Raw genomic sequence first — 54,893 nt, forward strand, 5'->3', positions numbered from 1 at the left:
CCGAAGAAGGCGATGAAGAACATCACCTCGGAGAAGATGAACCACGACATGCCCCAGCGGAACGAGCGGTCCATCTGCGGGCTGTACAGGCCGGCGTGGCTTTCCTTGATCACCGCGCCGAACCAGCCGAACAGCATGTAGGCCAGGCACAGGGCGCCGACGAAGAAGATCAGCGGCCCATGGGAGTCCGGATGCCCGGCCTTCATGTCGTTGAACCAGGTGCCGAGGCCGAACACCGTGATGAACATGCCGATGGTGGCGATGATCGGCCACTTGCTTTGCGCCGGTACGTAGTAGTGCTCGTGAGAGGCCATGGATTGTTCTCCTTATCGGGCGCTCTGCGGGTTCGTGCTGGCCACGTGGGCGACCGGCGGTTGGCGAGCGGTGATATCGAACAGCGTGTAGGCGAGCGTCAGGTGTTTCACATCCCTGGGCAGGTCGCGGTCGACGATGAAACGCACCGGCATCTCGATGCGCTCACCCGGCTGCAGCACCTGCTGGCTGAAGCAGAAACATTCGGTCTTGTGGAAATACGCCGCCGCCTCGGCCGGTGAAATGCTCGGGATGGCCTGGGCGGTCATGGGTTTGTCGGTCGGGTTGTGGGCGACGAAGATCATCTGGTTCACCGCCCCCGGGTTGACGTCGATCTGGTCGGCACTGGAGTAGAAGTCCCAGACCATGTCGATGGCATTGGTGGACAGGAACTGCACTTTCACCGAACGCTCCGGGTCGACCATCTGCGTGCCCTGGTACTGGCCGCCGGTCTTGCCGTTGATGCCGAAGGCGCGGCACATCACGTCGTAGATCGGCACCAGGGCGAAGCCGAAGGCGAACATCAGCACCGCCAGCAGCAGCAGGCGGGTGACCAGACGCCTGATCGAGATGCCCTCGCTCATGACCGCGGCCCTCCTTTATTTCACGTCCGGTGGCGTCTGGAAGGTGTGGTACGGCGCCGGCGACGGCACGGTCCACTCCAGGCCATCGGCACCGTCCCAGGGTTTCGCCGGAGCCGGCTGGCCACCGCGGATGCACTTGATGACGATGAACAGGAACAGCAACTGCGTGGTGCCGAACATGAAGGCACCGATCGAGCTGATCATGTTGAAGTCGGCGAACTGCAGGTTGTAGTCCGGGATCCGCCGCGGCATGCCGGCCAGGCCGACGAAGTGCATGGGGAAGAACGCCAGGTTCATGCCGACGAAGGACAGCCAGAAGTGCAGCTTGCCCAGGGTTTCGTCGTACATGTGCCCGGTCCACTTCGGCAGCCAGTAGTAGGCCGAGGCGAAGATGCCGAAGATCGCCCCGGGCACCAGCACGTAGTGGAAGTGCGCGACCACGAAGTAGGTGTCGTGGTACTGGAAGTCCGCCGGGGCGATGGCCAGCATCAGCCCGGAAAAGCCGCCGATGGTGAACAGGATGACGAACGCCACGGCGAACAGCATCGGCGTTTCGAAGGTCAGCGAGCCTTCCCACATGGTGCTCACCCAGTTGAACACCTTCACCCCGGTGGGCACGGCGATCAGCATGGTGGCGTACATGAAGAACAGCTCGCCCACCACCGGGATGCCGACCACGAACATGTGGTGGGCCCAGACGATGAACGAGAGGAAGGCGATCGCCCCGGTGGCGTAGACCATCGAGGTGTAGCCGAACAGCGGCTTGCGCGAGAACGCCGGGATGATCGAACTGACCGCGCCGAAGGCGGGCAGGATCATGATGTACACCTCGGGATGACCGAAGAACCAGAACACGTGCTGGAACAGCACCGGGTCGCCGCCGCCGGCGGCACTGAAGAAGCTGGTGCCGAAGTGGATGTCCATCAGCATCATGGTCACCACCCCCGCCAGCACCGGCATCACCGCGATCAGCAGGAACGCGGTGATCAGCCAGGTCCAGACGAACAGCGGCATCTTCATCAGGGTCATGCCGGGGGCGCGCAGGTTGAGGATGGTGGCGATGACGTTGATCGCGCCCATGATCGAACTGATGCCCATCAGGTGGATGGCGAAGATGAAGAAGGTCACGCTCTGCGGCGCGTAGGTGGTGGACAGCGGTGCGTAGAAGGTCCAGCCGAAGTTCGGGCCGCCGCCGGGCATGAACAGGGTCGAGACCAGCAGCAGGAACGCCGCCGGCAGCAGCCAGAAGCTGAAGTTGTTCATCCGTGGCAGGGCCATGTCCGGCGCGCCGATCATCAGCGGGATCATCCAGTTGGCCAGGCCGACGAAGGCCGGCATGACCGCGCCGAAGACCATCACCAGACCATGCATGGTGGTCATCTGGTTGAAGAACTCCGGCTGGACGATCTGCAGGCCGGGCTGGAACAGCTCGGCACGGATCACCATGGCGAAGGAGCCACCCAGCAGAAACGCGCAGAAGGCGAACCACAGGTACATCGAGCCGATGTCCTTGTGGTTGGTGGTCAGCACCCAGCGCATCAGGCCCTTGGCCGGGCCGTGGGCGTGGTCATGCCCGGCATGACCGTGGTCGTCGATCACTGTGCTCATGTCCTGTCTCCTGAAAACCGGCTCATTTGCTTTCCGCCTGCTTGATCGCCAGCACGTCTTTCGGCGTGACCATGTCGCCCTTGTTGTTGCCCCAGGCGTTGCGTTCGTAGGTGACGACCGCGGCGATGTCGACTTCCGAGAGTTGCTTGCCGAACGCCGCCATGGCGGTGCCGGGCTTGCCGTGGAACACGATGCTCAGGTGATCCTCTTTCGGTCCGGTGGCGATCTTCGAGCCCTTCAGCGCCGGGAACATCGGCGGCAGGCCCTGGCCTTCGGCCTGGTGACAGGCGACGCAGGTGGTGTGGTAGACCTTGTCGCCGCGCTCCACCAGTTCCTGCAGGGTCCATTCCTTGCTGGTCAGCTCCTTGAGCTTGGCCGCCTCAGCCTTGCGTTCGCCGAGCCAGGTCTCGTAGTCGGCCTTGGACTTGACCTCGACCACCACCGGCATGAAGCCGTGGTCCTTGCCGCACAGCTCGGTGCACTGGCCGCGGTAGATGCCGGGCTTCTCGACCCGGGTCCAGGCCTCGTTGACGAAGCCGGGGATGGCGTCGCGCTTGACCGCGAAGGCCGGTACCCACCAGGAATGGATGACGTCGGCGGCGGTGACCAGGAAGCGCACCTTGGCGCCCACCGGCAATACCAGCGGCTGGTCGACTTCGAGCAGGTAGTGTTCGTCCTTGGGCGCCTTGCCGTGGATCTGCTCGGCCGGCGTCGCCAGGTTGCTGAAGAACTCGACGTCCTGGCCCAGGTACTTGTAGTGCCATTTCCACTGGTAGCCGGTGACCTGGATATCCACGTCCGATTCGCTGGCATCGTAGATCTCGATCAGCGTCTTGGTCGCTGGAATGGCCATGGCCACCAGGATCAGGAAGGGCACCACGGTCCACATGATTTCCACCCAGGTGTGCTCGTGGAAATGCGCCGGCTGCTGGCCGGTGGAACGGCGGTGGACGATCATCGACCAGAACATCGCCCCGAACACCACGAGGCCGATCACCACGCAGATCCAGAAGATGGTCATGTGCAGATCGAACACGGCGTTGCTGACGACGGTCGCCCCCGGCGCCATGTTCACCGTCCAGGCGGCATGCGCCGGGGTGAATAGCGACCACAACAGGAGGCCCATCCAGACGTGTGGATGTCGCATCATTGCGGGTTCCCCTTATCGTTCTTGTTATCCCGGAGGCGGGACCTGCGGAAGGGGGCACGACGTCAAGACTGCGGACTTCGACGGCGGCCCCCCGCTGCACTTCAGGCGGGCCTCATCAGCCAAAACTCACTCACAGCGGAGTATAGACAGGGGTCTCGACCACGCAATGCGGTCTCTGCAAACGTCTTTCGAGCCTTAATCGATCCGCCCGAAACGCTGTAAGACATTGACTTATAATGGTGATGGCACTTCGATATAACCCTGTTGCGCAAAGGGGCATAACGGTTATGAGAAATGAGTATTAGCGCACAGAAAAACTTGGCTAACTTAGTGTCTTCCGTTTGTCATCGCTTTTCCCTGGAGTTGTCATGAACATTGCCGCATTGCGCGAGCAGATCACCCGAGCCCAACAACACGAATCCGAAACCGGCCAACTGCAACAACAGCTCATCCATCAGTTGCCTCATCTTCATCCGTTGATCCAGTTACCCGAGCAGGACGCTCAGGGGGCGTTGAACCGTTTCGTCAACGCCTACATCGACCAGGTACCGGAAATGCTCGAAGCCGCGAACGCCGTTGCCCGCGAGGCGGGCATCGAGTCGCAGATCAAGCCGGTGCTGAAAATCGCCGAAGAATATTTCATTACCCCACCGCAGATCATGCACGGCCATGTCGGCCTCGATTGCCTGCTCGACGAAGCCTACCTGGCCCACCGCCTGGTGGAGGAAGTCAACGACCTGTACATCAAGCACTTCCAGCAACCGCTGATTCCGCTGGATACCACGGTGGCCAACCTGATTGCCCACCAACTGATCGGCGAAGAATTCGCCAACCAGCTGGATGAAGTGGTGCATCACTCGCTGGACAATATGCTCGACGACGCCAGCTTCGCCCTGGAGTCGGTGGAAGCCTACCGCGAGAAGCTGAGCAGCCCGGAGACGGGGGCGGCGTGGAAGCGCTGGCCGTGTCTGTCGCGGCAGTTGGGCGTCGGCCTGGAACTGGGGCAGGAACAGACTGCCTGATCGTCATTCGGCTGCTTCGCAGCCTTTCGCGCCGAACCGTCGCGAAGGGACGCAGAGCAGCCCCAACCCCTAAGCGCCCAATCCCCCGGTGGTACGCAACCGCCCCTCGACCCTCCGCTTCAAGCGCCGCGACTCGATCATCAGCCGCGAGCCGCTCCCCGCATTGGCCCGCCCCCAATCCTCCAGCAACTCAAGACAGGCATGATCGATGTAGCTCAGGTTGGCCAGCGGCACATGCAAGGTGGTGCCCGGCGGCACGCCGTCCAGTGCCTGGGTCAGTGCCGGTACTTTGAGGAAGGTCGCCGCCCCGCTCAGGCGCAGCTCCATGTGCCCCGGTTTTTCCAGGCTGGCGATACTGATCTTCAGCCGTGCCGCCTTCAGCGCCAGCTTCACCAGGGTCAGGGCGAAGCCCAGCAGCACACCCGTGAGCAGGTCGCTGAAGACGATCGCCAGCGCCGTCGCCGCATAGGTGAACATCGGCATCCGTCCATAGCGCCCCAGACCGCGGAAGGCCTTCAGGTCCACCAGTTTCACCCCGGTGAACACCAGCACGCCGGCCAGGCTCGCCACCGGGATCTGCTGCAGCACGCTGCCCAGCAGCACGACGAAGGCCAGCAGCCAGATGCCGTGGAACACCGCCGACAAGCGCGTCTTCGCCCCGGCCTGCACGTTGGCCGAACTGCGCACGATCACCCCGGTCATCGGCAGTGCACCGAGCACCCCGCAGATCATGTTGCCCACGCCCTGGGCCGACAGTTCGCGGTCGAAATCGGAACGCTGGCCGCTGTGCATACGGTCCACCGCTGCCGCCGAGAGCAGGGTTTCGGCACTGGCGATGAAGGCCAGGGCGAAGGCCGCGACCAGCAGCGTCGGATCTGCCAGGGCCAGCAGGTCCACCGGCTGCAGCCAGTCGATCGCCTCGCTCAGGTTGTCCGGCACCACCACGCGCCGCACCGGCAGGGCCAGCCCGATGCTCAGCAGCGTCATCAGACTCACCCCGAGCAAGGCGCCCGGCACGAAGCGCAAGGCGTGGGGCTTGCAGCGCTCCCAGCCCCACATCATGGCGATGGTGCCCAACCCGAGCGCCCCGGCCTGCCAGCCGTTGCCGGGGTTTTCCACAGGCAGCGCCTCGCCCAGCACCGCGGGAAAGCCCAGCAGGTTTTCCAGGCCCGAGGGCAGGGGCGAGTGGTCGAACATCACATGGATCTGCGACAGCACGATCAGTACGCCGATCCCGGCGAGCATCCCGTAGACCACCGCCGGCGCCGTGACCCGGAACCAGCAGCCGAGGCGAAAGCGTCCGGCCAGCAGTTGCAGCAAACCCGCCAGCAGCAGAATCGGCCCGAGCATGGCCATCCCGTGCTGGCGCACCAGCTCGAAGACCAGTACCGCCAGCCCCGCCGCCGGTCCGCTGACCTGCAACGGCGAACCGGCCAGCCAGCCCACCAGCAGACCGCCGACGATCCCGGTGATCAGGCCCTTGGCCGGGGGCATGCCGGAAGCGATGGCGATGCCCATGCACAGCGGCAGCGCCACCAGGAATACCACCACCGAAGCCAACAGATCCCGCGGCAGGGCCGCTTTGAAGTGCGTCATGTTCATCCTGTTCTCCTGTTCTTCCCGGCCCGTTCCTCTGGCCGCATATGCCCAGGCGTCGGCCTCCCGCCCGGATGCCGGGCAGGCGCAGGCCGCCAACGTCGTGGCAAGCTGTCAACACGTTTTCGAAGGCAGCCGACGCCCGTCCACAGGACCGCGGGGAGCGGTCCGTGGCGGGTCAGTCAGCGATGTTCAGGTGTCGCGACAAAGGCTTAGAAACGGCCTTTCGGGGTAGCGCTTGGAATCGGCTGGCCGCGGGTCAGCGGCAGGAAGGCGTCGCTTTCGGCGTCGTAGGCGGAGATCTCGCTGGTCTCGATGTTGTAGATCCAGCCGTGGATATACAACTGACCGGCCGCCAGGCGCGAGGCCACCGACGGGTGGGTGCGTAGGTGGTGCAACTGGGCGATGACGTTTTCCCGGGTCAGGACCTGCATGCTCTCGTGCTCGGTCCCGCAGTGGCAGTTGTCCTCGACCACGGTCCGGGCCACTTCGGCATGACGCAGCCAGGCCTTGACCGTCGGCATCTTCTCCAGGGTGTGCGGGTTGAGTACCGCGCGCATCGCGCCGCAGTCGGAGTGACCGCAGATGATGATGTGGTGCACGCCCAGCGCCATCACCGCGTACTCGATCGCCGTCGACACGCCACCGTTCATCTGTCCGTAGGGCGGGACCACATTGCCCACGTTACGGGTGACGAACAGATCGCCGGGCGAGCTCTGGGTAATCAGTTCGGGAACGATCCGCGAGTCGGCGCAGGTAATGAACATGGCCCGTGGCTTCTGGGCGTTGGCCAGTTTCTTGAACAGCTCTTCCTGTTGCGGGAAGACCTCGTGATGGAAATGCAGAAAGCCATCGACGATATGTTTCAGGGCGCCATCGGCAGTCTCGGCTTCAGCAGCAGCCGGGCCGGTCGGAGAGGGTTCCTTGTTCGACATGATTGATCCTCTGTGACAGGTTCGAAGGTAAGTCCATTTTACCGGGTTGGATTCAGACAGGCTTACGTCGTTTGGATTACAGATGTAGTCAACAAATCACATATTTTGCTGCCTGAATTCCTACGCTACTTTTCGAAACTTAACTCAAACTGAATTTTGAAGGCTCTAGGACGGGCATTACAGAGCAAATGGCAGGCTCTCGATAGTATCAAAAAAACATCAATTGCTATTGGCCATTATTGTTCTTACAACAACGACAACTGCCCACCCGGCGGACAAAACGCCGTGCAATCCAGCGCATACCCACCCCGACGGTTGAGGCCATAACGCCGGATCGCCTTGTCGAAGCGCTGCGCCAGCAGGTCGGCGAACACTCCTTCGCCGCGCATCCGTGCGCCGAAACGGCTGTCGTAGAGTTCACCGCCACGGCTCTGCCGGACCAGGCTGAGGACATGCTCGGCGCGTTGCGGGTAGTGGTCCCGCAGCCACTGCTCGAACAGCGGCGCCACTTCCAGCGGCAGGCGCAGCAGCATGTACGCGGCGCTCAGCGCGCCGGCCGCGCTGGCGGCTTCGAGCAGGCGTTCCAGTTCGCTGTCGTTGATCATCGGGATCATCGGCGAGCACAGCACACCGACGGGAATGCCCGCCCCCCGCATCACCCGGATCGCCCGCAGACGCGCCTTGGGCGCGGCGGCGCGAGGTTCGAGGGTGCGCTTCAGTTCGTCGTCGAGGGTGGTCAGGCTGATCATCACCGAAACCAGATTCTGCTTCGCCAGTTCGCTGAGCAGGTCGAGGTCGCGCAGGATCAGCGAACCCTTGGTGACGATGGTCACCGGATGGCGGTAGCGCAGCAGCACTTCCAGCAGGCGCCGGGTCAACTGCTGTTCACGCTCGATGGGCTGGTAGGGATCGGTATTGGAACCGAGATTGATCGGCGCGCAGACATAGCCCGGCTTCGACAGTTGTTGCTCCAGCACGGCGGCGGCGTTGGTCTTGGCGATCAGCTTGGTCTCGAAGTCGAGCCCCGGCGACAGGTCCCAGTAGGCGTGGCTCGGCCGTGCGTAGCAGTAGATACAGCCATGCTCGCAGCCGCGATAGGGATTGATCGAGCGGTCGAAGGGCAGGTCCGGCGAGTTGTTGCGGGTGATGATGGTCTTGGCGGTCTCGATGCGGATCTCGGTGCCCTGGGTCAGCGGCACTTCCTGGTACCAGCCATCGTCCTCGGCCACCGAACGGCTGGGGGCGAAGCGGTTGTGCGGGTTGTGAGGAGTACCGCGACCGCGGACTGGGGAAGGGGTGGTCATGATGAGAGACCTCGATACTGTGTTTTTATACAGTATCAGGTTTTGACTTGTCGTCCATGCCTTCTGTCGTGGCGGGAAATCGCGTTGTGGCTGACAGGTGCAAGGCGAAAGGTCTTGAGCGCGCTCCAGATCGAGCGCCGCCCGGCCCGCTCCCACATCTTCTGCAACGTGCCATGGCCTGTGAGATAGGCGTCGCCAGCCTTTGTCACTTGGCGATCTATCGCGGGGAAGCCCTTCGGGCCGACGCGATATCGCGTCGTGCAAACAAGGCGAACAACCATGGCCTGTCAGGCATAGGCACGTTGCAAAAGATGTGGGAGCGGGCCGGGCGGCGTTCCGATTGCCCGCGATGCGCCGCGCGGGCGGCGCTCGATCTGGAGGGCTCTGCAAGCATCAAGACTGGCACCTGGAAGCCATCACGCGCATGCATGACAGGCACCAGGTCCACTACTCACTCAGGCTTCTTCAACTTCGGATTGGGAAAGAACTGCACCGTCTGCACCGCGGCCTTCGGCGCCTTCGGCTGCTCCTGGTTGACCCGCGTGCCCAGTTCCTTCGGCACCGACAGGCCCTGCTCGTTGAGCGTGTCAGCGAAGCCACAGTTGACGCACTCGCGATGCGGAACGCCATCGACGCTCCACATCATCAGCTTGTCCGGCTCGCTGCACGCCGGGCACACAGCCCCGGCGATGAAGCGTTTCTTGGTCGTGCTCATGCCGCCAGGTCCTCGCTCAGGCCGCTGTGGCGAAGCAGCGCATCGATCGACGGCTCGCGACCACGGAAGTCGACGAACAACAGCATCGGCTCCTGCGAACCACCCCGCGCCAGGATCGCCTCGCGGAAGGCGCGGCCGGTCTCGGCATTGAGCACGCCTTCTTCCTCGAAGCGCGAGAAGGCGTCGGCGGACAGCACTTCAGCCCACTTGTAGCTGTAGTAACCGGCCGCGTAACCGCCGGCGAAGATGTGCGCGAAGCTGTTGGGGAAGCGGTTGTACGCCGGTGGACGCATGACCGAGACCTCGTCGCGCACGCCTTCGAGCACCTCCAGCACGCTGCGGCCGTCGCCGTGACGGGCATGCAGTTCGAAGTCGAACAGGGAGAACTCCAGCTGGCGCACCATCATCAGGCCGGACTGGAAGTTCTTCGCCGCCAGCATCTTCTCCAGCAGGTCCTGCGGCAGCGCCTCGCCGCTTTCGTAGTGACCGGAGATCAGCGCCAGGCCTTCCGGTTCCCAGCACCAGTTCTCCATGAACTGGCTCGGCAGTTCCACCGCGTCCCAAGCCACGCCGTTGATGCCGGACACACCGGCATGCTCGATGCGGGTCAGCAGGTGATGCAGACCGTGGCCGAATTCGTGGAACAGGGTGGTCACTTCGTCGTGGGTCAACAGCGCCGGCTTGCCCGGAACGGCCGGGGTGAAGTTGCACACCAGGTTGGCCACCGGGCTCTGCAGCGCGCCACCAGCGGTGCGACGACGGTCGCGGGCGCCGTCCATCCAGGCACCGCCGCGCTTGTTGGCGCGGGCATAAAGGTCGAAGAAGAAGCGGCCGACGTGCTGGCCGTTTTCCTTGATCTCGAACAGGCGCACGTCCGGGTGCCAGGTGTCGAAGCCCTTCTGCTCGGCGATCTCGATGCCGTACAGGCGCTGGACGATGGCGAACAGGCCGGACAGTACCTTGTCGATCGGGAAGTAGGCGCGGAGGATTTCCTGCGACACGCTGTAGCGCTGCTCGCGCAGCTTCTCGCCGTAGTAGCCGCTGTCCCAGCTCTGCAGGTCAGGGCAGCCCTGCTCGGCGGCGTAAGCCTTGAGCTGGACCAGGTCCTGGGCGGCGAAGGGTTTGCTGCGCTGCGCCAGGTTGCGCAGGAAGCCCAGCACCTGGTCGCTGGATTCGGCCATCTTGGTCGCCAGGCTCAGCTCGGCGAAGTTGGCGAAGCCCAGCAGCTCGGCCAGTTCCTGACGCAGGTCGAGGATCTCGCGCATCACCGGGCCGTTGTCGAACTGGCCGGCATTCGGGCCCTGGTCGGAGGCGCGGGTGCAGTAGGCGGCGTAGATCTCTTCGCGCAGGGCGCGATCATTGGCGTAGGTCATCACCGCGTAGTAGCTGGGGAATTCCAGGCTGATCAGCCAGCCTTCGAGGCCCTTGGCCTGGGCGGCGGCGGCCATCTGCGCCTTGGCCGAGTCGGTCAGGCCGGCGAGGGCGGCTTCGTCGGTGATGTGCTTGGTCCAGGCCTGGGTGGCGTCGAGCAACTGGTTGGAGAAGCGGCTGCCCAGCTCGGACAGCTTGCTCTGCACTTCGGCATAGCGCTTCTGCTGCTCCGGCGGCAGGTCGATGCCCGACAGGCGGAAGTCACGCAGGGCGTGTTCGATGATGGTCTTTTGCGCCACATCGAAGCCGGCGGCCTCGGGACTGGCGGCCAGCGCCTCATAGGCCTGGAACAGCTCGCGGTTCTGCCCAAGCTCGGTGGAGTAGGCGCTCAGGGCCGGCAGGCAGGCCTCGTAGGCCTCGCGCAGTTCGGCGCTGTTGCACACGGCATTGAGATGGCTGACCGGGCTCCACGCCGCGCCGAGGCGGTCGTTGAGCTCGTCCATGGCCAGCACCAGCCCGGCCCAGCTCGGGTTCTGGCCCTGGTGCTGAAGAATGCTGGCAATGGCATTGCGGTTGTCGGCCAGGATCTGTTCGATCGCCGGCAGCACATGCTCGGCACGGATCGCCGAGAAGGGCGGCAGGTCATAGGACTGCAGAAGCGGGTTGTTCGCACTCACGGTTGGACACCTTGGCAGAAGAAACACCGGGCCATCTTAATTACAATCGCCGTCGACCGCAGCTAATTAGCCCTAGAGAGGTTTCCTGTTCATGGCCATTCGCACCTACCAGCAGCACACGCCGCGCCTTGGCGAACGCGCCTTCGTCGACCGCAGCGCGGTGGTCATCGGCGACGTCGAGATCGGTGACGACAGCTCGGTCTGGCCGCTGACCGTGATCCGCGGCGACATGCACCGCATCCGCATCGGCGCGCGCACCAGCGTGCAGGACGGCAGCGTGCTGCACATCACCCACGCCGGCCCGTTCAACCCCGACGGCTTCCCGTTGCTGATCGGCGACGACGTGACCATCGGCCACAAGGTCATGCTCCACGGCTGCACCCTCGGCAACCGGATTCTGGTGGGCATGGGCAGCACGATCATGGACGGTGCCGTCGTCGAGGACGAGGTGATCATCGGCGCCGGCAGCCTGGTGCCGCCGGGCAAGCGCCTGGAAAGCGGCTTTCTCTACGTCGGCAGCCCGGTGAAACAGGCCCGGCCGCTGACCGACAAGGAACGCGCATTCTTCCCCTACAGCGCCGCCAACTACGTGCGCCTCAAGGACCAGCACCTGGCCGAAGGCTACGACCGTCCCGAGTGACTTCCCTTTTTCGCGAGACCGCCATGCACCAGCAGAACATCCTCTTCGACCTCGACGGCACCCTGACCGACCCGCGCGAAGGCATCACCCGCTCCATCCAGTACGCCCTGGCCAAGCTCGGCATCGACGAGCCCGACCTGGCCCGCCTGGAACACTTCATCGGCCCGCCGCTGCTGCAGGCGTTCATGCAGTTCTACCACTTCGACGAGGCGCGGGCCTGGGAGGCGGTGAATTTCTACCGGGAACGCTTCAAGGTCACCGGCCTGTACGAGAACCGTGTGTTCGACGGCGTCCGCGAACTGCTCGGCGAACTGCAGGGGCAGGGCCGCACGCTGTACATCGCCACGTCCAAGCCGTGGGTATTCGCCCGCGAGATTGCCCGGCATTTCGAGTTCGACCGGCATTTCAAGGTGATCTACGGCAGCGAGCTGGACGGCACGCGGACCAACAAGGTCGAGCTGATCGGCCATCTGCTCCAGGAAGAAGGGCTGGACCCGGCGCAGACCCTGATGATCGGCGACCGCAAGCATGACCTGATCGGCGCGCGCAGCAACGGCCTGGAGGCAGTGGCGGTGGGGTACGGGTTTGGCAGCCATGAAGAGCTGGTGGCGGAGCAGCCGGCCTATCACTTTGCGACGTTGGCGCAGATGCATCGGGCTTTTCTGCGGTCTTGAGGTTTTGGGCCTGCTTTGCAGGCCTTCGCGAGCAAGCTCGCTCCCACAAGGACGACATGCACCGGACCATTGTGGGAGCGAGCTTGCTCGCGAAGGACCGCAAAGCGGTCCCAATTCAGATCTGCAATTTCTTGAGACTCTGCTGCCGCTGCTCCATCGGCAATTTCCCCAGCGCTTCCACCCGCCGATAAAACCGCTGCCAATCCCCACCCACCTCGGCAAACAGCGCCGCGAACGCCGGCACCCACTGGTCATACAGCCCGAACGGCAACAGCTTGGCGTTGTTCATCGGGGCATTGATCCAGGCATCGAAACGCCCGACCCCGCCCCATTCGCTGTCGCGCAGGTGCCGATACTCCCGGCGCAAGCGCTCGAATTCCGCCTGTTTCCCGGCGCGCATGGCCTGCGCCGACAGCGGCCGTGCGTACAGCGCCTTGAGCCGCTCCCGCGTCGCCAGCACCAGCGCGACGAACTGCTCCCGCGGCTTGCCACCATCCACAGCCTGCGCGGGCAAGCCACGAAACGCACGCCATTGCCGGGTACCTTCCTGCTCGACGAAGGTGGCGAAGGACTCGTTGAACGCGGTGTCGTCCTTCACATAGACGCGCTGGTGCGCCAGCTCGTGGAAGATCACCGTGGCCAGGCGTTCGTCGCCCCAGCCAAGCATGGAGTTGAGAATCGGATCGTCGAACCAGCCCAGGGTCGAATACGCCTCGACGCCGCCGACATACACGTCCAGCCCCTCCAGCTTCCGCAACGCCGCCGCGCCGCGCGCGCCACCCTGGCTGTAGTAACCGCGATAGGCGACGCAACCGGCGATGGGGAAACAGTGAGTGTCCGGCTCCAGGGAAAACTCCGGCGTGGCGAACACGTTCCACACCACGAAGGGGCGGCCGATATCGGCATAGACCCGATAGCTGCGGTTGTCCGGGAGCTTCAACCGCTCGCTGGCGAACGCCCGTGCCCGCTGGGACTGTTCAAGGTGCCCGCGCAGCCGTGCATCGGTGGCAGGGTCGGCAATCACCCGCTCCACCGGCTGGCGCGCGCGCAACAACTGCAACTGGCCGTCGGCGAGCTGGCCGTAGTAGCCGAGGCTGCTGCAACCGTTCAGCAGGCCGAGCAGCGACAAGGGAACCAAATGGCGAAAAAAACGGTCGAGTGCCCCGGAGCTTGAGCGCAGCAGAAGAAGAAATCGAATCATGCGTGGGGTGGTCTCGCTCAAGTCCGTTTCGCTTCAAGACTATCCTGCCCGCCCGGAGTATTGCCATGCGAACGATGCTCGCTGCCAGCGCCCTGCTGGCGCTCGCCGGCTGTGCCGGCCTGCCCGATCCGGATCCGTCCCAGGCCTGGGTCGATCTCGCTCCCGGACATGACCAGACCCTGCATGCCGTCGAAGTGGACGAACGTGCCTGGGCCGACAAGCGCTATTTCCAGGTCACCCCCGGCAACCACCAGCTCACCGTGCGCTATCTGTTCGCCGTGGACCCGAGCAATATCGGCCCGCTCAGCGAACCGCTGTGGCGCGATTGCCTGCTCGACCTCAAGTTCAGCGACTTCAGCGCCGGCCAGCGCTATCGCCTGGAAACCGGCAGCATCGGCTTCCGCCCCTGGGCCAAACTGTACGACGAGCGGAGCAAACTGGTCAGCCGTGGCTTGCCGGCTGGCTGCCAACGCACCTGATGGCCACCAATGGCGCTATGCTTTGGCTTCATATCGCCTGCCTGCGGAGACCATCATGCGCCAGCCAGCGATGTTGCTCGCGTTCAGTACCCTCGGCGCTTGCGCCAGCCCGCTGCCCCCGGTCGATCAGAAACAGGCCTGGGTCGATCTCTACACCACCACGCCCGGCAAGGTGCTGATGGCCGATCGCCTGGACGGCAAGCGTCTCAACGATGGCCGCTACTTCCAGGTGCCGCCCGGCAAACACGAACTGGTGGTGCGCTTCGACTACGAGATCAACACCGGCATCTTCACCACCGACCCTACCGAGCGCACCTGCTACCTGACCCTCGAATACGATGGTTTCCAGGCCGGCCAGCGCTACCGGCTGGAGGCCCGCGCCATCGCCGCGCAGCCCAACGTCTGGCTGTACGACGACGGACGCCAGGTGCTGGCCCAGGAGCGATTGACCCACTGCATTCCGTGAATCAGCGGCCGTTGCGCTGGTAGATGATCTTCTTGGTCCCGCCCTCACAGCTGCCCACGACCTGGTTCTGGTCGTGGACTTCGCTGTTGGGCACGATTTCCAGGGTATAGGAGGTCACCCCGCGCGCCTGGATCTTCGCTTCGATCTCGGCCTTCAATTCCTCGCAAGGCTTGGGTGCGGCGAACGCGTTGACCGCCAGCAGCGAAGCCAGGACAGCGATTGCACTACGGATCATGAGCAGTTTCCTCGTGGCAAGAGAACGTCAGCCAACAGTCGTTGGACCACAGGAAGCATGCCATGGTTCTGCCATCCAGCGATCACGATTGCAGCGTGGCATCCAGGGTGATGTTCGCGTTGAGCACTTTCGAGACCGGACAACCGGCCTTGGCCTTGTTCGCCAGTTCCTGGAACTGCTGGTCGCTGGCGCCGGGGATCCTGGCCTGGAGAATCAGGTGTACCGCGGTGATGGCGAAGCCATCGGGCTGTTTGTCCAGCGTCACCTCGGCCCGGGTATCGATGCTCTCGGCCTTGAAGCCGGCCTCGCCGAGAATCATCGACAGGGCCATGGAGAAGCAGCCCGCGTGGGCCGCGCCGATCAGTTCTTCCGGGTTGGTCCCGGGCGTGTCTTCGAAACGGGTGTTGAAACCATAAGGCGTCAGCCTGAGCGCGCCGCTTTCGGTGCTGATCTGGCCCTTGCCGTCCTTCAGACCGCCTTCCCAATGAGCCGATGCCGTCTTTTTCATGATGCCTCCGCGGATGGTCGGCGCGCGCCGCGCCGTTCCTGAATTCAGAGGTCGGTCATGCTGGCAAGTTCACAGCGTTTGCCAGCAGGGGCATTGATTCCTTGCCAAGTGCCCCCACAGAAGCAACAAAGGCTGCCCCTCCCGGCGGCTTCCGTTTGCCCTGGAGACTCCATGAAGCGACTCGCGGACATCAAGATTTCCACCCTCGACCTGGTGCCGGTGCGCCAGGACGGCGGTCCGGCGCAGGCCCTGCGCAACTCCCTGGACCTGGCCCAGCACGTCGAACGCTTCGGCTACCACCGTTTCTGGGTAGCCGAACACCACAACATGGACGGCATCGCCAGCTCGGCCACGTCGGTGTTGCTGGCCTATCTGGCCGGTGGCACGTCGAGCATTCGCCTCGGCTCGGGCGGGGTGATGCTGCCCAACCATGCACCGCTGGTGATCGCCGAACAGTTCGGCACCCTCGCCAGCCTCTATCCGGGACGCATCGAGCTTGGCCTCGGGCGCGCCCCCGGCTCCGACCAGATGACCGCCCGCGCCCTGCGTCGCGAGCGTTCCGGCAGCGCCGACGACTTCCCCGAGGACGTCGCCGAACTGATGCGCTACCTCGGCCCGCGCACGCCTGAGCAAAAAGTGATCGCCGTGCCCGGGCACGGCACCCAGGTGCCGATCTGGCTGCTCGGCTCCAGCCTGTTCAGTGCCCAGCTCGCCGGTCAGCTCGGCCTGCCCTATGCCTTCGCCTCGCACTTCGCGCCGCGCTTCATGCATGAGGCGATCCGGGTCTATCGCAATCACTTCAAGCCCTCGGCGGTGCTCGATCAGCCCTACGTGATGCTCGGCGTGCCGATGGTGGTAGCGGATACCGACGAGCAGGCGGAATACCTGGCGACCTCGGTGTACCAGCGCATTCTCGCCCTGATGCGCGGGCAGAGCCTGATGCAGAAGCCGCCGGTGGAGACCATGAATGGCCTGTGGCTGCCCCATGAGCGCGAGGCGGTGGGAGATTTCCTCGGCCTGGCGATGATCGGCAGCCCGTCGAAGGTCAAGGCCAAGCTGGAAGTGTTGCTGGAGCAGACCGGGGCGGATGAGCTGATCTTCACCTCGGACCTGTATGAGCATGCGGACCGGCTGCGGTCCTATGAGTTGATGGCAGAGACTGTCTTGAACAGCTGAGTGTCCGGGACCGCTGCGCGGTCCTTTCGCGGGCAAGCCACGCTCCTACAGGGGAAGATCGTGCCTTCCTCGTAGGAGCGTGGCTTGCCCGCGAAAGGGCCGCACAGCGGCCCCCGAACTCACCCGCGCCTGTAGACGATTCCCTTGTTTCCGCCCGACTGTTTCAACTATTGGCGATGCGGAACCCGACCTTGAGGGTCACCTGAAAATGCGCCGCCTTGTTGTCGCGGATATGCCCGCGGGTATCCACCACTTCGAACCATTCCAGATGCTTGATGCTCTTGCCGGCTTCGGCCAGGGCATTGTTGATGGCGTCCTCGATACTGGTCGGGGACGAGCCGACAAGCTCGATCTTCTTGTAGGTGTGATGATCGGACATCGCTGTTCTCCTTGAAGGTTTGCGCATTGAGCCTAGCAGCGCCGGGGCGTTTTACCTCTGAGGCCGCGGCGGCGAAGAACGTTCGATCGCACTGCACTTTCCAACGCACTTTCCAGTGCACTTTCCAGACCGCGCGGAGTCGGAACCTACAGCACCTCACTCAACCCTGAAGGAGAGTCACCATGGCCAATAGCTCGCTGCGCAAAGCCTCGCTGCAAAGCATGGAAGCGGAAATCGAAAGCCTGCTGAAATCCCTCGAAAGCCTGAAAGACGATGCCTCGGACGAGTCGCGCAAAACCCTCAAGGCCCTGCGCGGCAGCGCCGAGAACGCCCTGCGCCATTCCCGCGACCTGCTCGGCGATGCCTATACGGAGGTGAAGACCCGTACCCGCGAAACCGGCCTGGCCACCCGCGACTACGCCCAGCAACATCCCTGGACCACCGCCGGCGTGGCCATCGGCGCCCTCGGGCTGCTGGCCGCCTACCTGATGTGCAAGCGCGGCGACTGATCGCCCTGCCGCGCCAGTTCCGCGCGCAACCACCCCGCCAAGCGCTCGGCGCGCCCATCCGCGGCGCGTCGTGGCACCCACAGCACCAGTGACGCCTCGGTCGGGCTGAACCCCCATGGCGCGGCCAGGCGTCCGCCCTGCAGGTCATCGGCCACCAGCGGTTGCGGCGCGATGGCCACGCCCAACCCGGCCATCGCCGCCTCCAGCAAGTAATACAGGTGCTCGAACGCCTGTCCGTAGCGCAATGCCCCGGGCTCGATGCCGTGCTGACGGGCCCAGTCGGGCCAGGCCTGCGGCCGCGAGGTGGTGTGCAGCAGTGCTTCATCGAGCAGGGCGTTGGCCGGCGCCTGGCGCAGACGCTCGAAACCGGCGAAATGCGGGCTGAGCACCGGCCCCACGTATTCCCGCGCCAGGACATGCACCTCCATGTCCGCCGGCCAGGGCGGTTCGGCGAACACCAGCAGCGCGTCCAGCCCGGGCCGACGCGGATCGAGATCGCCTTCGCCGGCGGACAGGTGCAGGCGCAGATCCGGCAGATCGGCCTGCAAGCGTCCCAGACGCGGAATGAACCAGCGCGCCAGCAGGCTGCCCGAACAGCCGAGGACGAAGGGCGCATCGACTCCGCTCTGGCTCAGCTCGGCGCAGACCGCGCGCAGACGCTCGAAGGCCTCGCCGCTGACCTCGCGCAGGCGCAAGCCGGCATCTGTGAGTTTGAGGCCGCGCCCGTCCTTGACGAACAGGCTCACCCCGAGATGGCTTTCCAGCGCCTTCAACTGCCGGCTGACCGCCCCGTGGGTCACATGCAGTTGTTCGGCGGCTTGACTGACGCTGCCCAGGCGGGCAGTGACGTCGAAGGCCCGAAGGGCATTGAGCGGAGGCAGTTCCCTGGACATGACGTGTGAGTTTTCCTGACAGGTTGCGGCGATCTTATCGGTTTTCAGCCGAGGCTGTCGTGGTTAGAGTAGGACCATTGTCAGAACAATCCTTGTTCCCGGAGCGACCCATGACCCAGACCAACCTCCGCAGCGGCCCCGACGCCAATGGCCTGTTCGGCGCCTTCGGCGGCCGCTACGTGGCCGAAACCCTGATGCCCCTGGTCCTCGACCTGGCCCGCGAATACGAAGCGGCCAAGGCCGACCCGGAATTCCTCGAACAGCTGGCCTACTTCCAGCGCGACTACATCGGCCGGCCGAACCCGCTGTACTTCGCCGAGCGCCTGACCGAGCACTGCGGCGGCGCGAAGATCTTCTTCAAACGTGAAGAGCTCAACCACACCGGCGCGCACAAGGTGAACAACTGCATCGGCCAGGTCCTGCTGGCCAAGCGCATGGGCAAGAAACGCCTGATCGCCGAAACCGGCGCCGGCATGCACGGCGTGGCCACCGCCACCGTCGCCGCGCGCTTCGGCCTGCCTTGCGTGATCTACATGGGCGCCACCGACATCGAGCGCCAGCAGGCCAACGTATTCCGCATGAAGCTGCTGGGCGCCGAGATCGTGCCGGTCACCGCCGGCACCGGCACCCTCAAGGACGCGATGAACGAAGCGCTGCGCGACTGGGTGACCAACGTCGACGACACCTTCTACCTGATCGGCACCGTGGCCGGCCCGCACCCGTACCCGGCGATGGTCCGCGACTTCCAGTCGATCATCGGCAAGGAAACCCGCGCCCAGTTGCACGAGAAGGAAGGCCGCCTGCCGGACAGCCTGATCGCCTGCGTCGGCGGCGGCTCCAACGCCATGGGCCTGTTCCATGACTTCCTCGACGACAGCAGCGTGCAGATCATCGGCGTCGAAGCCGGCGGCCACGGCGTCGACACCGACAAGCACGCCGCCAGCCTCAACGGCGGCGTCCCGGGCGTGCTGCACGGCAACCGCACCTACCTGCTGCAGGACGAAGACGGCCAGATCACCGACGCCCACTCGATCTCCGCCGGCCTCGACTACCCGGGCATCGGCCCCGAGCACGCCTGGTTGCACGAGATCAAGCGCGTCGAATACGTCAGCATCACCGACGACGAAGCCCTTGGCGCGTTCCACACCTGCTGCCGCCTGGAAGGCATCATCCCGGCCCTGGAAAGCTCCCACGCCCTGGCCGAAGCCATCAAGCGCGCACCGACCCTGCCCAAGGACCACCTGATGGTGATCTGCCTGTCCGGGCGCGGCGACAAAGACATGCAAACCGTAATGAGCCATATGGCCGCGACCGCAGAGCAGGAGAAGCAGGCATGAGCCGTCTCGAACAGCGTTTTTCCGAGCTGAAGCAGGAAGGGCGTGCCGCCCTGGTGACCTTCATCACCGCCGGCGACCCCGGCTACGACGCCTCGCTGAAGATCCTCAAAGGCTTGCCGGCGGCCGGTGCCGACGTGATCGAACTGGGCATGCCGTTCACCGACCCGATGGCCGACGGCGTGGCCATCCAGCTGGCGACCCTGCGCGCCCTGGATGCCGGGCAGACGCTGGCGAAGACGCTGCAGATGGTTCGCGAATTCCGTGTGGACAACCAGGCCACGCCGATCGTGCTGATGGGCTACTACAACCCGATCCATCGTTTCGGTGTGGAAAAGTTCGTCGCCGAGGCGAACCAGGCCGGTGTCGACGGCCTGATCATCGTCGACCTGCCGCCGGAGCACGACGCCGAGCTGGCGGCCCCGGCCCAGGCCGCGGGTATCGACTTCATCCGCCTGACCACCCCGACCACCGACGACGCCCGTCTGCCACGGGTGCTGGAGCGCAGTTCGGGGTTCGTCTACTACGTGTCGGTGGCCGGGGTGACCGGTGCCGGATCGGCGACCACCGAGCACGTGAGCGAAGCCATTGCCCGCCTGCGCCGGCATACCGACCTGCCGGTCAGTGTCGGCTTCGGGATTCGCACGCCGGAGCAGGCCGCGGCGATCGCGCGGCTGGCGGAAGGTGTGGTGGTGGGGTCGGCGCTGGTGGACAAGATCGCCACCGCGGCGAGCCCGGAGCAGGCTGTGGATAACGTTCTGGCGCTGTGCTCGGCGCTGGCCGAGGGTGTGCGCGGCGCGCGCAAGGCCTGATGCCGAATGGGGCCGCGTTGCGGCCCTTCGCGGTGGTTCGTCACACGGCAAGCCACGCTCCTACGGGTTGATCGCATCTTCTGCGTAGGAGCGTGGCTTGCCCGCGAAGGACCGCAACGCGGTCCCGATCCTCACTCGAAGATCGATAGATCCAGCGGCCGGATAGCCCCCATCCAGATCGCATGATCCCGGTGATCCGCCAGCTCATCCCCGGTCAGCGGATGCAGGAACACCACCAACCCCTTCCGATACAACGCCAGCCACGGCAGCACCACCCCGATCAACTCCGGCCCGAAGGCCAGCTGGCAGCTCCAGTCCGGATGCGGCCCCACCGGCTTGCGGTGCATGCGCCCCATGGTCACCGGAAACAGCTTGGCCGTCTCCTCGCACAACGCCCGCGCCTGCTCGAACGTGCTCTCGTCGTAATACACATGGGCGTGATAGCCCTTGATCCTTTCCACCCTCGACTCCTGAAATCGGCCACTCGCTGCGCCGCAGTCTATACGAGCTGCCCGGCCTGTTCTTCACCCAGCCATTCGACGAATCGTTCGATCAGTACGTTGCGCCGCTTGCGCGGAGGACGTACTACGTAATATCCCTTGCTGGAACGAATTGATGCATCCAGGGGCCGGCACAGCAGGCCCTGATCGAGCAGGGCGTCGACCAGGTAGCGCCAGCCGATGGCCACGCCCTGGCCAGCGATCGCCGCCTGGATCAGCAAGGTGTAGTTGTCGAAACGCAGCGGCGCCGAGGCCTGCGGACTGGCCAGGCCCAGCTCGCGAAACACCCCGTTCCAGTCGAACCAGCGGCTCGCCGACTCGCCGCGCAGGTGCAGCAAGGGCAATTGCGTCAGGCTTTGCGGATCCAGCGGCAATGGCCGATCGCCCAGCAAACGCGGGCTACAGACCGGGAAAACCTCCTCATCGAACAGCCATTGCGCCTCGCCCTGACGAAAGCGTCCATCGCCGAACAGCACCGCCACATCGATATCCGGACGCAGCATGGCGTGGCTGCGCTCACTGGTGACAAGGCTCACATCGACAAGAGGATTGGCCTGGTGAAAACGCTGCAGGCGCGGCATCAGCCAGTACGCGGCGAAGGCGAAATCGGTGGCCACCCGCAGCACTTCATGCTGGCCACGCCCCGCCACCTGGGACACGCCATCGTCGAGCGCGAGCATGCCCAGGTGTACTTGCTCGTACAGCAGTACACCGGCCTCGGTCAGCTCGATACCGCGGTAGATACGGTCGAACAGGCGCGCGCCGAGCTGTTCTTCGAGACGCTTGATCTGCTGGCTCACCGCCGGCTGGGTGGTCCCCAGCTCGACCGCCGCCGCCGTGAAGCTGTGATGCCGCGCCGCGGCCTCGAACACCCGCAACACGTCGAGGGACGTCCCGCCCAATGCTTCAAACATAAGCTCAGCTAATCCTAGTCATTGCCCGCCGTGGGCTTTACCCAATATGGCCGCAGGAACAGGCTTGTCCACAGCCGTATCCCATAATGCCTGACGATGGAATGCCGTGAGCCTATGAAACGCAAGAACATCCTCTTCATCATGGCCGACCAGATGGCCGCGCCCCTGCTGCCGATCCATGCGCCTTCGCCGATCCGCATGCCCAACCTGAGCCGCCTGGCCGCCGAGGCCGTGGTGTTCGATTCCGCCTACTGCAACAGCCCGCTGTGCGCACCGTCGCGTTTCACCCTGGTCAGCGGCCAGTTGCCGAGCCGGATCGGTGCCTACGACAACGCCGCCGATTTCCCCGCCGATATTCCGACTTATGCCCACTACCTGCGCCGCCTTGGCTATCGCACGGCGCTGTCGGGCAAGATGCACTTCTGCGGCCCGGACCAGTTGCATGGCTACGAGGAACGCCTGACCAGCGACATCTACCCGGCGGACTACGGCTGGGCGGTGAACTGGGACGCCCCGGACGAGCGCCCGAGCTGGTACCACAACATGTCCTCGGTGCTGCAGGCGGGGCCCTGCGTGCGCACCAACCAGCTGGATTTCGACGAGGAGGTGGTGTTCAAGGCGCAGCAGTACCTGTACGACCATGTCCGCGAGGGCGGCGAGCAGCCGTTCTGCCTCACCGTGTCCATGACCCACCCCCACGACCCGTACACCATTCCCAGGGCGTTCTGGGACCTCTACCGCGACGACGAGATTCCCCTGCCACGGGTACCCTTCGCCCAGCACGAGCTGGACCCGCATTCGCAGCGCCTGCTCAAGGTCTACGACCTGTGGGACAAGCCGCTGCCTGTGGATAAAGTCCGCGATGCCCGCCGTGCCTACTTCGGCGCGTGCAGCTACATCGACGCCAATATCGGCAGGCTGCTGCAGACCCTCGAAGACACCGGCCAGGCCGACGACACCCTGATCGTCTTCTCCGGCGACCACGGCGACATGCTTGGCGAGCGCGGGCTCTGGTACAAGATGCACTGGTTCGAGATGGCCGCCCGGGTGCCGCTGCTGATCCATGCGCCGGGGCAGTTCAGCGCGAAACGGGTGAGGGCGTCGGTATCCACCTGCGACCTGCTGCCGACCCTGGTCGAGCTGGCCGGCGGCAGCGTCGAGGCCGATCTGCCGCTGGATGGGCGCTCGCTGCTCGGCCATCTGAACGGGGAGGGCGGGCACGACGAGGTGATCGGCGAGTACATGGCCGAAGGCACTATCGGTCCGCTGATGATGATTCGCCGTGGCCCGTACAAGTTCATCTACAGCGAGGACGATCCCTGCCTGCTCTTCGACGTCGAGGCCGATCCGCAGGAGCTCGACAACCTCGCCGTCCGTCCACAGCACGCCGACCTGGTCGCGGCCCTGCTCGCGGAGTGCCGTCAGCGCTGGAACATCCCGCGGTTGCGTGAGCAGGTGCTTGCCAGCCAGCGCCGCCGCCGCCTGGTCGCCGCCGCCCTGGCCACCGGCAAGCTGAAGAGCTGGGACCACCAGCCGCTGGTCGATGCCAGTCAGCAGTACATGCGCAACCACATCGATCTCGACGACCTGGAGCGCAAGGCGCGTTATCCACAACCTGCCCGTTGATCATCCGAGGAACGCAGCATGAAAGGGTTATCCACAAACGTTTTCGCGGTTGTCCTTACCCTGGCTGTCGGTGCCGCGCAGGCCGACGACAGCCAGTGCGCCCTGGTCAGGATGGCCGACCCGGGCTGGAGCGATATCGCCGCCACCAACGCCGTCGCGCGCGTCCTCCTGGAAGGCGCCGGCTACCAGACGCGGGTCGATTCGCTGGCCGTGCCGATCATCTATGGCGGCCTCAAGGACGGCTTGGTCGACGCCTTCCTCGGCAACTGGATGCCGGCGCAGCAGGGCTTCCATGACAAGTTCGTCGCCAGCGGCGAGGTCGACCGGCTGACCCGCAACCTGGAAGGCACCGAGTTCACCCTGGCGGTGCCGGAGGCGGTCTGGGAATCGGGCGTGAAGGACTTCGCCGACCTGCAGAAACGTGCCGGCGACTTCGACCACAAGATCTACGGCATCGGCTCCGGCGCTCCGGCCAACCTGTCGTTGCAGTCGATCATCGACAAGAACGCGTTCAACCTCGGCGGCTGGAAGCTGGTGGAATCCAGCGAGCAGGCGATGCTGGCCCAGGTGCAGCGGGCGGTGAAACGCGACAAGCCGATCGTGTTCCTCGGCTGGACCCCGCACCCGATGAACGTGCAGTTGAAGATGCGCTACCTGACCGGCGGCGAGCAGTGGTTCGGCAGCAACGGCAGCGTCTACACCCTGACCCGCAAGGGTTATGCACAGGCCTGCCCGAACGTGGCGAAACTGCTCGGTAACCTGACCTTCAGCCAGGGCATGGAAAACACCATCATGGCCAACGTGGTGGACAACAAGGTCAGCTACGACGATGCGGCCAAGGCCTGGATCCGCGCCAACCCGGCGCTGCTCGATGGCTGGCTGCAGGGCGTCAGCACCCGCGACGGCGGCGACGCCCTGGCGGCGGTGAAGGCCCGGCTGTAACCCATCTGGAATGGATGCTTGGCAACCCTGTAGGAGCTGGCTTGCCTGCGAAGGACCGCGTAGCGGTCCCGGTTCCTGATCTACAACCAGGCCAATGGTCTTCCCCAGGCTACAGATTGGGAACCGGGACCGCTACGCGGTCCTTCGCAGTGGTTCGTCACACGACAAGCCAGCTCCTACAAGCGACGCCTCATTTCCCGTACCCTGAACAGCTTCACCGGTAAAGAGCGCCCCCATGCCCTGGCCCGACCACCACAGACTCCTGCCTTTCCTGCGCTGGCTGCCCCGGCAGACCCGCACCAGCATCCGCCGCGACCTGCTGGTGGGCCTGAGCGGGGCGGTCCTGGCCCTGCCGCAATCCATCGCCTACGCCCTGATCGCCGGCCTGCCCGCCGAATACGGGTTGTACGCGGCCATCGTGCCGGTGCTGATCGCCTGCCTGTGGGGTTCGTCCTGGCACCTGATCTGCGGCCCGACGGCGGCCATCTCCATCGTCCTCTACGCCGCCGTCAGTCCCATGGCCGTGCCGGGCAGCGGCGACTACATCACCCTCATCCTGCTGCTGACCTTCCTCGGCGGCGTGTTCCAGTGGCTGCTGGGCATGCTGCGCTTCGGCGCGCTGGTGAATTTCGTCTCGCACTCCGTGGTGATCGGCTTCACCTGCGGCGCGGCGGTGGTCATCGCCCTGGGCCAGTTGCCGAGCCTGATGGGCCTCGATCTTGAGAGCCAGACCACCGCGCTGAGAACCCTGGAAAGCCTGGTGCAGCATGTCGGCGAAATCGACTGGCCATCGCTGCTGCTAGGCCTTGGAACGCTGGTCGTGGGGCTGGCCATCAAGCTGCTGCGCCCGCGCTGGCCCGCCCTGTTGATAAGTCTGCTGGGGGCCACCTTGCTGGCATTCTTCTGGCCGGCGATGTTCGCTCATGTTGCCCGGGTGCCCGCCTTCATCGGCAAGCTGCCGCCGCTGAGTCCCGTGCCGCTGTGGGACCTGGAGCTGATCCTGCGCCTGCTGCCCGGCGCCGTCGCGGTGGGCATGCTCGGCCTGGTCACCAGCCTGTCGATTGCCCGCTCGCTGTCGATCCGCTCCGAGCAACTGATCGACGCCAACCAGGAAATCCGCGCCCAGGGCCTGTCCAACATGGTCGGCGCGTGGTTCTCCGGCTACCTGTCCTCGGGCTCGTTCACCCGCTCCGGGCTGAGCTACGACGCCGGGGCGCAATCACCGCTGGCGGGGGTGTTCTCCGCCCTGTGGGTGGCGCTGTTCGCCGTGGCCGGCGCGCAACTGATCGCGCACATTCCGATCCCGGCCATGGCCGGCAGCATCCTGCTGATCTGCTGGGGTCTGGTGGATCATCGGGCCATCCGTGCGCTGTACCGGGTCAGCCGCCCGGAGTTCGTGGTGATGACCCTGACCTTCTGCGCCACTCTGCTGCTGGAGCTGCAAACCGCGATCTACGCTGGAGTGCTGGCCTCGCTATTCTTCTACCTCAAGCGCACCTCGCAGCCGCGGGTGCAGCAGACCCGGGAAGGCGAAACCGATGTACTGCGAGTCGGTGGCTCGATCTTCTTCGGCGCCAGCCACTACCTCCAGGTGCGCCTGCAGCGCTGCCAGGCGCCGGACGTGGTGATCGACGCGCGGCAGATCAACTTCATCGACTACTCCGGGGTGGAGATGCTGCACCAGGAGGCGCGGCGCCTGCGTCGGCAGGGCGGGGGATTGACCCTGCGCCGGGCGCGGTCGCAGGTGGTGGAGGAGTTGCAGAAGCTGGAAGGGGTGGAGCGGTGTCCGATTCGCTTCGACGAATGAAGCGGCGCTAGTCCAAATGCTGTTTGCGTGCAACTGACAGTTCTATCAGTTGTTAACATCCGTTACTGAGATTAGCGTGAATATATCGAGCAGACTCGTTGTAGTTCGAACCTTATTGGCGCTCAGGAGCGTTGAAAATGGATAGGACAATCACATCGATCTCAATAGCCGTTGCTTTTGCCGTCGCACATTATTCTGCCAGCGTCCTCGCCGTGCCCACCGAATCCTGTTTCCAATCAAAAGAGGATTATGAGGTTTATAAGCTTTTTGGGGATGGCCAGCCGGTTTATCCTGACCCACTCGGTTATCCGTATCCCGTGCTTAATTTTGGGAAAGAAAAAATGATAGCCATTGAAAAAGCAGTTCAACACGGGCCCGCCAAGAGAAAGGAAATAATCATAAACACCACCAGCAAACAAACGGACAGGATGATAACCATCGACGCTAGCGGTTCGACAACACCGAGCGGAAACAAAGAGTTCGCCTGGGGGAATGATCCTACGAAATTCCGAGCTGAAGACAGTAACGTCTCTACTCAGGTTTCAGGAGGCAGCGGTTCAGCCAGCATATTGTTGATCGTCAGGGATCCGGTGTGTGAAAGAACTGCGTCGAAGCAGGTCAGTGCAAGCTACAACTGATTGATATCATCACCCAATTAGTACTGCCCCACGGGACTGGCGCGACACACGCCAGCCTCCGAAGACTTCGCCAAGAGGACTTCATGATGGCGTTCAGGAAACTGTCTGCGTTTTCTGAATTCCGCAACTGATAGTTCTGTCAGTGGTCACGCAAAACCGTATTACCGACCCATTTCCACGAACAGCCTCGTTTTCGTTCGCGTTCCCAATTGATAAATTTGAGGCTTGCAATATGAATAACCAACTTTTCCCCTGCATCACCTTCAGCTTCATCGCGCTGCTCGGCGCGGCGTCGCAGGCCAATGCCTACACACACGCCGAGCGGTTGGCATTCTTGAACGACCTGCCGGCGGTCTGTTTCAACAACGAGGCTGACTACAAGACCTACAAGACCGCGCGGGACGCCCATTACGCCAGCAATAAATTCGGCGATTTCATGCCTAACGTTGCGCAGAAGCAGATCGACTTCGACCTGAAGTACTCACAGCCATCCCCGGGCGCCGACATCACGCTGGATGCCAGTGGGTCGAAGGTTCCCAGTGGCCATATCTTGTATCAGTGGAACAACGACAAGGCCGCCACTGGCGCGACGCACAAGGTCGCGGCAGGCGCTTCGGGCAGCACCCAGACAGTCAGCCTGTGGCTTATGGATGAGATGTGCGGGATCAACTACAGCAAGAAGTTCCCGGTCGTCAGCAAGTAGGAAACGAGGATCGGCAAGGCGTTGCTGATGGGGCATTGGCCCGATCGACGGTGAGCGTGCCGACCTGACCTGATCGCGATCCTACCGGCTCGGGACTTGCCCGCGAAGGGCCGCAGCAGGGCTCTTCGCGGGTAGTTCAATTTCAACTTCCGCACAACTGATAGTTCTGTCAGTTGTGCCAGGCCATGTCTGGCTTTAGCGTGAAGTTCACGGACAGTCGGTTGTCGTTCGCCTTTCTTGGACATCATCAAAAGGACAACCACGATGAACTTTCGCACGATTTCATCATTGCTGACCGGCCTGCTGGCAATCGCGCAATTCAGTACCAGCGCCCATGCGGCACTGCCCGAAGCCTGTTTCAAGTCGAAACACGATTACGAGCTGTATTTGAAACACAGCAATAACACCCAGTCTGTCTCCCACAGCGATGGGGAGTTCTACGCTGGTGGAGCCCCCGAAGAGGATGAAGTACCGCAGAAAAAAACCATCACCATCAATGTCGACCACACCACGTCCGCTGGAAAGATCATCTCCAACGCCAGCCGCTCATCGACACCCAGCGGCGAGAAGAGATTCTTCTGGGGCACGCTAAGCGCCCCGTCATCCCGCTCCGCCGAATACACCAGCAATGCTGGCACTCCCGGCACTCATCGCAATATCGAGCTGACGGTCCAAGACCCGGTTTGCGATGTGAAGGCGTCAACGCAGGTGAGGATTTACAGTCAATAACGCGAACCGCCATCGAAAAACCGGTTGCATTCGGCTACGGAAATTCACCGATCTCCGACTTTCTTGTAGGTAATTTCCCAAGCATACTTCGCCGGCTTATCAGCTGTTGCGTAGTGGGGAATCGCTGCCTAGTCTTCGCCGGTCGTTGCCAAATCAACGACCGGTTTTGACAGACCGTGGGTAACTAGACGCTGCAGCTGCTATGGCGGCTGTGCGTGTGGGCACCTTCGGGTGCGCCGGTTTTCCTAGTTCTCCGGTCTGTCAACCCGCGCACAGCTGCCTCCACTGTTTGACAGCAGTTCATGGCGGCTCCACTCCGAACTAGGAAATTCAGTCATGAAGAAACATGTCCCCGACCCACCCACGATGTGCATCATCCCCGGCCTGTCCCATGAAGACGCCATCACCAAGGCTGCAGACCATCTGAACAAGGCGATCGCCGCCGCCTCCTGCGTGCCCGACCCGCCCAGCGAACGTCACCGGAACATGCTCGACACTGCATTGCTGGAGATGCGGATCAGCAAGGCGCTGCTGACGGTGGCATTGGCCCGATCGACGGTGACCGTGCCGATCTGATCTGATCGCGATCCTCCCCGTAGGAGCGTGGCTTGCCCGCGAAGGGCCGCAACAGGGCTCTTCGCGGGTAGTTCAATTTCAACTTCCGCACAACTGACAGTTCTGTCAGTTGTGCCAGGCCATGCCTGGCTTTAGCGTGATTCTCACGGACAGTCGGTTATCGTTCGGTTTGACAACGCGAACTCAAGAGGCAATCAACATGGACATCACGTTGACTTCATGCAAAACAGTCGGCCTGGCAATACTGTTGTATATCAGCGCATCCGCTTACGCCGACGAGGCACCATTACCCGCCAGTTGCTTCAATGAAGAGGACTACCCGAATTATCTGGGTACGTTCGATCAATACCAGAAAGAACGAAGCTCCCAGAACTACGTAGCGCTAAAGATTCAATTGAGAAACCAGAAAAAGATCAAACTTGAAGTACACCAGAGCCAACCTTCATCCGGCGCGACCATCACCCTCGACGCCAGCGGAACGACAGTGCCCAGTGGCAAGCCCACCTTTGTCTGGGGCAGCAGCGCCGATGCGACCGCCGGCTCCGCCATCAAGACCTATCCAGGCCGCACTTCGGACACTTACTTCAAGGTTGGCCTGCGTGTCCTCGATCAAGTGTGCAAAATCGAGGAATCCACGCAGATTACTATAACCAGCAAGTAGCGGAGCATTCGGAAACATGAGTGCCTGGCTGGTGAAACCGGTGCAGCAGGCTTATGAAAACTTACGAATTTCCGACTTTCTTGTAGGTAATTTCCCAAGCATACTTCGCCGCCTTATCAGCTGTTGCGCATCGGGAAATCGCTGCCTAGTCTTCGCCGGTCGTTGCCAAATCAACGACCGGTTTTGACAGACCGCCCTGAATCCCCCTGTGCCGCAGTTGCTATGGCAGCTGTGCGTGTGGGCACCTTCGGGTGCGCCGGGGCTCCAGGGGTCCTTGGTCTGTCAACCCATGCACAGCTGCCACCCTCCCGTTTGACAGCGGCGATGGCAGTTCCTGTTCACACCCCTGGAGCTTGTCATGAAGAAATGCGTCCCCGATCCACCCGCGATGTGCATCATCCCCGGCCTGTCCCATGAGGACGCCATCACCAAGGCTGCAGACCATCTGAACAAGGCGATCGCCGCCGCCTCCTGCGTGCCCGACCCGCCCAGCGAACGTCACCGGAACATGCTCGACACCGCATTGCTGGAGATGCGGATCAGCAAGGCGTTGCTGACGGTGGCATTGGCCCGATCGACGGTGACCGTACCGATCTGACCTGATCGCGATCCTCCCCGTAGGAGCGTGGCTTGCCCGCGAAGGGCCGCAGCAGGGCTCTTCGCGGGTAGTTCAATTTCAACTTCCGCACAACTGATAGTTCTGTCAGTTGTGCCAGGCCATGCCTGGCTTTAGCGTGATTGCCACGGAAGTCCGTTGTCGTTCACCGCTCACCCATCATGGAGTACGTACATGGACATCAAGGCTGTTACATGTTCAGCGGTTTGCTTCATCGCCCTGGCGCAATTGAGCGTCGCTGCTGATGCCGGATTGCCAGAGTCCTGCTTTCAATCCCAGTACGATTACACCCTCTACTTGAAGTACGGGGACTCCGCACCACCAGACCCAAACACCGTGGATACGCAACAGATGAATGACCGGGCCTATAGGCAACTGCGCGCAGACTTCATGCATGGCCCCGCTCAAAAAGCAGCGATCAGCATCGATTTCAAACAAACCCAGGCTGCCTCCGGTGAAAAGGTCCTGCTCGACGCCAGCAGCTCGAAAACCCCAAGCGGCAAGGCCACCTATCGTTGGGCGGACTATGGCACGGGCGCGGAATATTCACTCCCGGGCGGTGCATCGGGCAGCTATAGCAATGTCGTATTGAATGTGACCGATCCGGTTTGCGGCATCAGCCAATCGAAGAAATTGACGATCTATAGAGACTGAAGAGCGTGAATAACCACTGCAGGTGGCGATCCTTGCTCATTCAATGGCGCATGACGCCTCTAAAACCAGCGTGATTCTTACGGACAGTCCGTTGTCGTTCGCCCTTCTCCTGCGTCATCAAGAGGACACCTACTATGAACTCCCGCACAATTCCAGCATTGCTGGCCGGCCTACTGGCAATCACCCAATTCAGTGCCAACGCCCATGCAGCGCTTGCCGAAATATGCTTCGCGTCAAAGTACGACTACGAGTTGTATTTGAAACACGGCGATAGTCCCCCACCTCCCCCGGATTCCGCGATCCACGACGACAACCCGGAAGAATACGACATCCATTTAAATGCCTATGAACAAGGCTCGGTGCAGAAAAAAGGCATCACCATCCATGTCGATCACACCACGTCCGCGGGAAAGATCATCTCCAACGCCAGCCGCTCATCGACACCCAGCGGCGAGAAGCAATTCGCCTGGGGCTCACCAGGCAATACGACCTCCACCTCTGCCGAATACACCAGCAATGCTGGCGCTCCCGGCACTTATCGCAATGTCCCGCTGACGGTCAAAGACCCAGTCTGCGAACTCGAGGCGTCGACGCAGGTGAGGATTTACAGTCAATAACGCGAACCGCCATCGAAAACCGGTTGCATTCGAGATCTGACAACACTGTTGTCTGTGCCGTCCTCATCGCTGGCAAGCCAGCTCCCACAGGGTTCTCCATCGTTCTCAGGATCGGGGAAGGGTCAAGCACGCGCCAGTTGCCTGCGCAACTCCGCCAATACAGAGGAAGTATCCGGCCGCACCCCGCGCCAGATGAAGAAGGCTTCCGCCGCCTGCTCCGCGAGCATCCCCAGCCCGTCCAGCACCTGGCCCGCGCCATGCGCTTTGGCCCAGACACAGAATGGCGTCGGCTCCTTGCCATACATCATGTCGTAGCACACGGTCTGGCCCGGAATGATCAGGCTCGGGTCGATGGGCGGCAGCTCACCGGCCAGGCTCGCTGACGTGGCGTTGATGATGAGGTCGACCGGCTCCTTCAGCCAACTGAAGCCACTGGCGGCCACCGGGCCGAGGTCGGCGAACTCGCGGGCCAGTTGCTCGGCCTTTTCCACGGTGCGGTTGGCGATCACCAGCGACGCCGGATTGTGCGCCAGCAACGGCTCCAGCACACCACGCACGGCACCACCGGCACCGAGCAGGAGAATGCGCTTGCCGGCCAGTTCCACGCCCGCATTCACGGTGAGGTCACGGACAAGGCCAGCGCCATCGGTGTTGTCGCCCTGCAGGCGGCCGTCGGCCAGACGGCTCAGGGTGTTCACCGCCCCGGCCCGCTGGGCGCGAGGGGTGAGGCTGTCGACCAGGCGGAAGGCTTCTTCCTTGAACGGTACGGTGACGTTGGCGCCCAGGCCCTGCTTGAAGAAGCCCTGGGCACAGGCGGTGAAGTCGTCCAGCGGGGCCAGCAGGGTGTCGTATTCCAGCTCTTCGCCGGTCTGGGCGGCGAACAGCCGGTGGATCAACGGCGACTTGCTGTGGCCGATCGGGTTGCCGAATACAACGTACTGGTCCATACACGCGCTTCCTGGGTCAGGCCCGGCGACCGGGCAAACGAGGTGAGCACAATGGGCTCAGTGCGCAGCCTTGTCCAGACTCAGCCAGTCGCGATCGGTCAGGAAATACTCGGTCAGGCGCGCCTCGGCGCTGCCCGGTTGCGGCTTCCAGTCGTAACCCCAGCGCACCTGCGGCGGCAGCGACATGAGGATGGACTCGGTACGCCCGCCGGACTGCAGGCCGAACAGGGTGCCGCGGTCGTAGACCAGGTTGAACTCGACATAGCGGCCACGACGGAATTCCTGGAATTCGCGCTGCTCGGCCGTGTAGGCCTCGGCCTTGCGACGCTGGACGATCGGCAGGTAGGCCTCGATGTAGGCATCGCCGATGGCACGGATGAAGGCGAAGCAGGTGTCGAAGTCCCATTCGTTGAGGTCGTCGAAGAACAGGCCGCCGATGCCGCGCGGCTCGCCACGGTGCTTGAGGTGGAAGTAGCGGTCGCACCAGGCCTTGTAGCGCGGATAGACGTCGGCACCGAACGGCGCGCAGGCCTGCTCGGCGACGCGGTGCCAGTGGATGCAGTCTTCTTCGTTGCCGTAGTACGGGGTCAGGTCGAAGCCACCGCCGAACCACCAGACCGCTTCCTCGCCTTCCTTCTCGGCGATGAAGAAGCGCACATTGGCGTGGGAGGTCGGCACATGCGGGTTGTGCGGGTGGATCACCAGCGACACGCCGAGGGCTTCGAAGCCACGACCAGCCAGCTCCGGACGGTGGGCACTGGCCGAGGGCGGCAGGCCGCTGCCGAAGACGTGGGAGAAGTTGACGCCGCCTTTCTCGATAACCTTGCCGTCGCCGATCACCCGGGTCCGTCCGCCGCCGCCAGCCTCGCGGGTCCAGGCGTCCTCGACGAAACGCGCACCGCCGTCTTCGTTCTCCAGGGCGGCGCAAATCCGGTCTTGCAGGTCGAGCAGGTAGGCTTTCACGGCCTCGGTGCGGCTAGTCATCAGGTCACCTTGAAGCGGGCTTGGCGGAAAATTCGGCGCACAGCATACCACCGTGCATGTGCCACTCGGTGTTGACGGCGATCAAGCAAAAGCGTCCGATAGCCCCTTTCCCCGATGTCTCAGGAGAGTGCAGATGGCCAAGCGTATCCAGTTCAGCCAGCATGGCGGCCCCGAGGTCCTGACCCTGGTCGAGTTCGATCCCAAGCCACCGGCGGCGGGCAATGTGCGCGTGCGCAACCATGCCATCGGCCTGAACTTCATCGACACCTATTTCCGCAGTGGCCTGTATGCGCCGCCCGCGCTGCCTTCGGGCCTGGGCACCGAGGGCGCGGGAGTGGTCGAGGCGGTGGGCGAGGGTGTGAGCCGTTTCAAGGCCGGCGACCGCGTGGCCTACGCCGGTGGCCCGCTTGGCGCCTACAGCGAAGTCCACGAACTGCCGGCGGCCAACCTGGTATCGCTGCCGCAGAGCGTCAGCTTCGAGGACGCCGCGGCGGTGATGCTCAAGGGCCTGACCGTGCAGTACCTGCTGCGCCAGACCCACGACGTGCAGCCGGGCGAGATCATCCTGTTCCATGCCGCCGCTGGCGGCGTCGGCTCGCTGGCCTGCCAGTGGGCCAGGGCCTTGGGCGCGAAGCTGATCGGTACCGTGAGTTCGCCGGAAAAGGCCGAGCGCGCCAAGGCCCTCGGCGCCTGGGCGACCATCGACTACAGCCGCGAAGACGTGGCGCAGCGGGTGCTGGAACTGACCGATGGCAAGAAATGCCCGGTGGTGTACGACGGCGTGGGCCAGGACACCTGGCTGACCTCGCTGGACTGCCTGGCGCCACGCGGGCTGATGGTCAGCTTCGGCAATGCCTCGGGTGCGGTGAGCGGGGTGAACCTGGGGATCCTGGCGCAGAAGGGCTCGCTGTATGTGACGCGGCCGACGCTGGCCAGTTACGCGAACAATGCGGAAAACACCCAGGCCATGGCCGATGAGCTGTTCGCGATGATTGCCAGCGGGAAAGTGAAGGTGGATATCCAGCAGCGTTATCCGCTGGCGGAGGCGGCGCGGGCACAGGAGGAATTGTCGGCGCGGCGGACGGTGGGGTCGACGGTTCTGATTCCCTGATTGCTGATCGAGAGCCAGCCCCACGTAGGAGCGTGGCTTGTCGTGTGACGAACCACCGCGAAGGAGCGCAAAGCGGTCCCAGAATTGCCTTGGCAGCACCAGGGACCGCTATGCGGTCCTTCGCGGTGGTTCGTCACACGACAAGCCACGCTCCTACGAGGGCACCGCACTCCGAGTCAGCCCGCCCGAACCACCTCTCCAGTGGCCAGATCGCGAATCACACTCGGATGCTTCCGCCCACCCAAGGCCCCGCCCAGCACCAGATCCAGCTGCCCGTGGAAATACTGTTCCACCCGCAACCGGCTCTTCGCCGCCGGCCGCCCGGCCGGGTTGGCTGAGGTGGACACCAGCGGTCCCACCAGCGAACACAGGTCGCGCACCAGCGGATGATCACTGACCCGCAGCGCCACGGTGTCGTGCACGCCGGTGATCCACTCCGGCAGCAGCCCCTGATGCGGTACCAGCCAGGTGTTCGGCCCGGGCCAGGTACTGCTCATGCGATCGAGCCAGACGTCCGGGAAGTCTTCGAACAGGAAGTCGAACTGACGAATGTTGTCGGCGATCAGGATCAGGCCCTTGTTCACCGAACGCGACTTGAGCGCCAGCAGGCGATCCACCGCTTCTTCGTTCCATGGGTCACAGCCCAGGCCCCAGACCGCTTCGGTCGGATAGGCGATGACCGCTCCGGCCCGGATTTCCCGCGCGGCTTGTTGCGCACGCCAACTGTTGACCATTTGTTTCACTCCGCTTGTGGGCTGCTGCGCAGTGTACTTAGCCGGAACGGGCAAACCAACGCCCGGCTTCATTGCAGATACGCCCGTCCAGCTCCAGTTCGGTCAATGCCGCCAGCACTTTGGCCAGTGGCTGGCCGCTGGCCAGGGCCAGGCCTTCGCTGGTGTGCGGTGCGGCGAGCAACAGCGCGACCAGGGGATGCTCAGGCTTATCCACAGGTGCTGGCGCCAGGTTCTGCCAGCCGCGCAGGCTTTCAAGGATCTGCTCGATGCTTTCCACCAGCAGCGCGCCATCGCGGATCAGCTGGTGGCAGCCCTTGGCCCCGGGATGATGGATCGAGCCGGGAATGGCGAACACCTCGCGACCCTGTTCCGCCGCCAGCTTGGCGGTGATCAGTGAACCGCTGGCCAGGCTGGCCTCCACTACCAGCACGCCCAGCGACAAACCGCTGATGATCCGGTTGCGGCGCGGAAAGTTGCCCGGCAGGGGACTCGCATCCAGGGGAAATTCCGAAAGCAGCGCGCTGCCGTTCTCCAGCATGCGTCGTGCCAGGCCGAGGTGGCGCTGTGGATAAAGTTTTTCCAGCCCGGTGCCGAGCACGCCGATGGTCGCTCCGCCAGCGTCGATGGCAGCCTGGTGCGCGGCACCGTCGATGCCCAGCGCCAGGCCGCTGGTAATGACGAAACCGGCCCGCGCGAGACTCCGCGAAAAGGCCGCGGCAGTCCCCAGGGCGGGGGGTGTGGCACGTCGGCTGCCGACGATCGCCAGTTGCGGTTTATCCACAAGTGCGGCATCTCCGGCGACGAACAGCAGCGGTGGCGGATCGGAAATTTCCGCGAGCAGGGCGGGGTAGGCGGCATCGTCCCACATCAGCAAATGCTGGCCGGGACGCTCTAGCCAGCGCATTGCGGCGGCGGCCCCATCACGTACCGCGGCGCTGCGCCGGGCCTCGCAGGCAACCTGCGGGATGCCCAGCGCCAGCCACGCGGAGGCCGGCGCGCTGAGTGCCGCCGAGGCACCGCCGAAGGCCTGGATCAGTTTCAGAAACCGTCGCGGCCCGACCTCGGGCAAGCGCTGCAGACGCAGACGCGCCTCCAGCTCGGCGGGCGGGCAGGTGGGAAATTCAGGGCAAGACATAAGACCATCCTTGATCTTTCGGCGGGCATCCACATTTCAAAACCTGTGGATAACTCTGTTGATAATGCTTTGACAACTGTCCAGCGCAATGCCGCCGACAGCCGGTTTTTCAACCCTAGCCGACCTTTTCACAGGTGCCGAACGCAGCGAATCCCTTTATTATGTGCGTTCATGTTTGTCACACACCGCACAGTGCAGCTCATACGCCTATGGCCATTCTGAACATCCTCGAATTCCCGGACTCGCGCCTTCGCACCCTCGCCAAACCGGTGACGGAAGTCGACGACGCCATCCGCCAGTTGGTGGATGACATGTTCGAAACCATGTACGAAGCCCCCGGCATCGGCCTCGCCGCGACCCAGGTCAACGTGCACAAGCGCGTGGTGGTCATGGACCTCAGCGAAGACCGCAGCGAGCCACGGGTGTTCATCAACCCCGAGCTGGAAGAGCTGACCCACGACATGGGCCAGTACCAGGAAGGCTGCCTGTCGGTACCGGGCTTCTACGAGAACGTCGACCGTCCGCTGCAAGTCCGGGTCAAGGCCCTGGACCGCGACGGCAAGCCGTTCGAGCTGATCGCCGAAGGCCTGCTCGCCGTGTGCATCCAGCACGAATGCGACCACCTCAACGGCAAGCTGTTCGTCGATTACCTGTCGACGCTCAAACGCGACCGCATCAAGAAGAAGCTGGAAAAGCAGCACCGCCAGCAAGCTTGATCCTCCTCACTCCTGAAGGCTTGCTCCGGCAAGCCTTTTTCTTTTAAGCGAGAACTGCATGCGCATCGTCTTCGCGGGCACCCCCGAGTTCGCCGCCGAACACCTCAAGACCCTGCTGGCCAGCCAGCACGAAATCATCGCCGTCTACACCCAGCCGGACCGTCCGGCCGGGCGCGGGCAGAAGCTGATGCCGAGCCCGGTCAAGCAACTGGCTGTGGATAACGGCATCCCGGTGCTGCAACCGCCGACCCTGCGCAATCCCGAGGCACAGGCCGAACTGGCCGCGCTGCAGCCGGACCTGATGGTGGTGGTGGCCTACGGCCTGATCCTGCCGCAGGTGGTGCTGGATATTCCGAAGCACGGCTGCATCAACAGTCACGCCTCGCTACTGCCGCGCTGGCGCGGCGCCGCGCCGATCCAGCGCGCGGTGCAGGCGGGTGATGCCGAGAGTGGCGTGACCGTGATGCGCATGGAAGCCGGCCTGGACACCGGTCCGATGCTGCTCAAGGTGAGCACACCGATCAGCGCCGAAGACACCGGCGGCAGCCTGCATGACCGTCTCGCCGAACTGGGCCCGCCTGCCGTGCTGGAGGCCATCGCCGGCCTCGACGCCGGAACCCTGCCCGGTGAAGTGCAGGACGATGCCCTGGCGACTTATGCACACAAGCTGAACAAGGACGAAGCGCGCATCGACTGGAGCCGCCCGGCCGTCGAGCTGGAGCGCCTGGTCCGTGCCTTCAACCCGTGGCCGATCTGCCACAGCACCCTCGGCGGCGAAGCCCTGAAAGTGCTGGCCGCGACCCTCGCCGACGGCAAGGGCGCTGCCGGTGAAATCATCTCCGCGAGCAAGGACGGCCTGGTGGTCGCCTGCGGCGAAGGCGCGCTGTGCCTGACCCGTCTGCAACTGCCCGGTGGCAAGGCGCTGAACTTCAGCGACCTGTTCAACAGCCGCCGCGAGAAATTCACCCCCGGCACGGTGCTCGGCCAATGAACCCACGTCTGGCCGCCGCCCGCGCCCTGGCTGCCGTGCTCAGCGGCAAGGCCTCGCTGAACAGCTCGCTGCCGACGCAACTGGACAAGGTCGAGGCCCGTGATCGCGGCCTGACCCAGGACCTCGCCTTCGGCACCGCGCGCTGGCAGCCCCGCCTGTCGGCGCTGGCCGAGCGCCTGTTGCAGAAGCCGTTCAAGAGCGCCGATGCCGATGTCCAGGCGCTGCTGCTGGTGGGTCTGTACCAGCTGTTCTACACCCGCGTCCCGGAACACGCCGCCATCGGCGAGACCGTGGGCTGCGCCGACAAGCTGAAGAAACCGTGGGCCAAGGGCCTGCTCAACGCAGTGCTGCGCCGCGCCCAGCGTGAGGGCAACGATCTGCTCGCCGAGATGGAACGCGACCCGGTGGTGCGCACCGCCCATCCGCGTTGGCTGCAAAAGTCGCTGAAGGCCTTCTGGCCGGAGCAGTGGGAGGCTATCTGCGCCGCCAACAACGCCCACCCGCCGATGATCCTGCGGGTCAACCGCCGCCATCACAGCCGCGACGCCTACCTCGGCCTGCTGTCTGAGGCCGGCATCGAAGCCGCGCCGTGCCAGTACAGCCGCGACGGCATCCTCCTCGCCGAAGCCTGCGACGTGCGCAACCTGCCGGGCTTCGAGCAGGGCTGGATCAGCGTGCAGGACGAAGCCGCGCAACTGGCCGCCGACCTGCTGGAACTGGCGCCGGGGCAACGGGTGCTGGACGCCTGCTGCGCCCCCGGCGGCAAGACCTGCCACCTGCTCGAAGCCGAGGCGAAGCTGGCCGGTGTGGTCGCCATCGATCTGGAAGCCAAGCGCCTGACCCGGGTCCGCGAGAACCTCGACCGCCTCGGCCTGGATGCCCAGCTGATCGCCTGCGACGCCCGCGACACCGCCAGCTGGTGGGACGGCAAGACCTTCCAGCGCATCCTGCTGGATGCGCCGTGCTCCGCCACCGGCGTGATCCGTCGTCACCCGGACATCAAGCTGACCCGCCAGGCCGACGATATCGCCGCCCTCGCCAGCCTCCAGGGCGAACTGCTCGACGCCCTGTGGCCGACCCTGGAAGTGGGCGGCATGCTGCTCTACGCCACTTGCTCGACCCTGCCCACGGAAAACACCGAGGTGATCGCGGCCTTCCTCGCCCGCACCCCCGGTGCCCGCGAGCTGGACCTGGCGACCGACGCCGGCATCCGCCAGCCGCACGGTCGCCAGTTGCTCGCCCAGGAGGGCGGGCACGATGGCTTCTACTACGCCAAGCTGATCAAGATCGCCGCCACACGCGGCCAATAAGAAAAGGGAAGGGGACAGCGGATGAAGATCATCATCCTTGGCGCGGGGCAGGTCGGCGGCACGCTGGCCGAACACCTGGCCAGCGAAGCCAACGACATCACCGTGGTGGACACCGATGGCGACCGGCTGCGCGATCTCGGCGATCGCCTCGACATCCGCACCGTCCAGGGGCGTGGCTCGTTCCCGACCATCCTGCGCCAGGCCGGTGCCGACGACGCCGACATGCTGGTGGCGGTGACCAACAGCGACGAGACCAACATGGTCGCCTGCCAGGTCGCCCACACCCTGTTCCACACCCCGACCAAGATCGCCCGGGTGCGCGAGTCGGCCTACCTGACCCGTGCCGGCCTGTTCGACAACGATGCCATCCCGGTGGACGTGCTGATCAGTCCGGAACAGGTGGTGACCCACTACATCAAGCGCCTGATCGAACAGCCTGGCGCCCTGCAGGTGATCGACTTCGCCGAGGGCAAGGCCCAGCTGGTGGCGGTCAAGGCCTACTACGGCGGGCCGCTGGTGGGCCAGCAACTGCGGCAGATCCGCGCGCACATGCCCAATGTCGATACCCGCGTGGCGGCGATCTTCCGCCGCGACCGGCCGATCCTGCCGCAGGGCGACACGGTGATCGAGGCCGACGACGAAGTGTTCTTCATCGCCGCCAAGGCCGATATCCGCGCGGTGATGGGCGAGCTGCGCCGCCTCGACGAAACCAACAAGCGCGTGGTCATCGCCGGTGGCGGGCAGATCGGCGAACGCCTGGCCGAAGCCATCGAGAGCCGCTACCAAGTGAAGATCATCGAGATGAGTCCGGCGCGCTGCCGCTATCTGTCGGACAACCTCGACAGCACCGTGGTCCTCCAGGGCAGTGCCTCGGACCGCGACCTGCTGCTGGAAGAGAACATCGCCGACGCCGACATCTTCCTCGCCCTGACCAACGACGACGAGGCCAACATCATGTCCTCGCTGCTGGCCAAGCGCCTCGGCGCGCGCAAGGTGATGACCATCATCAACAACCCGGCCTACGTCGACCTGGTCCAGGGCGGCGAGATCGACATCGCCATCAGCCCGCAGCTGGCCACCATCGGTACCTTGCTGGCCCACGTGCGCCGTGGCGATATCGTCAGCGTGCACTCGCTGCGCCGCGGTGCGGCGGAGGCCATCGAAGCCATCGCCCACGGCGATTCGAAGTCAAGCAAGGTGGTCGGCAAGGCCATCGAGGAGATCAACCTGCCGCCGGGCACCACCATCGGCGCCATCATCCGCGACGAGGAAGTGCTGATCGCCCACGACGACACGGTGATCAAGAGCGGTGACCACGTGATCCTCTTCGTTGTGGATAAAAAGTACATCCGCGATGTGGAGAAGCTGTTCCATGTCGGCCTGACGTTCTTCTGACAGGAGAAGACGAATGCGCGAATCACTGGAAAAGATGCTGGCCAAGGGTGTGGATAACCCGCTGTTGCGCTTTGGCCTGGGCAAGGCGTGGCTGGATGAGGGCAACGGCGCGGAGGCGGCGGTGCATCTGGCGCGGTGTGTGGAGCAGGATCCGAAATATTCGGCGGCGTGGAAATTATTGGGCAAGGCCTGGCAGCAGCAGGGTGACCTGGTGAACGCGCGGGATGCCTGGGAGCGGGGGATCGCGGCGGCTCAGGCCCATGGCGACAAGCAGGCCGAGAAGGAGATGGCGGTGTTCCTCAAGAAGCTGGACAAGGCCGGAAACTGATCTGCCGCGTTACCCCCGTAGGAGCGTGGCTTGCCCGCGAAGGACCGCAATGCGGTCCCCGATAGCAGTGAGGTCTGGGACCGCTGCGCGGTCCTTCGCAGTGGTTCGTCACACGACAAGCCAGCTCCTACAGGCGCCGGGCAAACCATGCTCAGTACCAGCGAGCCTCTCCAGCCGGCCGCTTCTTGAAGCGCTTCATGCTCCACATGTACTGGCTCGGATACGCCCGCACATACTTCTCCACCACCTGGCTCATGGCCGCCGCCGAGGTCTCGGTATCGGTGCTGTACATCGCCTCCGGCGCCGCTTCGAGGATCACCTTGAAGCCACTGCCATCCGGCAACCGCAGCGCATGCAGGAACACCCCCACCGCCTTGCCACCCGCCAGCATGTTCGGCACGAACTTGCTGGTCAGCGCCTTCGTCCCGAGGAACGGCACGAAGATCCCCGCCGATTCCGCCGGCTCCGGGTCCGCCGGGATACCCACCTGGCCACCCTTGCGCACTTCCTTGATGATGCTGAGGATGCCTTCCTTGGTCGAAGGCGCCACGCGGTTGCCCAGTTGCACGCGCTGTTCGCGCAGCAGGTCGTCCACCGCCTTCAGCTTCGGCGGGCGGTAGAAGATGATCGGTTTGCACTGGCTGCAATAGAAGTGGTTGAGCACTTCCCAGTTGCCCAAGTGGCTGGTGATGCCGACCACACCCTTGCCCGAGGCCAGCGCGTCCTTCAGTACATCGAGACCTTCGACCTCGCGCACCAGGTCGATGGAACGCTGCGCCGGCCAGATCCAGGCGCAGGCGCTTTCGGTGAAGGACTTGCCGATATCCATCAGGGTGCGGCCCACCAGCTTCTCGCGTTCGACCGGGTCCATCTCCGGGAAGCACTTGGCCAGGTTGATGCGCACCACTTCGCGCGAGCTGTTGGGAATCTTCCACATGATCCAGCCGATCGCCGCGCCGACCCGCTGCACCGCCCCCCAGGGCAGCTTGGCAAACAACCGCAACGCCCCGACCATCAAGGCGCCCTTGAATTTATCCACAGGCAGGTTCCTCCATACACAAGCCGGGCATTGTAACCGTCAGCGCAGCAGGGCGGCGTATCGATCGCAATCGGTGGTGTGGTCCATGACCATGCCGGTGGCCTGCATGAAGGCGTAGCAGATGGTCGGACCGACGAAGGTGAAGCCGGCTTTCTGCAGGGCCTTGCTCATGGCCTTGGCCTCGTCGGTGACCGCGGGTACATCGCCGCGCACGGTGAAGTGATTGATCTTCGGCTGCCCGCCGACGAAGGACCAAAGCAACGTCGCCGGGTCTTCCAGCGCCAGCCAGGCCCGCGCGTTGCGCCGCGCGGCATTGAGTTTGAGACGGTTGCGGATGATGCCTGGATCGAGCATGCGTTCCTCGATTTCCTCATCGCTCATCTGCGCCAGCCGGTGGGGATCGAAGCCGAACATGACCTCGCGATAACGCGCGCGTTTCTTCAAAACGGTGATCCACGACAGGCCGGCCTGGAACCCTTCCAGAAGCAGCATCTCAAAGAGCTGCCCCGGGTCGCGTTGCGGCGTTCCCCACTCCTCGTCGTGATAAGCCTGGTACAGCGGATCGTCGGTACACCAAAAGCAGCGTGGCATAAAGCACCATGGGTAGAGGCCGGGGCGAATCGGGTTATACTCCCGCTCTTTATATTCGCAGCCCTAGAAACAGGTGAATTTCGTGAGCCAGCCTACGCCAGCCGTGCGTACCTTCCAAGACTTGATCCTCGCGCTCCAGCAGTACTGGGCCGAGCAAGGTTGTGTGGTGCTTCAGCCCTACGATATGGAAGTGGGCGCCGGCACTTTTCATACCGCCACGTTTCTGCGCGCCGTAGGCCCTGAAACCTGGAACGCCGCCTATGTCCAGCCAAGCCGCCGTCCGGGCGATGGCCGCTACGGCGAAAACCCCAACCGCCTGCAGCACTACTACCAGTTCCAGGTGGTCCTGAAGCCGAACCCGGCGAACTTCCAGGAGCTGTACCTGGGCTCGCTGAAGGCGATCGGCCTGGATCCGCTGGTACACGACATCCGTTTCGTCGAAGACAACTGGGAATCGCCGACCCTCGGCGCCTGGGGTCTGGGTTGGGAAATCTGGCTCAACGGCATGGAAGTCACCCAGTTCACCTACTTCCAGCAGGTCGGCGGCATCGAGTGCCTGCCGGTCACCGGCGAGATCACCTACGGTCTCGAGCGCCTGGCCATGTACCTGCAGGGCGTCGACTCGGTGTATGACCTGATCTGGACCGACGGTCCGTTCGGCAAGGTCACCTACGGCGACGTGTTCCACCAGAACGAAGTGGAGCAGTCGACCTACAACTTCGAACACGCCAACGTCGAGAAGCTGTTCGAACTGTTCGACTTCTATGAAAGCGAAGCGAACCGCCTGATCGAGCTGGAACTGCCGCTGCCGACCTACGAAATGGTCCTCAAGGCCTCGCACACCTTCAACCTGCTGGACGCCCGCCGCGCCATCTCGGTAACCGAGCGTCAGCGCTACATCCTGCGCGTGCGCACCCTGGCCCGGGCCGTTGCCCAGAGCTACCTGCAAGCCCGTGCCCGCCTCGGCTTCCCGATGGCGACCCCCGAATTGCGTGACGAAGTGTTGGCCAAGCTGGAGGCAGCGGAATGAGTGCTCAAGATTTCCTGGTAGAGCTGGGCACCGAAGAACTGCCACCGAAAGCCCTCGCCAGCCTCGGCGACGCGTTCCTTGCCGGCATCGAGAAAGGCCTGCAGGCCGCCGGCCTGAACTACAGCGACAAGCGCGTATTCGCCGCGCCGCGCCGCCTGGCCGTGCTGATCCGCAACCTGGACACCCAGCAGCCGGACCGCAGCATCAATGTCGACGGCCCGCCCCGCCAGGCGGCCTTCGACGCCGACGGCAACCCGACCCAGGCGGCCCTGGGCTTCGCCAAGAAGTGCGGCGTGGAGCTGTCGGACATCGACCAGAGCGGTGCCAAGCTGCGCTTCTCCCAGCACATCCCGGGCAAGGCCACCGCCAGCCTGCTGCCGACCATCGTCGAGGATTCGCTGAACGACCTGCCGATTCCCAAGCGCATGCGCTGGGGCGCGCGCAAGGAAGAGTTCGTGCGGCCGACCCAGTGGCTGGTGATGCTGCTCGGTGACCAGGTCGTCGACTGCACCATCCTCGCCCAGACCGCCGGTCGCGAGTCCCGCGGTCACCGCTTCCACCATCCGGAAAACGTGCGTATCAGCGCCCCGGCCAACTACCAGGAAGACCTGCGCAAGGCCTACGTCCTGGCCGACTTCGCCGAGCGTCGCGAGCTGATCAGCAAGCGCACCGCCGAACTGGCCATGCAGCAGGAAGGCACCGCGATCGTGCCGCCGGCGCTGCTCGACGAAGTGACCGCGCTGGTCGAGTGGCCGGTGCCGCTGGTCTGCTCGTTCGAGGAACGTTTCCTCGAAGTGCCGCAGGAAGCCCTGATCACCACCATGCAGGACAACCAGAAGTATTTCTGCCTGCTGGATGTCGACGGCAAGCTGCTGCCGCGCTTCATCACCGTGGCCAACGTCGAGAGCCGCGATCCGAAGCAGATCGTCGAAGGCAACGAGAAGGTCGTGCGTCCACGCCTGACCGACGCCGAGTTCTTCTTCAAGCAGGACAAGAAGCAACCCCTGGAAAGCTTCAACGAGCGCCTGCAGAACGTGGTGTTCCAGGCCCAGCTGGGCAGCGTCTTCGACAAAGCCGAGCGCGTGAGCAAGCTGGCCGCGTTCATCGCCGGCAAGATCGGTGGCGACGCTGACCGCGCTGCCCGCGCCGGCCTGCTGTCGAAGTGCGACCTGGCCACCGAGATGGTCGGCGAATTCCCTGAAATGCAGGGTGTCGCCGGTTACTACTACGCCCTCAACGACGGCGAGCCGGAAGACGTCGCCCTGGCCCTGAACGAGCAGTACATGCCGCGCGGTGCCGGCGCCGAACTGCCGTCGACCCTGACTGGCGCGGCCGTGGCCATCGCCGACAAGCTCGACACCCTGGTCGGCATCTTCGGCATCGGCATGCTGCCGACCGGCAGCAAGGACCCCTATGCCCTGCGTCGCGCGGCACTGGGCGTGCTGCGCATCCTGATCGAGAAGCAACTGGAGCTCGACCTGACCGAAGCCGTGGACTTCGCCGTCAAGCAGTTCGGCGCCAAGGTCAAGGCCGCCGGCCTGTCCGAGCAGGTCCTGGAGTTCATCTTCGACCGCCTGCGCGCGCGCTACGAAGACGAAGGCATCGACGTCGCCACCTACCTGTCGGTACGTGCCCTGAAGCCAGGCTCGGCCCTGGACTTCGACCAGCGCGTGCAGGCGGTCCAGTCGTTCCGCAAGCTGCCGGAAGCCGCTGCCCTGGCCGCGGTGAACAAGCGTGTGTCGAACCTGCTGAGCAAGGCCGAAGGCACCATCGCCAACCACGTCGAGCCGAAGTACTTCGACAACGCCAACGAGTTCTCCCTGTACTCGGCGATCCAGCAGGCCGACCAGGCCGTGCAGCCGATGGCCGCGCAGCGCCAGTACACCGAGTCGCTGGCCCGCCTGGCCGCCCTGCGCGAGCCGGTGGACGCGTTCTTCGAAGCGGTGATGGTCAATGCCGAGGACGCCAATGTGCGCGCCAACCGTTACGCCCTGCTCAACCGCCTGCGCGGTCTGTTCCTGGGCGTGGCCGACATCTCGCTGCTGGGGTAAGCCTTGAAACTGCTGATTCTCGATCGTGACGGAGTGATCAACCAGGACTCCGACGCCTACATCAAGTCGCTGGAAGAGTGGATTCCGATTCCCGGCTCGATCGAGGCCATCGCGCAGTTGAGCCAGGCCGGCTGGACGGTGGCGGTCGCCACCAACCAGTCCGGCATCGCTCGTGGCTATTACCCGCTGGCGACCCTCGACGCCATGCACGCCCGTCTGCGCGAGCTGGTGGGCGAGCTGGGCGGCGAGGTCGGCCTGATCGTCCATTGCCCGCACGGACCGGACGACGGCTGCGATTGCCGCAAGCCCAAGCCCGGAATGCTGCAGCAGATCGCCGCGCATTACGGTGCGCAACTGCACGGCGTGTGGTTCGTCGGCGACAGTTCGGGTGACCTGGAGGCCGCGCGGGCCGTCGATGCACAACCGGTCCTGGTGCGTACCGGCAAGGGTGAAAAGACCCTCGCCAAAGGCGTACCGGCGGGTACACTGATTTTCGACGACCTGGCCGCCATCGCCAGAGAACTTATCCACAAATAGCGCGCCTGCCCTCGCGGGCGCGTTCTTGCTAAGGCGGGAGCTCCCCGCAACGGTACAAGCCGCTATGTCGATCCTGCAGGCGATCAGAATCGCGCTTTTCTATGTGCTGCTGGGGACCAGTGCGCTGCTTTGGTGCTCGCTGAGCTTCTTTGTCGCGCCTTTCCTGCCTTTCCGTATCCGTTATCGCTTCATCAATGTGTACTGGTGCCGTTTCGCACTGGTGCTGGTACGCCTGTTCCTCGGCATCAAGGTCAAGGTGACCGGCGCCGAGCACATCCCCGAACGCCCCTGCGTGATCATCTCCAATCACCAGAGCACCTGGGAAACCTTCTTCCTCTCCGCCTATTTCCAGCCCTTGAGCCAGGTGCTCAAGCGCGAACTGCTGTACGTGCCGTTCTTCGGCTGGGCTATGGCCATGCTGCGGCCCATCGCCATCGACCGCGACAACCCCAAGCTCGCCCTCAAGCAGGTCGCCAGCAAGGGCGACAAGCTGCTCAAGGAAAACACCTGGGTACTGATCTTCCCGGAAGGCACCCGCGTCCCCTTCGGCCAGATCGGCAAGTTCTCGCGCAGCGGCGCGGCCCTGGCGGTGAACGCCAACCTGCCGGTCCTGCCGATTGCCCACAACGCCGGCAAGTACTGGCCGAAGGAAGGCTGGGGCAAACGCTCCGGCACCATCGAGGTGGTGATTGGCGCGCCGATGTGGGCCGAAGGCAACGGCCCGCGGGCGATCGCCGAGCTCAACGACCGTGCCGCGGTGTGGAACGAACAGACCCAGCGCGACATGGGTTCGCTGCCGGCGCAACCGGCCTCCAGCGAAACCTCGTCGGTCGCCTGAGCGTTCTGTGGATAACGTGTTGACAATATTTGGATCCTTTTCGAAAAAATGTGCTAAGTCATTAATCTGTCTACATATTTCTGTGTATGACCGCTTCATGTAAATCGTGCATAAGTTTTTTCGCGGAATAAAAAAACCGGCTTTTACGCCGGTTTTTTTGTGCTCGAAATGTCCTCAGACCTTGTCGATATCCACATCACGGGTTTCCTTCAGGCAGAACAGCCCGACCACCAGGCTGACCCCGGTGATCAGCACCGGATACCAGAGCCCGTAGAAGATATCGCCGGTATACACCACCAGGGCGAACGACACCGTGGGCAGGAAGCCACCGAACCAGCCGTTGCCGATGTGATAGGGCAGCGACATCGAGGTGTAGCGGATGCGGGTCGGGAACAGCTCGACCATCACCGCGGCCAGCGGACCGTAGGTCATGGTGGCGATCAGGATCATCACCACGATCAACAGCACCACCATCGGCTGGTTGACGCTGGCGGCGTCAGCCTTGGCCGGGTAGCCGGCTTTCTCGATGGCTGCGCGCATGGCCGCTTCGTCGAACCCGTCGATGCGCTGCTCGCCGATGGTCACACTGACCGCGCTGCCGGCCGCCAGCGACTGCGAGCTGTACGGCAGGCCCTGCTTGACCAGGAAGGTCTTGACCTTGTCGCACGGGCTGTCGAAGCGGGCTTTACCCACAGGGTCGAACTGGAAGGTACAGCCGGCCGGGTCGGCCATCACCACGATGGGCGACTGGCGGCTGGCGGCGTCGATCTGCGGGTTGGCGTAATGGCTCAGGGCCTTGAACAGCGGGAAGTACAGCACGGTGGCCAGAAGCAGGCCGAGCATGAGGATCGGCTTGCGCCCGATCCGGTCCGACAGCCAGCCGAAGAAGACGAAGAACGGTGCGCCGATCACCACGCTGATGATCAGCAGGGCGTTGGCCTGGGCCGGGTCCATCTTGAGCATCTGGGTCATGAAGAACAGCACATAGAACTGTGCGGTGTAGAAGGTCACCGCCTGCCCGGCGTTGATGCTGAACAGCGCGGTGAGCACCACCTTGAGGTTCGGCCAGGAGGTGAAGGACTCACGGATCGGCGACTTGCTGATCTTGCCCTGGGCTTTCATTTTCACGAAGGCCGGCGACTCATGCATGCTCATGCGGATCCAGGTGGAGATGCCCAGGAGCACGATCGACAGCAGGAAGGGCAGGCGCCAGCCCCACACCTCGAACTGGTCGCCACTGATATAGCGACTGCCCAGCACCACGAGCAGCGACAGCAACAGGCCGAGGGTCGCGGTGGACTGGATGAAGCCGGTGTGGAAACCACGTTTGCCGGGCGGCGCGTGCTCCGCCACGTAGGTCGCCGCGCCACCGTACTCGCCCCCCAGGGCCAGGCCCTGGAGCATGCGCAACACCACCAGGATGATCGGCGCGGCGATGCCGATGCTGGCATAGGTAGGCAGCAGGCCGACGGCGAAGGTCGACAGACCCATGAGGATGATGGTCACCAGGAAGGTGTACTTGCGTCCGATCATGTCGCCCAGGCGACCGAACACCAGGGCGCCGAAGGGACGGACGAGGAAGCCGGCGGCGAACGCCATCAGCGCGAAGATGAACGCCGTGGTGTCGTTGACCCCGGCGAAGAACTGCTTGCTGATGACCGCGGCCAGGGCCCCGTAGAGAAAGAAGTCATACCACTCGAAAACCGTCCCGAGGGATGACGCGAAAATGATCTTGCGCTCTTCGCGGCGGCTGCCTGCCGTCGCGGTCGCGCCCTGTTGCTGGAGGGTGTCCGACATCGTGCTGTCCTCTCGGCCCCTTGTGGGGGCACAGTGATTATTGTTGTTGTCCACTGTCGACACCGGTCGACTGCTGCCGGTGTCACTGCTGCGCGCCGCCCCGGATTCAGGACGACGTTATCGTTGCTCGGTCACTGCGATTGCCGGCGGCCTCATGGCCCTGGCGGATGAGCTGCGCGGCTTTTTCCGCGATCATCAAGGTGGGGGAACAGGTATTGCCGGACACTATGTTCGGCATGATCGACGCGTCCGCGACCCGCAGGCCGGGAATGCCGTGAACGCGCAACTGCGCATCCACCACATCCAGCGGACCGTTGCCCATGCGGCAGGTACCCGCCGGGTGGAAGATGGTGGTGCCGATCTGGCCGGCCGCCTGCTGCAATTCTTCTTCCGTGTTCAGCGCCGCGCCTGGCAGGTATTCCCGTGGCGAGAACGGCGCGAGGGCAGGGGCGCCGACGATGCCGCGGGTGATGCGGATGGCCTGGGCGGCAACCTTGAGGTCTTCTGCTTCGCTGAGGTAGTTGGGGTCGATCAGCGGCGCCACGGACGGGTCGGCCGAGCGGATATCCACACGCCCGCGACTGGCCGGACGCAGGTTGCACACCGACGCGGTGAACGCGGCGAAGCGGTGCAATGGCTCGCCGAAGCGGTCCAGGGACAGCGGCTGCACGTGGTATTGCAGGTTCGGCGAGGTGTATTCCGGGCCGGAGCGAACGAAGGCGCCCAACTGGCTCGGCGCCATGGCCAGCGGCCCGCTGCGGTCGTAGAGATAACGCAGGCCCATGCCCATCTTGCCGAGCAGGCTGTTGGCGACCTGGTTGAGGGTACGCACGTTGTCCACCTGGTAGATCAGGCGCAATTGCAGGTGGTCCTGGAGGTTGCCACCGACCCCGGGCAGTTCGTGCTGCACGCCGATGCCCAGGCGTTCCAGCAATGGCCGCGGGCCGATACCGGAACGCTGGAGGATACCCGGCGAACCGATGGAGCCGGCACACAGGAGAATCTCCCGACGGGCCGTGAACGCCTGCCACTGATCTTGCCAGCGTCCTCGCACCGCCACCGCGCGGCCGTTCTCCAGCACCACACGATCGACGTCGACACCGGTCAGCACATCGAGGTTGGGGCGGTTGGCGATCGGCCGCAGGAAGGCCTTGGACGCGTTCCAGCGCACCCCGGCCTTCTGGTTGACCTGGAAGTAGCCACAGCCCTGGTTGTCGCCACCGTTGAAGTCGTCGACGCTGGCGATGCCCTGCTGCGCCGCCGCCTCGCGGAAGGCATCGAGGATCGCCCAGGAGTAGCGTTGCTGCTCGACCCGCCACTCGCCCTCGCCACCATGGAATTCCGCGTTGCCGGCGAAATGCCGCTCACTGGCCTTGAACAACGGCAGCACATCCTTCCACGCCCAGCCCGGGTTGCCCTCGTCGGCCCAGCGGTCGTAGTCGCCGGACTGGCCACGCATGTAGATCATGCCGTTGATCGACGAGCAGCCGCCAAGCACCTTGCCCCGTGGATAACCCAGGCTGCGGCCGTTCAGGCCAGGCTGGTTCTCGGTCTTGAAGCACCAGTCGGTGCGCGGGTTGCCAATGCAGTAGAGGTAGCCCACCGGAATGTGAATCCAGGGGTAGTTGTCGCGGCCACCGGCTTCGAGCAGGGCGACGCGGCAGGACGGATCGGCGGACAGGCGGTTGGCCAGCAGGCAACCGGCGGGCCCGGCACCGACGATGACGTAGTCGTAGGACAGATCGGCTGATGGCATTTCACACCTCGCGCCTGATTTTTATTCTTGTCTTCCTTCAGTGTTGTTGATTACTTTCGAGATGAAAACGAGAGATTTCACTCAACCGCTGTGCGTTTTAACACAACGCCGGCACACTCAGTGATTAACGGGAACAGCCATGTTCGACTGGAATGATCTGCGGTTTTTTCTCGAACTCCAGCGCAGCGGGCGCCTGCTCACCGCCGCCAAGCGCCTCAATACCACCCACAGCACCGTGGCCCGGCACATCGAGAATATCGAGCAAAGCCTGGGTACCGCGCTGTTCGTCCAGCACGCCCAGGGCTATGAACTGACGCCATCCGGACAGGCCTTGCTCAAGCATGCGGAAGCGATGGAAAACGTCGCGTTGCTGGCGCAGGAAGAAATCACCCAGGCCATCACGCCACTGGGCAAGATCCGCCTGGGGGTTACCGAAGGCATTGGCATCGTCTTCTTCACCCCGCGCATGAGCGGGTTGTTCGAGCGCTATCCGGGGCTGGAGGTGGAGCTGGTGGCGGTGCCGCGCTTCGTCAGCATCATCAACCGCGAGGCGGAAATCAGCATTCACCTGGAACGGCCCCACGCCGACCTGCTGATCACCCGCAAGCTCACCGACTACCGCCTGGCGCTCTACGCCAGCCGCGATTACCTGGCCCGCGCTCCCGCCCTGAACAGCCGCGAAGACCTCGCCCGGCACAGCTGGATCGGCTATGTCGACGACCTGCTGTTCAGCCAGGAACTGCTGTTCCTGCACAGCTTCTGCCGGGCGCCCAACGTGGTGTTTCGCAGCACCAGCGTGATCGCCCAGCAGCATGCCGCGCGCGCCGGCCTGGGCATCGCCGTGCTGCCCAACTACATGGCCCGCCACGATCCGCAACTGGTGCGCATCCTGCCCAGCGAAACCATCCAGCGCAGCTACTGGATCAGCACCCGCCGCGAGCTGCACAAATCGGTGCGCCTGCGGGTGGTCTGGGACTACCTGCTGGCGCTGTGCGCGGAAGAACAGTCCGAGCTACTGGCCGAGTAGGGTGTTGCCCGCCAGCAGCAGCGCCGCGCCGATCCCGACCACGGCAAAGGCCTGCTGCAGGCGTGGTCCGGCCAGACGCCGGGCGACCTGACGCCCGCCCAGCAGACCGACCAGCGCGCCCACGGCGAAAGGCGCGCCGACCGCCCAGTGCATCACGCCACTGAGGCTGGCGGTGAGCACGCTGCCGGTCGCGACCAGGGCGATCACCGCCAGCGACGTCGCCACCATGCTCTTCATGTCGAGGTTGGTGTAGCGCCCCAGCGCGGGAATGATGACGAAGCCACCGCCCACCCCCAGCAATCCGGACAGCAGCCCGCTGAGCATGCCGGTGATGGCCAGGGCGCGGGCGCAGGGCAGGGTCCAGCGCAGACGCCCCTGCAACGGATTCAGCACGCAGGGTTGCATCTGGCGGTTGGCGCAGGGTGCTGCGCCGTTGAGTTCGCGGCGCGCCTTGAGGAACATCCGCGAGCAGGCATACACCAGCACCAGGCAGAAGCCCAGGGCCAGCGGTGCATTGGGCAATCGGTGGGCCAACCACAGGCCCACAGGCGCCGTGGCGATGCCAAGCGCGGCGATGAAGAAGGCAGCGCGGTAGCGCACCAGCCCCTGGCGCCAGCCCAGAATCGCCCCGACGGCGGCGGCCAGCCCGACCGCGAGCAAACCGATCGGCGCCGCCTCGACCATGCTCAGCCCGAGGCCGAACACCAGCAGCGGTACCGCGAGAATTCCGCCGCCAGCACCGGTCAGGGCGAGGATCAGACCCACGATGGCACCCAGTCCGCCACCCAACAGATCGTGTTCCATCACGAGCGCGCCTCTTGCACCGTGCGGGTCGGCTTGGCCATCCACTCGCGGCCCTTGAGCATGCCGCGCCAGTACAGCGGCGGCAGCACCCGCGCCTTCAACCACCAGGCCAGGCGTGTGGCCTTGCGGCCATCCAGCAGCCAGCGGGGGAAGCTTGGCGCCAGCTTGCCCCCATAGGTGAACTCGGCGAGGACGATCTTGCCGCGGGCCACCGTCAACGGGCAGGAGCCGTAGCCGTCATAGGCCATCACCGCCGACTGCAGGCCAAGGGCCGCGAGCACGTTGTTCGCCACCACGGGTGCCTGCTTGCGCGCGGCAGCGGCGGTCTTGGCGTTGCCGGTGTTGATCACGTCGCCCAGGCCGTGGATATCGGCGAAGACGCGGTGCTGCAGGGTCACCGGATCGACATCCAGCCAGCCCGCGGAGTCGGCCAGCGGGCTGTTGCGAATCACCTCGGGGGCAATCTGCGGTGGCACCACATGCAGCATGTCGAACGGTTGCACCATGCTTTGCGTCGTACCATCGGCCAGGGTGCGGACAAAGGTGGCGCGCTGGTTCGGACCATCGACAGCGACCAGGCGGTGGGCGTAGTTGAGCTCGATGGCGTAGCGGTCGACGTACTCCATCAGTGCCGGCACGTAGTCAGCGACCCCGAACAGCACGGCACCGGCATTGAAGAACTGCGCGCGAACCGGACCGATACGGTCATTGCGCAGCCAGTGGTCGCAGGACAGGTACATCGCCTTCTGCGGCGCGCCGGCGCACTTGATCGGCATCGGCGGCTGGGTGAACAGGGCGCGGCCCTCGCGCAGGTTCTGCACCAGCTCCCAGGTATAAGGCGCCAGATCGTAGCGATAGTTGGAGGTCACGCCGTTGCGGCCAAGGGTCTCTTCCAGACCTTCGATCGCCTTCCAGTCGAGCGTGAGGCCGGGGCAGACGATCAGTTGCCGATAACTCAGCGCGCGGCCATCGCCAAGAATCACCCGATGATCCTCGGGTTCGAAACGGCTCACCGCCGCCTTGATCCAGCGCACCCCGGCGGGAATGGTCGAAGCCATGGTGCGAGCCGTACTGGCAGCCTTGAAGATACCGCCGCCGACCATGGTCCAGCCGGGTTGGTAGTAGTGAACATCGGCGGGATCGAGCAGGGCGATGTCCAGGGAGCGGTCGCGTGCCAGCAGGCTGGAAGCGACCGCGATCCCGGCGGCGCCGGCGCCGACGATGAGCACGGCATGATGATCCGCCTCGTGGCGGATGGCAGAGGAGGGTGCGGCAGGCATGGGTACATCCTTTCTAATAATGATTCGGCGACAGCAGCGATTCAGAGGGCGTTGAGGGGAATCTTCAGGTAGCTCACGCCGTTGTCTTCAGGCTCGGGAAACTGACCGCAACGCATGTTGACCTGCACCGACGGCAGCATCAGCAGCGGCATTTCCAGGGAGGCGTCACGGGCCTGGCGCATGGCGACGAACGCGTCCTCGTCGATGCCTTCATGGATATGGATGTTGCTGGCGCGCTGCTCTTCCACGGTGGTCATGTAGCGCAGTTCGCGACCGCCAGGCAGGTAGTCGTGGCACATGAACAGACGGGTTTCGGCAGGCAGGGCAAGGATGCGCCGGATGGAGCGGAACAGGGTCCGCGCATCGGCACCGGGGAAGTCGCAACGGGCAGTGCCATAGTCGGGCATGAACAGGGTGTCGCCAACGAAGGCAACGGTCTCGTCGCCATGCTCGACCAGGTAGGTCATGCACGCCGGGGTATGGCCGGGCGTGTGCCAGGCACGGGCGCGGAGGTTGCCGATGGCGAAAGCGCTTTCATCCTCCAGCAGCACATCGAACTGACTGCCATCGCGGGCGAAACCGGGGCCGGCGTTGAACAGACTACCGAAGGTTTCCTGCACCTGGGTGATGCGGCTGCCGATCGCCAGTTGGCCGCCCAGGGCCTGCTTCAGATACGCAGCCGCGGACAGGTGATCGGCATGGACATGGGTTTCCAGAATCCATTGCACGCTGGCGCCCAGTTCGCGCACCCGGGCGATCAGGCGGTCGGCGCTGCCAGCGTCGGTGCGACCGGACTTGGCATCGTAGCCGAGGACACTGTCGATCAGCGCGCAGTGTCGGGTTTCGTTGTCCATCACCAGGTAGCTGATGGTCCAGGTCGCGCTGTCGAACAGTGCTTCCACATAGAGGTTTCCGCCAATGATCATTGC

At 64.1% G+C, this 54,893-nt stretch carries 58 protein-coding genes (1 of these 58 cut by a window edge); 31 read left to right on the top strand and 27 right to left on the bottom strand.

The features are described from left to right. The 4 genes in view from CHB99_RS22410 to coxB are tightly spaced (at most 22 nt apart) and all read right to left on the bottom strand, a layout consistent with a single transcriptional unit that may run on beyond the window. A protein-coding gene (locus CHB99_RS22410) for a cytochrome c oxidase subunit 3 (RefSeq protein WP_042127614.1) crosses the window boundary here: on the bottom strand, positions 1–314 show its beginning. 574 nt of this gene lie to the left of the window's left edge; 314 of the gene's 888 nt are visible here — the first part of the coding sequence; it begins with the start codon at positions 312–314; the stop codon falls past the left edge of the window. Between the two features lie 12 nt (positions 315–326). Continuing rightward, positions 327–896, bottom strand: a complete 570-nt coding sequence (locus CHB99_RS22415) for a cytochrome c oxidase assembly protein (RefSeq protein WP_042127612.1) — start codon at positions 894–896, stop codon at positions 327–329. Positions 897–911: 15 nt separating this feature from the next. After that, positions 912–2,504 carry a cytochrome c oxidase subunit I gene (ctaD, locus tag CHB99_RS22420; RefSeq protein WP_042127610.1) on the bottom strand — a complete coding sequence of 531 codons (1,593 nt, stop codon included), beginning with the start codon at positions 2,502–2,504 and terminating at the stop codon, positions 912–914. Between the two features lie 22 nt (positions 2,505–2,526). After that, positions 2,527–3,654, bottom strand: a complete 1,128-nt coding sequence (gene coxB / locus CHB99_RS22425; protein WP_042127607.1) for a cytochrome c oxidase subunit II — start codon at positions 3,652–3,654, stop codon at positions 2,527–2,529. A 368-nt stretch (positions 3,655–4,022) separates the two neighbouring features. Between coxB and CHB99_RS22430 the strand changes: the two genes are divergently transcribed. Beyond that, on the top strand, positions 4,023–4,676 hold the full coding sequence (locus CHB99_RS22430; protein WP_042127605.1) for a hypothetical protein: 654 nt from the start codon (positions 4,023–4,025) through the stop codon (positions 4,674–4,676). A gap of 69 nt (positions 4,677–4,745) precedes the next feature. Here CHB99_RS22430 and CHB99_RS22435 read toward each other — a convergent pair whose 3' ends face one another. The 5 genes from CHB99_RS22435 to prlC form a co-directional block, all read right to left on the bottom strand. After that, positions 4,746–6,278, bottom strand: a complete 1,533-nt coding sequence (locus CHB99_RS22435) for a SulP family inorganic anion transporter (RefSeq protein WP_042127603.1) — start codon at positions 6,276–6,278, stop codon at positions 4,746–4,748. 206 nt (positions 6,279–6,484) lie between these two features. Next, the gene (locus CHB99_RS22440; RefSeq protein ID WP_042127601.1) at positions 6,485–7,207 is read right to left on the bottom strand and encodes a carbonic anhydrase; all 723 of its coding nucleotides are present in this window, start codon (positions 7,205–7,207) and stop codon (positions 6,485–6,487) included. Between the two features lie 245 nt (positions 7,208–7,452). Next, positions 7,453–8,511, bottom strand: a complete 1,059-nt coding sequence (locus CHB99_RS22445; RefSeq protein WP_042127599.1) for a PA0069 family radical SAM protein — start codon at positions 8,509–8,511, stop codon at positions 7,453–7,455. Between the two features lie 451 nt (positions 8,512–8,962). Continuing rightward, entirely contained in the window at positions 8,963–9,226 is a 264-nt protein-coding gene (locus tag CHB99_RS22450; protein WP_042121753.1) for a YheV family putative zinc ribbon protein, read from the bottom strand. Continuing rightward, entirely contained in the window at positions 9,223–11,274 is a 2,052-nt protein-coding gene (gene prlC / locus CHB99_RS22455; protein WP_042121751.1) for an oligopeptidase A, read from the bottom strand. Before prlC ends, CHB99_RS22450 begins: the two co-directional genes overlap by 4 nt. 91 nt (positions 11,275–11,365) lie before the next feature. Between prlC and CHB99_RS22460 the strand changes: the two genes are divergently transcribed. Beyond that, complete coding sequence (locus CHB99_RS22460; RefSeq protein WP_042121749.1) at positions 11,366–11,914, top strand: gamma carbonic anhydrase family protein; 549 nt, start codon at positions 11,366–11,368, stop codon at positions 11,912–11,914. 23 nt (positions 11,915–11,937) lie between these two features. After that, the gene (locus CHB99_RS22465) at positions 11,938–12,588 is read left to right on the top strand and encodes an HAD family hydrolase (protein ID WP_042121757.1); all 651 of its coding nucleotides are present in this window, start codon (positions 11,938–11,940) and stop codon (positions 12,586–12,588) included. Between the two features lie 115 nt (positions 12,589–12,703). On the opposite strand, the gene CHB99_RS22470 is transcribed toward CHB99_RS22465, so the two are convergent. Beyond that, a complete protein-coding gene (locus CHB99_RS22470; protein WP_042121755.1) occupies positions 12,704–13,771 on the bottom strand; it encodes an aminopeptidase in 1,068 nt (355 codons plus the stop codon). Positions 13,772–13,854: 83 nt separating this feature from the next. Between CHB99_RS22470 and CHB99_RS22475 the strand changes: the two genes are divergently transcribed. Together CHB99_RS22475 and CHB99_RS22480 are read left to right on the top strand one after the other, a co-directional pair. After that, on the top strand, positions 13,855–14,268 hold the full coding sequence (locus CHB99_RS22475; protein WP_042121747.1) for a PA0061/PA0062 family lipoprotein: 414 nt from the start codon (positions 13,855–13,857) through the stop codon (positions 14,266–14,268). Positions 14,269–14,323: 55 nt separating this feature from the next. Next, positions 14,324–14,734 carry a PA0061/PA0062 family lipoprotein gene (locus tag CHB99_RS22480; protein ID WP_042121745.1) on the top strand — a complete coding sequence of 137 codons (411 nt, stop codon included), beginning with the start codon at positions 14,324–14,326 and terminating at the stop codon, positions 14,732–14,734. A gap of 1 nt (position 14,735) precedes the next feature. Here CHB99_RS22480 and CHB99_RS22485 read toward each other — a convergent pair whose 3' ends face one another. Both CHB99_RS22485 and CHB99_RS22490 read right to left on the bottom strand, forming a co-directional pair. Then, positions 14,736–14,969, bottom strand: coding sequence for a DUF1161 domain-containing protein (locus tag CHB99_RS22485; protein WP_042121743.1), 234 nt, complete (start codon positions 14,967–14,969; stop codon positions 14,736–14,738). An 82-nt stretch (positions 14,970–15,051) separates the two neighbouring features. After that, positions 15,052–15,477: an OsmC family protein gene (locus CHB99_RS22490; RefSeq protein ID WP_042121741.1), complete on the bottom strand. Its 426-nt coding sequence runs from the start codon at positions 15,475–15,477 to the stop codon at positions 15,052–15,054. A gap of 171 nt (positions 15,478–15,648) precedes the next feature. Here CHB99_RS22490 and CHB99_RS22495 point away from each other — a divergent pair, with 171 nt between their 5' ends. Then, entirely contained in the window at positions 15,649–16,653 is a 1,005-nt protein-coding gene (locus CHB99_RS22495) for an LLM class flavin-dependent oxidoreductase (RefSeq protein WP_042121739.1), read from the top strand. Positions 16,654–16,816: 163 nt separating this feature from the next. Here the strand turns inward: CHB99_RS22495 and CHB99_RS22500 are convergent, their stop codons facing one another. Next, entirely contained in the window at positions 16,817–17,032 is a 216-nt protein-coding gene (locus CHB99_RS22500) for a dodecin (protein ID WP_042121737.1), read from the bottom strand. A gap of 182 nt (positions 17,033–17,214) precedes the next feature. On the opposite strand from CHB99_RS22500, the gene CHB99_RS22505 reads away from it, so the two are divergent. Next, positions 17,215–17,541: an ElaB/YgaM/YqjD family protein gene (locus tag CHB99_RS22505; protein ID WP_042121735.1), complete on the top strand. Its 327-nt coding sequence runs from the start codon at positions 17,215–17,217 to the stop codon at positions 17,539–17,541. On the opposite strand, the gene CHB99_RS22510 is transcribed toward CHB99_RS22505, so the two are convergent. Then, on the bottom strand, positions 17,514–18,434 hold the full coding sequence (locus tag CHB99_RS22510) for a LysR family transcriptional regulator (RefSeq protein WP_042121733.1): 921 nt from the start codon (positions 18,432–18,434) through the stop codon (positions 17,514–17,516). The two genes, CHB99_RS22505 and CHB99_RS22510, sit on opposite strands and share 28 nt — an antisense overlap. A 110-nt stretch (positions 18,435–18,544) precedes the next feature. Here CHB99_RS22510 and trpB point away from each other — a divergent pair, with 110 nt between their 5' ends. Both trpB and trpA read left to right on the top strand, forming a co-directional pair. Next, positions 18,545–19,771 (top strand): tryptophan synthase subunit beta, encoded by a 1,227-nt coding sequence (gene trpB / locus CHB99_RS22515; RefSeq protein ID WP_042121732.1) that lies wholly within the window; start codon positions 18,545–18,547, stop codon positions 19,769–19,771. Beyond that, positions 19,768–20,580 carry a tryptophan synthase subunit alpha gene (gene trpA / locus CHB99_RS22520; protein WP_042121730.1) on the top strand — a complete coding sequence of 271 codons (813 nt, stop codon included), beginning with the start codon at positions 19,768–19,770 and terminating at the stop codon, positions 20,578–20,580. The genes trpB and trpA overlap by 4 nt, the downstream gene beginning before the upstream one ends. Before the next feature lie 131 nt (positions 20,581–20,711). On the opposite strand, the gene CHB99_RS22525 is transcribed toward trpA, so the two are convergent. Both CHB99_RS22525 and CHB99_RS22530 read right to left on the bottom strand, forming a co-directional pair. Beyond that, positions 20,712–21,041 (bottom strand): DOPA 4,5-dioxygenase family protein, encoded by a 330-nt coding sequence (locus tag CHB99_RS22525; protein ID WP_042121728.1) that lies wholly within the window; start codon positions 21,039–21,041, stop codon positions 20,712–20,714. A gap of 38 nt (positions 21,042–21,079) precedes the next feature. Next, positions 21,080–21,994 (bottom strand): choline sulfate utilization transcriptional regulator, encoded by a 915-nt coding sequence (locus CHB99_RS22530; RefSeq protein ID WP_042121726.1) that lies wholly within the window; start codon positions 21,992–21,994, stop codon positions 21,080–21,082. 114 nt (positions 21,995–22,108) lie between these two features. Here CHB99_RS22530 and betC point away from each other — a divergent pair, with 114 nt between their 5' ends. The 11 genes from betC to CHB99_RS22580 all read left to right on the top strand — a co-directional run bounded on the left by betC (position 22,109) and on the right by CHB99_RS22580 (position 31,563). Next, positions 22,109–23,620, top strand: a complete 1,512-nt coding sequence (betC, locus tag CHB99_RS22535) for a choline-sulfatase (protein WP_042121724.1) — start codon at positions 22,109–22,111, stop codon at positions 23,618–23,620. 18 nt (positions 23,621–23,638) lie between these two features. Next, entirely contained in the window at positions 23,639–24,562 is a 924-nt protein-coding gene (gene choX / locus CHB99_RS22540; protein ID WP_042121722.1) for a choline ABC transporter substrate-binding protein, read from the top strand. A 235-nt stretch (positions 24,563–24,797) separates the two neighbouring features. Next, positions 24,798–26,369, top strand: coding sequence for a SulP family inorganic anion transporter (locus CHB99_RS22545; RefSeq protein ID WP_042121720.1), 1,572 nt, complete (start codon positions 24,798–24,800; stop codon positions 26,367–26,369). 137 nt (positions 26,370–26,506) lie between these two features. Then, entirely contained in the window at positions 26,507–27,007 is a 501-nt protein-coding gene (locus CHB99_RS29625) for a hypothetical protein (RefSeq protein WP_042121719.1), read from the top strand. A 232-nt stretch (positions 27,008–27,239) separates the two neighbouring features. After that, positions 27,240–27,710, top strand: a complete 471-nt coding sequence (locus tag CHB99_RS22550; RefSeq protein ID WP_042121717.1) for a hypothetical protein — start codon at positions 27,240–27,242, stop codon at positions 27,708–27,710. 264 nt (positions 27,711–27,974) lie between these two features. Continuing rightward, positions 27,975–28,439 (top strand): hypothetical protein, encoded by a 465-nt coding sequence (locus CHB99_RS22555; protein ID WP_042121715.1) that lies wholly within the window; start codon positions 27,975–27,977, stop codon positions 28,437–28,439. A gap of 336 nt (positions 28,440–28,775) precedes the next feature. Next, positions 28,776–29,015: a hypothetical protein gene (locus CHB99_RS22560; RefSeq protein WP_084702533.1), complete on the top strand. Its 240-nt coding sequence runs from the start codon at positions 28,776–28,778 to the stop codon at positions 29,013–29,015. A 199-nt stretch (positions 29,016–29,214) separates the two neighbouring features. Then, positions 29,215–29,676: a hypothetical protein gene (locus CHB99_RS22565; RefSeq protein WP_042121713.1), complete on the top strand. Its 462-nt coding sequence runs from the start codon at positions 29,215–29,217 to the stop codon at positions 29,674–29,676. 358 nt (positions 29,677–30,034) lie between these two features. Continuing rightward, positions 30,035–30,274, top strand: coding sequence for a hypothetical protein (locus tag CHB99_RS22570; RefSeq protein ID WP_084702530.1), 240 nt, complete (start codon positions 30,035–30,037; stop codon positions 30,272–30,274). Positions 30,275–30,466: 192 nt separating this feature from the next. Beyond that, the gene (locus CHB99_RS22575) at positions 30,467–30,946 is read left to right on the top strand and encodes a hypothetical protein (protein WP_042121710.1); all 480 of its coding nucleotides are present in this window, start codon (positions 30,467–30,469) and stop codon (positions 30,944–30,946) included. A 134-nt stretch (positions 30,947–31,080) separates the two neighbouring features. Continuing rightward, positions 31,081–31,563 carry a hypothetical protein gene (locus CHB99_RS22580; RefSeq protein WP_042121708.1) on the top strand — a complete coding sequence of 161 codons (483 nt, stop codon included), beginning with the start codon at positions 31,081–31,083 and terminating at the stop codon, positions 31,561–31,563. 122 nt (positions 31,564–31,685) lie between these two features. Here the strand turns inward: CHB99_RS22580 and aroE are convergent, their stop codons facing one another. Both aroE and hemF read right to left on the bottom strand, forming a co-directional pair. After that, complete coding sequence (gene aroE / locus CHB99_RS22585) at positions 31,686–32,510, bottom strand: shikimate dehydrogenase (RefSeq protein ID WP_042121706.1); 825 nt, start codon at positions 32,508–32,510, stop codon at positions 31,686–31,688. Between the two features lie 57 nt (positions 32,511–32,567). Beyond that, positions 32,568–33,494: an oxygen-dependent coproporphyrinogen oxidase gene (gene hemF / locus CHB99_RS22590; RefSeq protein WP_042121705.1), complete on the bottom strand. Its 927-nt coding sequence runs from the start codon at positions 33,492–33,494 to the stop codon at positions 32,568–32,570. A 133-nt stretch (positions 33,495–33,627) separates the two neighbouring features. Here hemF and CHB99_RS22595 point away from each other — a divergent pair, with 133 nt between their 5' ends. Beyond that, positions 33,628–34,605 carry an NADPH:quinone reductase gene (locus CHB99_RS22595; protein ID WP_042121704.1) on the top strand — a complete coding sequence of 326 codons (978 nt, stop codon included), beginning with the start codon at positions 33,628–33,630 and terminating at the stop codon, positions 34,603–34,605. 176 nt (positions 34,606–34,781) lie between these two features. On the opposite strand, the gene tsaC is transcribed toward CHB99_RS22595, so the two are convergent. Continuing rightward, the gene (gene tsaC / locus CHB99_RS22600; RefSeq protein WP_089266641.1) at positions 34,782–35,339 is read right to left on the bottom strand and encodes an L-threonylcarbamoyladenylate synthase type 1 TsaC; all 558 of its coding nucleotides are present in this window, start codon (positions 35,337–35,339) and stop codon (positions 34,782–34,784) included. A 37-nt stretch (positions 35,340–35,376) separates the two neighbouring features. Beyond that, positions 35,377–36,474, bottom strand: coding sequence for a DNA-processing protein DprA (gene dprA / locus CHB99_RS22605; RefSeq protein ID WP_042121687.1), 1,098 nt, complete (start codon positions 36,472–36,474; stop codon positions 35,377–35,379). Positions 36,475–36,683: 209 nt separating this feature from the next. Here dprA and def point away from each other — a divergent pair, with 209 nt between their 5' ends. Genes def through CHB99_RS22630 form a run of 5 tightly spaced genes read left to right on the top strand, consistent with a single transcriptional unit; the run spans position 36,684 to position 41,214 of the window. Continuing rightward, a complete protein-coding gene (gene def, locus CHB99_RS22610; RefSeq protein WP_042121686.1) occupies positions 36,684–37,190 on the top strand; it encodes a peptide deformylase in 507 nt (168 codons plus the stop codon). 58 nt (positions 37,191–37,248) lie between these two features. Beyond that, positions 37,249–38,181, top strand: a complete 933-nt coding sequence (fmt, locus tag CHB99_RS22615) for a methionyl-tRNA formyltransferase (protein ID WP_042121685.1) — start codon at positions 37,249–37,251, stop codon at positions 38,179–38,181. Continuing rightward, positions 38,178–39,491 (top strand): 16S rRNA (cytosine(967)-C(5))-methyltransferase RsmB, encoded by a 1,314-nt coding sequence (gene rsmB, locus CHB99_RS22620; protein WP_042121684.1) that lies wholly within the window; start codon positions 38,178–38,180, stop codon positions 39,489–39,491. The genes fmt and rsmB overlap by 4 nt, the downstream gene beginning before the upstream one ends. A 21-nt stretch (positions 39,492–39,512) precedes the next feature. Further along, positions 39,513–40,886 carry a Trk system potassium transporter TrkA gene (gene trkA, locus CHB99_RS22625; protein ID WP_042121682.1) on the top strand — a complete coding sequence of 458 codons (1,374 nt, stop codon included), beginning with the start codon at positions 39,513–39,515 and terminating at the stop codon, positions 40,884–40,886. A gap of 13 nt (positions 40,887–40,899) precedes the next feature. Continuing rightward, on the top strand, positions 40,900–41,214 hold the full coding sequence (locus tag CHB99_RS22630; protein ID WP_042121681.1) for a tetratricopeptide repeat protein: 315 nt from the start codon (positions 40,900–40,902) through the stop codon (positions 41,212–41,214). Between the two features lie 151 nt (positions 41,215–41,365). Here the strand turns inward: CHB99_RS22630 and CHB99_RS22635 are convergent, their stop codons facing one another. Both CHB99_RS22635 and CHB99_RS22640 read right to left on the bottom strand, forming a co-directional pair. Then, positions 41,366–42,253, bottom strand: coding sequence for a lysophospholipid acyltransferase (locus CHB99_RS22635; RefSeq protein WP_042121679.1), 888 nt, complete (start codon positions 42,251–42,253; stop codon positions 41,366–41,368). Between the two features lie 39 nt (positions 42,254–42,292). Then, complete coding sequence (locus tag CHB99_RS22640; protein ID WP_042121678.1) at positions 42,293–42,844, bottom strand: DNA-3-methyladenine glycosylase I; 552 nt, start codon at positions 42,842–42,844, stop codon at positions 42,293–42,295. Positions 42,845–42,926: 82 nt separating this feature from the next. On the opposite strand from CHB99_RS22640, the gene glyQ reads away from it, so the two are divergent. The 4 genes from glyQ to CHB99_RS22660 all read left to right on the top strand — a co-directional run bounded on the left by glyQ (position 42,927) and on the right by CHB99_RS22660 (position 47,300). Continuing rightward, positions 42,927–43,874 (top strand): glycine--tRNA ligase subunit alpha, encoded by a 948-nt coding sequence (gene glyQ / locus CHB99_RS22645; protein WP_042121700.1) that lies wholly within the window; start codon positions 42,927–42,929, stop codon positions 43,872–43,874. Further along, positions 43,871–45,925, top strand: coding sequence for a glycine--tRNA ligase subunit beta (glyS, locus tag CHB99_RS22650; RefSeq protein ID WP_042121677.1), 2,055 nt, complete (start codon positions 43,871–43,873; stop codon positions 45,923–45,925). The genes glyQ and glyS overlap by 4 nt, the downstream gene beginning before the upstream one ends. Before the next feature lie 3 nt (positions 45,926–45,928). Beyond that, a complete protein-coding gene (gmhB, locus tag CHB99_RS22655) occupies positions 45,929–46,462 on the top strand; it encodes a D-glycero-beta-D-manno-heptose 1,7-bisphosphate 7-phosphatase (RefSeq protein ID WP_042121675.1) in 534 nt (177 codons plus the stop codon). Positions 46,463–46,526: 64 nt separating this feature from the next. Further along, positions 46,527–47,300 carry a lysophospholipid acyltransferase family protein gene (locus CHB99_RS22660; RefSeq protein ID WP_042121673.1) on the top strand — a complete coding sequence of 258 codons (774 nt, stop codon included), beginning with the start codon at positions 46,527–46,529 and terminating at the stop codon, positions 47,298–47,300. A gap of 174 nt (positions 47,301–47,474) precedes the next feature. Here the strand turns inward: CHB99_RS22660 and CHB99_RS22665 are convergent, their stop codons facing one another. Then, positions 47,475–49,097, bottom strand: coding sequence for an MFS transporter (locus CHB99_RS22665; protein WP_042121672.1), 1,623 nt, complete (start codon positions 49,095–49,097; stop codon positions 47,475–47,477). 106 nt (positions 49,098–49,203) lie between these two features. Next, complete coding sequence (locus CHB99_RS22670) at positions 49,204–50,853, bottom strand: GMC family oxidoreductase (RefSeq protein WP_042121671.1); 1,650 nt, start codon at positions 50,851–50,853, stop codon at positions 49,204–49,206. Between the two features lie 139 nt (positions 50,854–50,992). Between CHB99_RS22670 and CHB99_RS22675 the strand changes: the two genes are divergently transcribed. Continuing rightward, positions 50,993–51,880 carry a LysR family transcriptional regulator gene (locus CHB99_RS22675; RefSeq protein ID WP_042121669.1) on the top strand — a complete coding sequence of 296 codons (888 nt, stop codon included), beginning with the start codon at positions 50,993–50,995 and terminating at the stop codon, positions 51,878–51,880. Here CHB99_RS22675 and CHB99_RS22680 read toward each other — a convergent pair. From CHB99_RS22680 to CHB99_RS22690, 3 genes are read right to left on the bottom strand one after another with little or no spacing between them, the layout of a single operon-like run. Continuing rightward, complete coding sequence (locus tag CHB99_RS22680) at positions 51,866–52,687, bottom strand: sulfite exporter TauE/SafE family protein (protein WP_042121668.1); 822 nt, start codon at positions 52,685–52,687, stop codon at positions 51,866–51,868. The two genes, CHB99_RS22675 and CHB99_RS22680, sit on opposite strands and share 15 nt — an antisense overlap. Continuing rightward, entirely contained in the window at positions 52,684–53,964 is a 1,281-nt protein-coding gene (locus CHB99_RS22685; RefSeq protein ID WP_042121667.1) for an NAD(P)/FAD-dependent oxidoreductase, read from the bottom strand. The genes CHB99_RS22680 and CHB99_RS22685 overlap by 4 nt, the downstream gene beginning before the upstream one ends. Before the next feature lie 41 nt (positions 53,965–54,005). Then, entirely contained in the window at positions 54,006–54,890 is an 885-nt protein-coding gene (locus CHB99_RS22690; RefSeq protein WP_042121665.1) for an MBL fold metallo-hydrolase, read from the bottom strand. Positions 54,891–54,893 lie beyond the last annotated feature (3 nt).

It is taken from the genome of Pseudomonas japonica, assembly GCF_900188455.1.
In the GTDB taxonomy this organism is placed as follows: Bacteria; Pseudomonadota; Gammaproteobacteria; order Pseudomonadales; family Pseudomonadaceae; genus Aquipseudomonas; species Aquipseudomonas japonica.

Bases quoted from the DNA above. Each gene is read 5' to 3' on its own strand.
- betC (WP_042121724.1), top strand. From the start codon at position 22,109: ATGAAACGCAAGAACATCCTCTTCATCATGGCCGACCAGATGGCCGCG.
- rsmB (WP_042121684.1), top strand. From the start codon at position 38,178: ATGAACCCACGTCTGGCCGCCGCCCGCGCCCTGGCTGCCGTGCTCAGC.
- aroE (WP_042121706.1), bottom strand. From the start codon at position 32,510: ATGGACCAGTACGTTGTATTCGGCAACCCGATCGGCCACAGCAAGTCG.
- def (WP_042121686.1), top strand. From the start codon at position 36,684: ATGGCCATTCTGAACATCCTCGAATTCCCGGACTCGCGCCTTCGCACC.
- CHB99_RS22570 (WP_084702530.1), top strand. From the start codon at position 30,035: ATGAAGAAATGCGTCCCCGATCCACCCGCGATGTGCATCATCCCCGGC.
- CHB99_RS22660 (WP_042121673.1), top strand. From the start codon at position 46,527: ATGTCGATCCTGCAGGCGATCAGAATCGCGCTTTTCTATGTGCTGCTG.
- CHB99_RS22460 (WP_042121749.1), top strand. From the start codon at position 11,366: ATGGCCATTCGCACCTACCAGCAGCACACGCCGCGCCTTGGCGAACGC.
- glyS (WP_042121677.1), top strand. From the start codon at position 43,871: ATGAGTGCTCAAGATTTCCTGGTAGAGCTGGGCACCGAAGAACTGCCA.
- CHB99_RS22665 (WP_042121672.1), bottom strand. From the start codon at position 49,097: ATGTCGGACACCCTCCAGCAACAGGGCGCGACCGCGACGGCAGGCAGC.
- CHB99_RS22500 (WP_042121737.1), bottom strand. From the start codon at position 17,032: ATGTCCGATCATCACACCTACAAGAAGATCGAGCTTGTCGGCTCGTCC.
- CHB99_RS22685 (WP_042121667.1), bottom strand. From the start codon at position 53,964: ATGCCTGCCGCACCCTCCTCTGCCATCCGCCACGAGGCGGATCATCAT.
- CHB99_RS22495 (WP_042121739.1), top strand. From the start codon at position 15,649: ATGAAGCGACTCGCGGACATCAAGATTTCCACCCTCGACCTGGTGCCG.
- CHB99_RS22560 (WP_084702533.1), top strand. From the start codon at position 28,776: ATGAAGAAACATGTCCCCGACCCACCCACGATGTGCATCATCCCCGGC.
- CHB99_RS22510 (WP_042121733.1), bottom strand. From the start codon at position 18,434: ATGTCCAGGGAACTGCCTCCGCTCAATGCCCTTCGGGCCTTCGACGTC.
- CHB99_RS22595 (WP_042121704.1), top strand. From the start codon at position 33,628: ATGGCCAAGCGTATCCAGTTCAGCCAGCATGGCGGCCCCGAGGTCCTG.
- coxB (WP_042127607.1), bottom strand. From the start codon at position 3,654: ATGATGCGACATCCACACGTCTGGATGGGCCTCCTGTTGTGGTCGCTA.
- CHB99_RS22640 (WP_042121678.1), bottom strand. From the start codon at position 42,844: ATGCCACGCTGCTTTTGGTGTACCGACGATCCGCTGTACCAGGCTTAT.
- CHB99_RS22435 (WP_042127603.1), bottom strand. From the start codon at position 6,278: ATGAACATGACGCACTTCAAAGCGGCCCTGCCGCGGGATCTGTTGGCT.
- trpA (WP_042121730.1), top strand. From the start codon at position 19,768: ATGAGCCGTCTCGAACAGCGTTTTTCCGAGCTGAAGCAGGAAGGGCGT.
- CHB99_RS22440 (WP_042127601.1), bottom strand. From the start codon at position 7,207: ATGTCGAACAAGGAACCCTCTCCGACCGGCCCGGCTGCTGCTGAAGCC.
- hemF (WP_042121705.1), bottom strand. From the start codon at position 33,494: ATGACTAGCCGCACCGAGGCCGTGAAAGCCTACCTGCTCGACCTGCAA.
- CHB99_RS22690 (WP_042121665.1), bottom strand. From the start codon at position 54,890: ATGATCATTGGCGGAAACCTCTATGTGGAAGCACTGTTCGACAGCGCG.
- CHB99_RS22445 (WP_042127599.1), bottom strand. From the start codon at position 8,511: ATGACCACCCCTTCCCCAGTCCGCGGTCGCGGTACTCCTCACAACCCG.
- CHB99_RS22670 (WP_042121671.1), bottom strand. From the start codon at position 50,853: ATGCCATCAGCCGATCTGTCCTACGACTACGTCATCGTCGGTGCCGGG.
- CHB99_RS22530 (WP_042121726.1), bottom strand. From the start codon at position 21,994: ATGTTTGAAGCATTGGGCGGGACGTCCCTCGACGTGTTGCGGGTGTTC.
- CHB99_RS22550 (WP_042121717.1), top strand. From the start codon at position 27,240: ATGAATAACCAACTTTTCCCCTGCATCACCTTCAGCTTCATCGCGCTG.
- CHB99_RS22580 (WP_042121708.1), top strand. From the start codon at position 31,081: ATGAACTCCCGCACAATTCCAGCATTGCTGGCCGGCCTACTGGCAATC.
- CHB99_RS22630 (WP_042121681.1), top strand. From the start codon at position 40,900: ATGCGCGAATCACTGGAAAAGATGCTGGCCAAGGGTGTGGATAACCCG.
- CHB99_RS22565 (WP_042121713.1), top strand. From the start codon at position 29,215: ATGGACATCACGTTGACTTCATGCAAAACAGTCGGCCTGGCAATACTG.
- CHB99_RS22575 (WP_042121710.1), top strand. From the start codon at position 30,467: ATGGACATCAAGGCTGTTACATGTTCAGCGGTTTGCTTCATCGCCCTG.
- CHB99_RS22430 (WP_042127605.1), top strand. From the start codon at position 4,023: ATGAACATTGCCGCATTGCGCGAGCAGATCACCCGAGCCCAACAACAC.
- CHB99_RS22415 (WP_042127612.1), bottom strand. From the start codon at position 896: ATGAGCGAGGGCATCTCGATCAGGCGTCTGGTCACCCGCCTGCTGCTG.
- CHB99_RS22675 (WP_042121669.1), top strand. From the start codon at position 50,993: ATGTTCGACTGGAATGATCTGCGGTTTTTTCTCGAACTCCAGCGCAGC.
- CHB99_RS22475 (WP_042121747.1), top strand. From the start codon at position 13,855: ATGCGAACGATGCTCGCTGCCAGCGCCCTGCTGGCGCTCGCCGGCTGT.
- CHB99_RS22480 (WP_042121745.1), top strand. From the start codon at position 14,324: ATGCGCCAGCCAGCGATGTTGCTCGCGTTCAGTACCCTCGGCGCTTGC.
- trkA (WP_042121682.1), top strand. From the start codon at position 39,513: ATGAAGATCATCATCCTTGGCGCGGGGCAGGTCGGCGGCACGCTGGCC.
- CHB99_RS22555 (WP_042121715.1), top strand. From the start codon at position 27,975: ATGAACTTTCGCACGATTTCATCATTGCTGACCGGCCTGCTGGCAATC.
- CHB99_RS22485 (WP_042121743.1), bottom strand. From the start codon at position 14,969: ATGATCCGTAGTGCAATCGCTGTCCTGGCTTCGCTGCTGGCGGTCAAC.
- CHB99_RS22505 (WP_042121735.1), top strand. From the start codon at position 17,215: ATGGCCAATAGCTCGCTGCGCAAAGCCTCGCTGCAAAGCATGGAAGCG.
- CHB99_RS22545 (WP_042121720.1), top strand. From the start codon at position 24,798: ATGCCCTGGCCCGACCACCACAGACTCCTGCCTTTCCTGCGCTGGCTG.
- CHB99_RS22490 (WP_042121741.1), bottom strand. From the start codon at position 15,477: ATGAAAAAGACGGCATCGGCTCATTGGGAAGGCGGTCTGAAGGACGGC.
- ctaD (WP_042127610.1), bottom strand. From the start codon at position 2,504: ATGAGCACAGTGATCGACGACCACGGTCATGCCGGGCATGACCACGCC.
- choX (WP_042121722.1), top strand. From the start codon at position 23,639: ATGAAAGGGTTATCCACAAACGTTTTCGCGGTTGTCCTTACCCTGGCT.
- CHB99_RS22450 (WP_042121753.1), bottom strand. From the start codon at position 9,226: ATGAGCACGACCAAGAAACGCTTCATCGCCGGGGCTGTGTGCCCGGCG.
- fmt (WP_042121685.1), top strand. From the start codon at position 37,249: ATGCGCATCGTCTTCGCGGGCACCCCCGAGTTCGCCGCCGAACACCTC.
- CHB99_RS22465 (WP_042121757.1), top strand. From the start codon at position 11,938: ATGCACCAGCAGAACATCCTCTTCGACCTCGACGGCACCCTGACCGAC.
- dprA (WP_042121687.1), bottom strand. From the start codon at position 36,474: ATGTCTTGCCCTGAATTTCCCACCTGCCCGCCCGCCGAGCTGGAGGCG.
- trpB (WP_042121732.1), top strand. From the start codon at position 18,545: ATGACCCAGACCAACCTCCGCAGCGGCCCCGACGCCAATGGCCTGTTC.
- CHB99_RS29625 (WP_042121719.1), top strand. From the start codon at position 26,507: ATGGATAGGACAATCACATCGATCTCAATAGCCGTTGCTTTTGCCGTC.
- tsaC (WP_089266641.1), bottom strand. From the start codon at position 35,339: ATGGTCAACAGTTGGCGTGCGCAACAAGCCGCGCGGGAAATCCGGGCC.